Source organism: Paenibacillus glycanilyticus (genome assembly GCF_030161375.1).
GTDB lineage: Bacteria > Bacillota > Bacilli > Paenibacillales > Paenibacillaceae > Pristimantibacillus > Pristimantibacillus glycanilyticus_B.
Window position 1 is genome coordinate 230,687 of sequence record NZ_BSSQ01000018.1, and the last position, 57,671, is coordinate 288,357.

Here is a 57,671-nt window from a genome sequence, read left to right on the forward strand (position 1 = left end):
TGGCTGCGCTGCTTGCCGCCATCTTCAGCCTGGTTAGCTACCCCCCCCTGTTCCCGCAGGTGAAATCCGTCTTTCTTCTCCCCTTCTTATTCCTGCAACGGCTCAAACGCCTGCTCATGCCCCTCAAGCTGACGACTTCCTATTCGATCGTATAAGGACAATCCCGCCTTTTCTACCGACGCTTATTGCAGAGGTCTGATTTGTGTTGTTTGCCTAACGATAAAGAATAGAAATCGATCATACTTGTAGGAGGTACACCCTTATGAATATCCGTGAAATCGATCTGCCCGGCATCGGCAAAAAATTTCAAATGAATACCCGCAGCGGCGACCAGCTTGTTATTATCGTCCATAACGACGGCCGCAGGGAATGTTACCATTTCCATCATGATAATCCGGAGAATAGCATCTCCATGATTACCCTTGATGATGACGAAGCCCGGATGGCTGCCGCCATGATTGGCGGCATGACTTATAAACCTAAGATGCTCGAGTCCATCGAGGTCGCGCTCGACGATCTTATTATCGAATGGTACAAACTTGAACCCCACTATGCCTGCGTCGGCAAAACCATCGGGGATCTCCACATCCGCAAAAATACGGGAACAACGGTTATCGCGCTGCTCGCCGCGAACCATACGAAGCAAATTAATCCGGGACCGGAAGTGATTCTGGCCGCTGACAATACGATCGTGGTTGCCGGGGAACGCGCGCAGCACCGAGAACTGAAAAAAATCCTCATGAACGGATGTGATTAATGCCTATGGATCACATCATCCTTGAGGTTGGCCTTGCCATTGCGCTAATCGCCGTGGCCGGTTTGTTGTCGGCAAAAATCCGATTTTCCGTTATTCCCTTTTATATTCTGATCGGAATGGCCGTTGGTCCGCATTCGGTGGAGCTCTGGCATTTCGATTTCCGGTTCATCGAAAGCGCTCCGCTCATCGAGTTTATGGGCAGGATTGGCGTCTTGTTCCTGCTCTTCTACCTAGGGCTCGAGTTCTCCGTTGGACGCTTGATCAAATCCGGCCGCTCCATAGCGGTCGGAGGCAGCATCTATATCGGCATTAATTTTACGTTAGGTCTCCTCTTCGGATGGCTGAGCGGTTTTCCATTCCAGGAAACGCTCGTCATTGCAGGAATTACAACGATATCTTCAAGCGCGATTGTCGCCAAGGTGCTGGTTGATCTGAAGCGCACCGCCAATCCGGAGACGGAGATGATTCTTGGCATCATTATGTTCGAGGACGTCTTCCTCGCCGTCTATATTTCCATTCTGTCCGGCCTAGTCTTAAGCGGTTCGACTTCCATTGGCGGCATCATCTTATCGACGGTTATCGCCCTTGTCTTTATGCTTGCGTTGCTTACCCTAGGCCGCAAAGCGGCGCCTCTACTGAACAAGCTGCTCAATATTCGCTCCAACGAGTTGTTTGCGCTTGTCGTCTTCGCCGGACTGTTCCTGGTGGCTGGTCTGTCCGAGACGATTCATGTCGCCGAAGCTATTGGCGCCTTGCTGTTTGGCCTCGTGCTTGCCGAGACCGAACATATGAAGCGGATCGAGAAGCTGATCCTTCCGTTCCGGGATTTCTTCGGCGCCGTCTTTTTCTTCAGCTTTGGGCTGACAATCGACCCTACCGCCCTGGGAGGTGCCGTCTGGTTATCTCTGGCCGCAGTTGCCGTCACATTAATCGGCAATCTGACGGCGGGCATGCTAGCCGGGCGCAGCGCGGGCTTATCCCGGAGAGCTTCGGTCAATATCGGACTGACCATCGTTTCTCGCGGCGAGTTCTCGATCATTATGGCGAACCTGGCCAAAGCAGGCGCGTTAATGGCGGTTATTCAGCCTTTTGCCGCGTTGTATGTTCTCATTCTGGCTATCCTTGGGCCGCTACTCACGAAGGAAAATAAAGCGATCTATTATGTGCTTAACCGCTTGTTCCGCTGGGACCGCAGGCAGACGAGTACGTCGCAGTCGAAATGAAGCAAAAAGCCGGGTTCCCGCTAGCAGCAGGAACCCGGCTTTTGTTCTTATATTCTCTTGTACATCCCAAGCGACGCGGGAGCAGAGTATTCAAATCCGAATTTCTTGTACAAACCGTCGGCGGGAACGTCGGCAAGCAAGCTGACAAGCGCTCCTTTTTGCCCATGCGTATCAAGATAACCCATAAGCTCCGACATAATAACCTTCCCGTAACCTAGGCCTTGATAATCCGGATGAACGGCAATATCCACGATCTGATAGAAGCAGCCACCGTCTCCAATTATTCTTCCCATTCCGATTAAGCGGTCCGTTGTATCCCGTAAAGTAACGGCAAAGATGGAGTTACCCATCGCAGTCTTGGCCCCGGCCAATTGTCTGGGACTTAACCCGGCTGCGGCTCTTAGCGCGAGATATTCCTCCGGACCAGGCGCCTTGCTAACGATGTTAATCTTTTGATCCATTGCTTCATCCCCCTAATAAACGTCTAGCGTAAAATAGTCGTCCCCAACACTTCAAATGCTTCGGACATCCGGGACATTTGCTCTTCCGGCATTTCGTCAACCTGCTTCATGAACAATTTCTTCATATGCCCGAATGCCATGCCCATCCGCTCCTCGCCAACCGTTGAAAGCCGGATATATTGTTTCCGCCGGTCCTCCGGGTCCTCTACCTTTTCGCATAAGCCTTTTTCCGTCAGCTTCCGGATCTCCCGGCTCGTATTGGGCATTGATATGCCTTTGCATTCGCTGATTTCACTGAGCGTAATGGGCTGCTTCACCGTCACAAATTCCAAAATCTCATATTGGAGAGGCGTAATATCTTCCATGGGCAAACCCTTCGTCATGTCGTAATGCAATTGATGGATAGCGGCAATATGGGCGACCATCTGCTGGAATAGTTTATCTTTGGAATCCATGTCGGTTCATCTCCTACTAGCTAGGCTTTTACCTGAATTTATTATCAAATAATAATTATCTATTGACAACTATTTGAGTCGCGTGATAACTTCTTATCAAATGATAACAAAGAAGGTGGCTTATGAAAACCCTTATCGTCTACACGCATCCGAATCATCATAGTCTCAGCTATTCTTTTTTGCAGAAAACGATCCAAGGCCTGCAAGAAAACGCAACTATCGAGGAGATTCAGGTGCTGGACCTGTACGCCGAAGCATTCGACCCGCTTCTTGTGTTTAATGAACACAAACGAAGACGCGACATGCATGCCGACCCGGAACTCGAGAAATACCGAGAACAACTGCTATGGGCGGAACAAATCGTGTTTGTCTACCCGATTTGGTGGGGCCGGCCGCCTGCCATGCTGCTTGGTTACATTGACCGGATGTTCGCTTCCAACTTCGCTTACCGCGACCATGGCGGCCTCTTGCCGGAAGGACTCTTGAAGGGCAAGTCCGTTGTTTGCGTCTCCACGATGAAAGGACCTTCTCTGTATCCGTTATTCTGGCTGAACAACGCCCACAAAGTGCTCATGCGCAAAGCTCTTTTCCGATATGTCGGCATTAAGAAAGTGAAGTTTTTCGAGTTTGGCGGCATGGAGAAAAAACAAGGCAAACAAGAACAAAAGCTTAATCGCATTTATCGCTATTTCAAGACGGTTTAGCGGCCGCCGTTCTACAAAACAGTTGTTGCGTAACTGCCAAGGACATGTACGTCATGGCCGAAGGTCTCGATAATTTTGATCGCTTTATCCATCCGTTGCTCATTGCCCCCTGCCTCCGTCTCGATCAGGAATCTGTACTCGCCAAGCTTGCGGCCTGTTGGCCTCGACTCAATCCATGAAAGGTTGATGCCCAGTGCGGAGAACACATTCAGAATAGAGGACAATACGCCGGGATATTCCTCGCTTGGCGTAATGAGCATCATCGTTTTCTTGTGCCCAACTTCTTCGGAAGGCTTCTTGCTTACGACGACAAACCGAGTATGGTTCGCGGAGTGGTCCTGCACGTTGCTTTGCAAGATTTGCAGCCCGTACTTCTCTGCAACGGATGCCGAACCAATCGCGGCGGTTGCCGCATCGCCGGACTCTTTGACCGACAAGGCAGCATGGGCCGTGCTATCCGCATACTCCAGCTTCAGACCATGTTCTTTAATAAACTGGCGGCATTGGTTAATCGCGGGCATAATGGATCTAACCGCTTGAATATCGCTCATTGCGCTGCCTTGGTTGCCGATCAGATGAAGCGACACCTTAAAGACGACATCCGCTTCAATCCTCAGGTTATATAACAGTAAACCGTCGATGGTCATATGAATGTTGCCGGCGATGGAATTCTCAATTGGCACCATGCACTTATCTACAACATTGAGGCTAACCGCCTCCAGCACGTCCGGGATTGAGTCCAGCATGACCCATTCCGTATCCGCGTCTTCCGCAAAAAACTTCAAGGCAGCTTCTTCCGAGAAGGTGCCGTTAGGTCCGAGATATGCGATTTTGCTCATAATTTTAACTACTCCTTAATCTAATTTAACATGACGAATATTTAATCCTATTTTAAACGAAAAAAAGGCAGCATGCGAAGAATACTCGTCGCAGCCGCCTTTTTCCATTACACGTCGTATTCCAATTCCTTGCGGGCCCGGTCAATCCACTCCAGAGGCGTAGGCGTCTCTTCCGCCTTGTACTCGTAAGCGCCCATCTTAAGGTTGAGCTCGAAACGGTTGCGCTCCGACTTCTCGGACTCGTTGATCTCCGCTAGCCTGCTTCGGAGCCGGTTCATGACGATATCCGCCCCGTCCCGGTCGGCAAAGAGCAATAGCCCCCACATCGGGTTGTCCTGGGCTAGCATATAGAGCGAATCATTCGCCCGGATGCTTGTCTGGCTGATGGCCGAAATGTTGTATACCGCCGCATTCAGCTGCTCCTCGCCAATCATGCGCCTCAGTTCATGCCAGTACTTCACGTTCAGTACGAGCAGCGTCAGCGGGATGTGATACCGGTCGGACAACGCCATAAATACGGTTGCGTCCTTTTGGAAAGAGAGCATATTTTTCAAATTCGTATTCTCATCCATCGTAGCGAGCGAAGAATTCCTCTTCTTAAGCGCGTCGTTCTCCTCCTGCAGCAGCTTGCTCGCTTGCGTGAACATCCAGGTGATCGCCGTGAACACCGGAGTCATAATAAGCCAGAAGTAGCTTTGGATGGTCACGACATCGCCCTGAACAACCGTCTGATAGATCGTAAACGTCCCGTAGCCGAACACAAACAGGATGTTGAGGATCAGCCCTGCGGTAATGGCCGTGAAGTACGTGATGATCGCAATCAGAAAGGCCACGTTCAGGAGGACGATATTCTGCAAATAAAGATTCGGATCACGCGATGTAAACACGATGCTGATGAAGCACGCGATGAACAGCAGCAGGAAGCCGCCATCCGATAACAAGCTTGCGTTACGCCTCATGATACCTACCTCCTCCTCTTCTTCCGGTTCCGATGCTTGCGGACAAGGAACACAAGCGATACGAGCACAAGAACAAGCACTAGCATAATCGCGATTATAAACGTAACCACGTCGCTGCGGTCAATCACTTGAGTGAGCACGGGCGGAGCTTCCGGCTCCGCTTCTTTCTTGAAGCGGTAAGCGTGAATCTGTCCGTCCTTATCGATCATCGCGCCATCGCCGTATATTTTATACAGGTTGCCCGCTTGTCCGAGCAGCTTCGATGCTAGATAAGCATATTCGGAGCTGCTTCCCGTCACCGCCAGGAAGCCATGCCCCTTGCCGTACGGCGAGTCGATCAGCTGCAGCGTTCCGATTCTTTTGCCGTAACCTTCTTCAATGCTGATCTTCTCGTTGGACAAGAACCCTTCGCCTGTCTTGTCATATTGGAAATACAGCTTGTTATTGTTATCCCGGATATATCGGTTGTTGGCGTAGGAGCCAATCGCGATAATCTGCCGGTCTTTCAGCTCGCTCTCCGCCACCTTGTCCGTATAGAACCGGATTTCGCCCGTATTGGAGGCCGCGTATTGTCCCATCAAATTGAACAAATTCGATACCGCGGCATAGGTGTAGTTGTCTTGCGTTTGCGGCAGAACAACCGCAACCCGGTTGTAACTGCCATCCCTTAGGAAAGGATACGGGTAGTTGTTAAACAACATGTCCGTACGGTCCTTCGTGTTGAGCTGCAGCATGGAATCCGGGGAGACAAAGGCCCATGGCATCTGTTGCTCATTCCCGGTACATAACGTATTTTGAAGCTCCAGGTCAAAAGCAGTTGTAATCGTGAAGTTGCCGGAGATGCCCAGGTTCTTAGGAATGGTCAATTCCAAGTTATCGCCGCCGGCACGTTCGGCGCTTAGCTTCTTGCTGCCGATCGGAACGTTGTTAACAAGCACCGTAACCATCGAGCGGTTGAAATCCAGATTCGTCGCATAGCGGAAATCCAGGCTTAACTTGCTGGCTTCGGCAACGGAACGGTTGCTTGGCAACGAGATGAAATAGTTCTTCTCCCGATGGGATGGCCCCGTCACCGTATCGCCAGATCCCGTAAGCGGGAAGTAACGGCTAATACTAAGGGCTGGCGTATCCACGTCCGTCGTTTTATCGACTAACTTGGATGAGCTTGCAAGTTGTTCCATAAGAGCGGCATTCCCTACGAACCGCCCTGCCTTTTTCAATAACTCCTCATTATCCGAAGTCACGACAAGGAGCGACGCCGATCCGCTTTGAATCAATTGAATCAAAGCCTGATCCTGGAGCGATGCCTTATTCAGCTTCGCGCGGATGTCCGCCGGGAGATGTTGCGCCAGCCCAACGAGTACGCCAAGCGGCTTGTTATTCGCATTCTCGGCGCTATAAGGCAACAGCGGAATGACGGTCGTATTGCTTGCATTCGAACCGGTCAATCCGGATAAGGCATAGACGGCAGCCTCCATTTCATTCAAATCGCCTTCTTCCGCTACAAATACGGCTGCAAGTCCATCCTGCATCGTATCCATGCCGGTGAAATGGCGGTTGAAATCGCGAATGCTGGCACCTACGGGCTTGAGGTCGTAATTAACATTAATCCCCGAGCTGTCGAAGATTTGCAGCCAGCTTCCCCGCTCCTCGATCGGAGCGCAGATCTGGTTCTCTTTGACCTTGGTCTGAATCGTCCCTTCAATTGTCAGCTCGTTAACGCCGCTCTTCAAATATTCAAGCGGGATCCCGATGTTGCGGCTCACTTTGCCGCTTCCCGTACCGGGTCTGATTGTATAAAAAGGGTTGCCGTTCAGCTTAAGCGTTACGACGGACATGTCATTTAACGTAAGCTGAGACACCTGGTAATCCAGCCTGAACGAAGCACCGGACACCTTCCAATATTCCGGCACCTGGAAAAACTGCTGGGCATACGCGTTTGTTCCGAGCAACGAGGTTTCCGGCATTGGCGTCTCATACGTTTTCTGCGCTCCCGAAGCCGACGCGGAATACACCCCGGCAAGAGGAGACAGCAACACGGCGAGCAGCAGGATGACCGCTCCTAGACTACGACGGGTTATCTTGTTCATAACATCACTTCCTTCTTAGAACCTTTCGGTTTTATACCATTTGGCCTCACGTTTAAAAATCACGTCCTTCAAATATTGGTACATGCCATTAGCCGCAACAAGCATCCAGAGCTGGCAATAAGTAACGTACATAAGCAATATGATTGCCAGATTTGAAAGGCGCATTTCGCCTTTCTCTGTAATTAGCGTGACAAACGTTCCGACTACAAAGAGCGTAATGGCAAGCAGCCATAAGTAAAAGCCAAGCCCCGCAATCGTTGTATGTACATAACCAAGCGCATGCAGCACAAGGAGCGCATCCGAAGTTAAGAGCGAGGTGACAAGCAGGAAATAAATCGATAATAAATATAAAATATCAAATCGGATTTTGCGGGCTTCCGGTTTGAATAACAGCGGAATGTTCTTGACGATGACGTAAATATTCCCCTTCGCCCAGCGGGTCCGCTGCTTGAACCAGACTTTAACCGTCTGAGGCTCCTGCTCCCAAGTCACCGACTTCGGCTGGAATTTGATCCGGTAGCCCATCATGTAGATTCGGAAGCTGATCTCCGTATCTTCGGCAATCGCCTTCGTATCCCAGCCGCCAATCTCCTCCACTATCGATCTTCGCATAATAAAGTTAGTACCCGGAATCGTGCAAAGCTTGAACAGCTTCCAACGGCCGGCTTGCGCCATCCATTGAAACGACAACGTCTCGATATTGATAAACCGGGTTAACAGATTCTGATCCCGGTTCCTGGTCCGGAATTTCCCAATGACCGCGCCAAGCTTAGCGTCATTAACGATCTCGGCGACCAAATAACGCAGAGCCGTCCGCTCGGGCGTATTATCCGCATCATAGATCGCGATAAGCTCCCCCCGACTGCGTTCGAAGCCAATGTTCAGCGCGTTGGATTTGCCTTTGCCGCCTATAACATTATCGGTGTTGATGATAATGAGATTGCGGCTTTGGTGCTTTTGTTGCAGCTGGCCGAGCAGCGCGCTGCTGTTGTCGGAAGAGTTATCGTTAATGACGATAATCTCGTAGCGGTCATGCGGGTAGTCTAGCGCAAGCAGCGACTCCACGGTTTTGACAATGACCTTCCCCTCGTTATGCGCCGGCACCATGATCGATACGAATGGTTCTTCTCCGAGGGGCAGCTCAGGAGGTTTCTCCCCCTCCAGCTTCATGTAATAGAAATAACCGGCAATAATGAGTACCACATTAACAAGCAGCAGTGACCAGATGCAGAGCACGCATATGACCATCAGAATATCCGGAATCGTCATAGGCTACCTCCCGAATTGTAGTATTTTCTTTTGTACATCCGGTATCCAATGACCAAGAAAACCGCAAATAACATTAAGGTCGTCACGATGATTACAATTAAGACCCGGCTCTGCACGGAGAACAACCGGTCAATCCCCTCCGCCTGTGCAGGGGGAACCGGCACCGCATCCTCCGCCGAAACCGCCTGTTCCTGCAAATCAGCGGGCTGGCCATCCAGCAGCAAGGCACCATGCAAAGATTCCGCCTTGTGCAAACTGCTGGCAAGGTTATGCGAACCCGACTTGAAGTCCGCGAAGGGAAGCCAGCTGCTCACTAACTTTTGGACGGTCTCTTCCTGCTTGTCTTCGCTCTCGAACCAGTTGAAGGTAACTACTACATCGAGCGGGAATACCGGCCATATTTTGTTCTCGTGGCTAACCTGGAGTAAATCCTCGCCCAACATGCTGTATGGCGAAGAAGGAAATGGCTGCACAGCGTCCTGTTCCGGCGATGAGGCTTTTTCGTTCGGCAGCAGAACGATTGTATCGGAGAAGGCAAAACCGGCTTCCCGCATTGTGTTCTCCTCCGCCTTGCGCACCTCGCCCGTCATCCCAAGCGGAGCAATGCCCGCTTCGAACAATTGATTAAGAAAATGGTCCATCTGCGCCTTCATATCTTCTAAGTCTTGCCTATCAGATACGGGAGTAGGAACCTCCACAAGTATGCCACCATTGTAGGATTGCACGGTATGCAAAGCGTCCGTATACCGCTTCATTGCCGGAGAGTCCATGTTGTTGAACAGCGTACTAACGCTGACGAGGAACGGTATGCCCGCTTCATATAGCTGCTTGGACAGATCCTCTAACCTATCCAAATCAACAAACGGCGTTATGCCGCGGATAAGCAGATGCGCTTGACCTGAACCTTCCGCCCCCAGCCACTCCTTAAGCACATAGGCAATCGCCATCTCGCTTACGTTGCCCGGTTCAAAATAAGGCACGTACGCATTGCCGTCCGCCACAAGTCCAAGAGGCGCTTCTATATGGTCATTGGCGGTTACCATTCGTCCAAATGCTTGGCCTTTGCCTTCACTAATACGGGTAACCCGCTCCATAAAGACATCCTGCGAGATTCCTTCTACCATAAGCTTCAGCGATTGCCTTGCTATCGTCTTTGTCTGCAAGCCAAGCCTCTCTTGGATCCGCTCCGGAGGAACGGGTCCGATATGAAGCCAATCTCCCGCATATTGAATATGCGTAATCCCGCCGCACAAATCATCCGTGTTGCACACGGTGATCAGTTTATGATTCGGGTCCGCCTGTGCCATGCCCGAATCATATTCATCAGCTGCAATTGCCGTTACCTTCACGCCAAACGAGAGGAGCAGCCGCTGCAAAGCTTCCACGTTGCCAGCCGCCGATGTTCCAAGACCTAAGCTGTCATAAACGAGCAGCACGTTTGCCTGCTTACTCTCTTCTTGCGCGGACACGGGGGCAGGGACCATTGCAAATACCAGTACGCAAAGACAGATGACGGAGAACAACCAGGCTTTTATTCCAGTCCCTCTATTCATGGCTGTCCCCCTGTTCCACATTGGCTCCCCATAACCGCCGGCATAAGCAGTCGGCAATCACCCAGAAAGTAACCAAATCAAATACGACTACAAATAAAAACTCGTGCTTAGACAAGTCGGCGTCTCCCGCGCCAATGACAGCGACAGCCATCGCGCATAATCCCGATGCTGCCATCATGAGAATGACCGGAAGCCGGAGTGCTCTGCGAAGCGAGCGCGCTTTAACCGCCCTATAGAACGACGGTGAATACAGACCCGCAATAGTAACCATCCAAATCACTACAAATCCGGACGTCTTCGGAACCAGCTTTTCTTTCAAATAGCTGTATCCGGCAAAAGCATGCGTAAGCGTTCCAAACGGCTTACCCGCTGACTTTTCATAGTTGCCAAGCTTGGTCCGGTTATAAAAGGCGTTGCGCGCAGCCGTCTCGAAGATCTTGCCCGCCGAATCGGGATGGGACAAGTAGTATCTTGCGATGGAAACAAAGTCATATTTATCGAGAAACTGCTTCTCCATCTCTTCCGAATCTACGGGTATCGGCGAAAGAAAATCATAATAGGTCGCCCCCCGCAGCACGGAAAACTGCTCGTCAATTCCAAAGAAGGCCAAAGCTTCTTCCGAATTGTCGGCCGTCATCAGAACCCCCCGCGTCATTGCATGGTATTTATTAATGTTAACGAATTCCTCGGGAATAAGGACGTACGTTCCAATTGCTGTAAGAATGAGGATAACGGCTTGCAAGGAAGCAAATAGCCGGAAGATCCTCTCTCTCCGCAAGAAAACAAACAGTATCGCAACAAGCCCTATAATCAGACCAATCGGAGCATTCTGCTGCTTGCATGTCGTCAGAATTAAGGCGCTTGCTCCAAACAAGAACAGCAGGACATAATCGTTGTATTGGCGCTGATACAGCAACATCGCCGCGCTGAATAAATACATCAGCGTGATGAGCATGATGCTTTCGCTGTAGAAGGAGTTGAAATACATGACGTAGGCGATGTCTCCAAACACGAACACAGCCGCGGCCGCTATTCCATAACCCATGCGGCGGGAAGCCCGCCAAGTTGCCGCCTTCACAAGCAAATACACAGCGCCTATGTATAACAAGCTATACAAGGAAGCTTGAATCCGAATATCAAAACGTTCGTTATAACCGAGTACTTGGCTGATCCACAGAGACAGTCGGACAAACACGGTCTGCGACGACCACAGCATGGCGTTGTTTTCGTTATAATATTGAAAAATTCCATAAGTCCTCACAAAATAGCCTAGCCTTTGACTATCGTAATCCGGCAGGTCGAAGTACAAGCCGTTGCTATATAGGATCCGGTAAAAGTCCCCATTGTCAGCCATGCCGATATACGGGGGCACAAATAGCTCGATCAATAATATAAACGCGATTCCGATGGCTGCCAAAGCCGCCGGCGATATGTATTTCTCCAGGACAACATACGCCCGGACAAATGCATGTTTCATGTCTTGAGGTTTGATCATCTTATGCCCCCTCCCGCGCATCCGCCATAAGCCGACTCAATAGGCATAAGCCAATAATGCGGTCAAATTATCGAAGGAATAGACTTCCTTCACAGCCTCGTTGCCGAAGCTCCCCCCAAGCGGACTGCTCTCGTCCCCGATGCGATACTGCTCCATACGCCGCACACTCGCTTGATAAAGCGCTTGATCGCCTATCGTAGAACCAATCATCGCCGCGATGGCGTAGGCAGCCGTTGATTGAATATCCGTCACTGGCTGGCCTTCCCTGTCATAACGGCCAAATAAGGTACCCGCCTCGACCAACCGCTTCAGGTAGCTGACGCTCGCTGGGCGTTCTTCGCCAATCTCCGCCAGATGCAGAATCGTAAGCAGCGACTCGACCGTGTTTATTTCGCCGTCATGATCTCCGTATTTCTCCGTAGCGTAGCCATACCGGGTTTCATAAAACGGAAACGCATCAGATAAATACCCGCCTTGGACAATTTCAAGCAACGTCTCTTCCAGCTTCCGTTTCTCCTTGGAAGGAGCGTCCAGTAATCGGAGCGATTGAAAGTCGGCATAACACAACGTTATGAAGTCATTCGTCGTCTTGTAGGTCCAATCGTAAAAATCAAAAAGCTTGCCGTTCTGAACATTGTGCAAGTATAGACGAGCACTATATTGATCCGCTTCCCGCCCGTAATCCCCGCCAAAAACCGTCTCCGCCTCATGCAAGGAACGGATGATCCGAAGATCGTCTACGGCAGCGTTAAGCGGATACTGTTTGTTATGCAGCGGGCTATACCTGTAGCTGAACCCGGCTTCCGTGACAAAAGTCCGTTTCGTCTGCATCCATACCCGGTCGAATGCTTCTTTCTGCCCGGTAAGCGCGTAATAGCGCAGCAATAAACCTGCCGATTCGCTAAGCGTCTCATGGCCAGTCGCCACCTCCGCCGCCTCGTCCGTTTCCTTATAGTTCGTATAGACGCCGTCCTTGCCAAGCATCTGCCGATCAAGGAATTGCTGCAGTTTCAGCCGATGCGGCTGAAGCTGGGAAGTGTCCCCGTACCCGCGAGACATCGCAATGGGCTTCTCTTCCCCGCTGGCTTTGTTGTTGCCGTTGCCGGCAAGATTGCCGCCGAAATACCACCAGATGGCGACCGCTATAGCTGCCAGGGCAACCACGTAACCAACTCGCTTTTTCAACGTCTCCAACCTCATTTGCATAGGAAATGAAAAAAATGAGACTCTATCATTTCCTAGTAATTTTACCTGTAAATTTATAGATTCGACGAGCTGTAAATAAAGGAAACGACATTAGTCGACAAATTTCTCTCTACCTTAGCATACCTCAAAAGTGTTAGTAATTTATGAGAATTTACTACTATTTTGTTAATTTTCGTTGAACATAAGCTTAATTTTGTGCAAGAAAAAGAGGAGTTCTTAAGTCATAGCGCTATGACTTAAGAACTCCTCTACTAAATTCGTCACGGCAGGACGCCGGCAATTTGCAGCACGGTCAGAATGACTTCGATCACGATCAGAATCACGATAATCCATTCTACAAACAGTCCGCGTATGGAATGGCTGATGGTCGAGAACCCCTCCATAATGTGATGCAGGAACTCCGTTTTGCTCTTTAAGATCTTATACCGGTCATTCAGCTCAAAATATTCAAACATATTATCGTAAAATCCGCTCGCATCGCTGCTGCTCCATGTAATATCCGGCTTGTCCAGAATCATGATATAAGCAAGCGTGTTGAATTCGTAGCGCAAAATCTGGGACGTCGTCCGGGCAAGCTCCTTGTTGCCGATCCTAAGCTTCCCTTTCTCGAGCCTTTCGATCATAAGCTCCAACTTGTCGTGGATTTTTCCAAGCTGCTCTTCGATCTTCTCGAGCGCTACCGACTTGGCCAGCACGGTCGATACGAGCTCCGGGTGATAAGCTTCGTACGTGGCCACCTCCACATATTCGTCCGTCAGCTCGAACGTATCCTTTTCCAAGTAATGAAGGCTGTAATCATCGGAGTAACGGTCGGCGTGGGCAATATCGATGCCGGGCTCGAACGTTTGCACATAACGGAAGAACGCGATAATATCCTGCGGGCGAGAGTTATTAATAAACACAATGCTGCCAAAAGAAAACACAAGCACCTGCTGCGCATCGTCTACCCGTTGCTGCAGGATCGACTCCAATATGTCGCCCCTCAGTATTAAGGGCTGCTCCCACGTATATTTCTTTGGAATGCCGCAATGAATGGCGATTTGGTTCAAATCGATTTCGTTCGTAATGGCAAAAGCTTTAAAGGTAACTTCCTTCATTTCTATCACTCTTTTCAGTTATACCAAACCTCTATTGTTCTATTATTGCCTGATAGTGTTGATTTAAAACCGGGTCGCACGGCAAAAAGAGGCCATCCCGTGCCCGTCATAGACAGTAATGGAATGGCCTCTCGCATGGCTAACTAAGCTGTTTCATTTACCTTTTTATTCAACATGATATGATCTATGAATTGCAGGGCGTCGCAAAACTCTTCGCCCGCGATCAAATAAGCTAGTTCCTTACGCTGAGCGGCCATGGCTGAAATATCGTTGCTTTTGCTTAGCTGAATGAACGGCAGTACCGTCTGCAGCACCAGCATTCTGCTCATGGAATCGGAATGGGAGGACCGTTCGATCTGATGCAGCAGCCAATTCAAATCGCGCGTATAGGTGTTATGAAAATAATCGACCTTGTTATATTTCTTGTACGTGTCCATCAATATAGTTCTGATATACATAAAGTCCTGGAAATATTTCAAATTCCGGCTTTGCGTAACCGACAAGTTGCTGGTATTGTCCCTGATCCGGTATTTGAATATTTTCTCGGGAATAAACGTTATTTTCTCCGCCTGGAAAAAAGATTCGGCCGTAAATACGGCATCCTGCGCGGCAACGCCTACCGGAAAGGACAGTTCGCTGTCCCTTACGAAATCCGTCCGGTAAAGCTTCAGCGCCATATTATTGGGAGCCCTCAGCAGAAGAGGATACTCCTCAATTCGAATATTCATCTTGGCATGCGTCAATTGATACTGGAACAACTCGTGTTCCCATGTCTTCTGCGAATTAAACAATTCGAACGTCCCCATCACCACGTCGCTCCCGGTTCGCTCCATTGCAGTCAACAGCTTCTCTATCCCATCCGCCAAATAAAGATCATCGGGATCCATGAAGGTGATATACGTTCCGGTTGCCCTTGCAATCCCTACATTCCTCGGATAACCCGCCGCACCGCTTGCTTTCTCTAGATGGACCACCTTAATGCATTCGTCATCCGGCATATAGCGGTCCAGCTTTGCGCGGCTATTATCCGTTGAACCGTCATTAACAATGATAACCTCCAGATCCTTCAATTGAACCGTCATACTCTCCAAAGACCGAACAAAATCATCGATATACTCCTCGACATTATAGGTGGGCACAACGATACTTACTTTTTTCATGAGATCCTCTCCGCCTCTGTTGATCTTTGTTATGCGAACCCGATAATGCAGGAATAGTAACTACTTTAATTTTACAATTTCAAGCTGGTTTTTATGATGTGACACGGCCCCATGTAAGATGTTAATTCATAGAGTCGTCCCAAAAAAAATACACCGTCAACCGCGACGATGTAGTTGTTTCCTTATAAAGTTGCGGAACCTACCGTTTCCCCTCGAATGAGAGAAACGTAGATTCTCTCCTGCTCCACCTCTTGCCCGCAGATCAGCTTCATAAGCTGCTCCGCGGCAATGGCTCCCCACTTGCGCTTCGAATAATCGATTGTAGCAAGGCGCGGTTGCATGAAGGAAGCCAGCTCCAGATTATCAAAGCCAATCAGGTGCAGATGCTTGCCAAGCACAATGTCCGGATGATTCCTTTGCAAGTAATGGCACATGCCGATCGCCATCTCGTCGTTGAAGCAGAAGATGGCCGCCGGCTCGCCATGCGGGCCAATAACGCCTTCCATTACTAATTTCGCGGCCGCATGCTCGCCCGACGACTTGTTGAAATCGCCTTCAATAACCGTAAGCGAAGCATCGCCCACGCGCTCTACGACTTGCGTGGCCGCCGCCAACCGCTGTTTGGAATCGAAGGACCCTCTTGGTCCCGTCATCGCATACAGCTTCCGGTGCCCTCGCTCCAGCAGGTATTCGACTGCCAGCGCCGCTCCGGCTTTATTGTCCAGCAGCACTTGATTAACGTTGGCATGCTTCAGTTCCCTGTCCAGCACTACCAGCTTATGTCCGCGCTCCGCGTAACTGGCGAGCTCCTTGCTGTCAAAGGTCTCGTCGAGTATAATCGCGCCGTCAATCAATCTCTCCGGAAGCATGCGATGAGACTGCTTGCCGCTGCAGACAATCAGGTCATATCCTTTAACGGACAAGACTTCCTTCATCCCTTGAAGGAGGTCTCCGTAAAAAGCCCCGCTGAAATCGGTCAAAAATACGCCGATGATTTTCGTTTCTCTCCGTTTGAGCGATCGCGCGGCAGCATTCGGGACATAGTTCAACTCACTTGCAACAGCTAGGATCCTAGCCGTTGTTTCTTCCGTTACTTTCGGATTACCGTTTAACGCGTAAGATACGGTCGATATTGAAACTCCCGCTTGTCTGGCGATGTCTTTAATGCTGACCACAGTTCCCACTCCTCCTTGTCCTCATTCTACTATAACACAAGGACTGGCGGCATCTAGATACCACCAGCCCTTCCGATTACATAAATATTTCAATCTTATTGCCTTGGTCGCCTAGACTTGCGCTCAGCAATGCTTCATCAATGCGAACGCCGCCATCCCGGTAACGGTTATCGGTATACGTCAGCTTCGTTTCTTGGCCGTTAATAACAATGCGGCTCACCCGAGTTCCCTCGCCAAGACGATACACAAATGTAATCGGCTTGCCGTTCCAGCCAAAATCAAACGTCAGACCGTCCAGCTTCTGCGGCAAGACCGGATCAATGACGAGGTCGCAGCCTGATTGGCGAATACCCAAGGCATTCGAGATCAGCTGGTTCATGTAAATCCCCGGGCCGCTGGAATAGATGCGCCATCCGCCCTTCACCTGAACGCTTCCGTCGCGCAGCTCGCCAAAGCGCTCTTGTGCATCATAACGGTTCATGAACTTGCCATCGGAGCTGCTGAAGTAGGAGTTGCTTTGGCGCAGCTCCGCGTTTGGAACCACATCCCGAAGACCAACCGGATTAATCGTCAGCAGGCCTTTCCAAACTTCCTCCGTCTTGCCCAGCTTCGCCATTGCTTCTACGAAGCGGATATGCGCATGCACATACTGCAGCCCGATTTCCCGTCCAAAGTTAGCCGCTTGCTCGGCGCGCTTGAAGTTCACGCTGACGCCGCCCGCGTAATGCGCCGGTTTGTTCATCAGGCGTACGCCATCCGGGCAGTACAGCTTCTCTTTAATAATGCGGTAATGGGCTTCAGCTTGCTCCTCGGTCAAGAGCTCGCTGATCATGCTGCGCGTCATCGGGAGCAGACGGTATTGAATGCCCGTCGTTGTATCGGTCGGATGCAGCATCAGCTTCGCTTCCTCCGGCTTCTCCATGTACACGAAGCCCGGAATCACTTCTTCCGCGAGCATGTATTGATTGAAGTCGGCTTGGATTCCCGCCGCAAGCTGCGTTAGTTCCTCCGCCAGAGCGGAATCAAAGGTTTCCAGCACGCGGCCGAATTGGGCGATGACCTGATAAGTCAGCGCAACCGTCCAGCTGCTGATCATGTATTTTTTCAACTGCGCGTTCGCGGGCTGCAACGTATCATCCCAGTCGCCGTCGCCGTAAGAAGACAGATTGGTGCCATGCAGGAAATGATCTTTAATATAGTCAATTTCCTTGATTGCGTGATCAAGGAGCGTTGCGGATTGCTCCGTGAATTCGCCCGTATGGCGAATCGAATACGGCACGCGTTGCTCAAGGATGCTATAGTCATTGGTCGCCGCCAAATAATCGCCCAGTACCTTCAGCGGCCATACGATAATATCGCCATGGCTTTCTTCCTGCTGAATCTGATAGTACCGGTCAAACATAAACCATTGCGGCCAGTTGCCATCGTCCTCGTATTGATGCGAATAAACGGTCTTCAGAATCTCCGCCACTTGCTCATACTTATGGGTAGAAAGGAAATATTCGGCCGGTCCTTGGCAGACGTCGCGCGTTCCCCAAGCTGCCCCGCCGTATTGCTCCAGGCCATGCGGCACCGAATAGTGGACGAGCATATTATGCGTGTACCACCATGCCAGCGAGTTCATTTTGATAAGTTCGGCTTGCGGAGCACCATCATGCGACAGCTGGAAACCGTTCATGACCTGACGCAAGAACGCTCTGTAACGTTCGATTTCAACTTCCGCTTGCTTCTCTTCAAACGGAAGCTCTTCGCCCCGCAGCAATCCTTGAACCGTGATGGTCCAGGAAGAAGCTGCGGCAAGCTCAAGGACAACAAGCGATGCCGCGCTTGGCGCAAGACCGCTCACAAGCGCGCTTTCGTCCAGAACGGCAACCGCCGCTCCGTCGACGCGCAGACGGTATTGCAAATCAGGGAATACGTTAGTGCTTTGGGACTTAGCATCCGCCTTAAAGATCAGCACGCCGTCCTTCTCTTCCATCTGATAAGGCAGCTCGAATTCATTGTTGTTCATCGAGATTTGGTTCGTGACCATAAACCGGTAGCTGCGTCCTTGCAGGGAACGTAGCTCAAGACGAACTTCCGGCGAGTCTACCGTCGTATAGTTCGTAATGACAAGCGTATCGTCTTCGGTCTTGTAGAACCATTTGGCATAGTTGAAGCCCATTTCGAACATCGACGGCATCGTGAGCAATCGATAAACGCCGCCTAGCTCCACATAAATCCGCTGACCGGAAGTTTTGAGCACGTTAAGCGCGTTCCGGGCGTTTGTCATCATTTTATGGAAGTTCGTGTTGCCCGCCAGAAGCTGCGAGTTAAAAATACCGTACATATAGGAAGTTGTTGTCATCACGTTGTCGGTAAGGCGGTCATTGCCGCCTGACATTAGAATATGGCCATGCGGGCGCTCGACACGCAGTTCCTTTTCTTTGAGCACCACATGCTCATGCGTCTCCGTGAAGAAAGACAACAGCTGGCCGTCTTGCAGCTCCTCCTGTACCCGGTTCGGATACAAAGCGTTAATCTCATCCGACTCCATCGGCAATGTCTCTAGCGGCGTACCGATTGTTGCGGATACCGCAACTGTCGGATACACCTCATCCGCGTTAGCCTCAGCGGCTGCGGAGGCCGATTCGGCCTCCTTCCAGGCTTCCAACACTTCCCCGAAGTATTCCAGCTTCTCAACCGCAGAAGGATGATCCTTCTTGAACAGGCCGTAGAATACGAAGCGCGCTTCGCCTTGCAGCTCCGTCTTTGGCGTTTGAAGGGCCGCATACGTAAATTCATATTGATAAATTTCATTGGCAAGCGTTGGATTAAGCAGCGCTTCCGGCACGTCTGTCTCTTTATGGCTCAAGCCATAAAACTGAAACCCGTCCGTCGAATAACCTGCCGCTCCCGTCAGCGAGCCATGCTGCATATAAGGGAATGCGCCACCCATCGGCTGATTTTGCCGGAAACAAAGCGCATAACCAAGCTGCTCGTTTTGGAACGCTTTATGGTCCACATATTGAGAAATATAAGCCTCGTTAGTACGGACTGCACCAACATCTCCGAGACCAAGATCTTGACCGTATACGACGTCAATCGTTGCGTCGCCGCCCTGAACGGTTACATCCCAGAACCAAATGCCGTGTTTCGTTAGGGTAAAAGCAACCTTGTACGTCAATTCGCCGCCAAACGCCGTTCCGTCCCATATCAGTTTATCGCCGGCTTTGGTCAAGCGGCTAGTTGAATGAATGCCAAGCAGCGGTTCGAACCGAATCCCGCTCTCCCCGTGCTTCCGCAAATAAATATTGTTCATGGACCCGTCAACCGGATGCGCCATTACTTGATTAAGCATCGTTTCTCCAGAGCGGGCGGCAAACAAATCGCCGCTGCTCCAGAAATCGAACGTCAATTCCCCGTTTTCCATACGAATACTTGCTGTATCCATCACTTTAATTATGCCTCCCCATTTGTCCAACCTCATGTTATAGCCGAAATGGTTACGTGTAGGATTGCCTATTAGCCTTATATTCTTCACATCAAGAAGACAAATTCACCTATAGAAACGTTTCGATAACTCCTAGAACAGGATTATAATCAAATCGTAAATGGTCGTCAACCATGCAAAAACATAAAATAGAAACGTTTCTATTAATTACGATGAGCAAAAAAATAATACTTGAAAGCGCTTATGCTCTGCTCTATAATGGGCGTTGAAACGTTTCAACTACAAATTAGCCTAGCATTAAACGCACGGGATTGGCCTTAAGAACAACTGTGAAGGAGGGAATCGGGACTCAATCGAAACGTTTCTCAAACAGAGGATTGACTAAAAGCACCGAATAATCGAAGCATTGCCACTGCATACTATTTTTTAACAACCGACAACATGGGGAGGTCTTGTTTTAATTATGACATTCAAAAAATCTCTTACAGCAACGATCGCGGGTTCCGTTCTGCTTATGGGCATGCTTTCCGCATGCGGAGGCAATAAAGCGGAAGACAATAACACGGCAGCGGAAGGCGGCTCCGGCAAAAAAGTTACCCTTAACGTATGGGGCATGGGTGAAGAAGCGAAATCTCTCCCGAAAATCGCCGAGCAATTCGAAGCTGAAAATCCGGGTATCAAAATAAATGTTCAGCCGCTTCCATGGGATACCGCCCATGACAAGCTGCTCACGGCAGTTGCATCGAAAAAAGGTCCTGACGTCGTTCAAATGGGTACGACTTGGATTCCGGAGTTCGCTAACGCAGGCGCTCTAATGGATCTGTCCTCCGATATCGGCAATTATCCGGAGCTTGCAGACTCCAACTTCTATGACGGTTCCTTGAACACAACGAAATATGACGGCAAAACCGTAGGCGTACCTTGGTACATCGATACTCGCGTCCTCTACTACCGTACGGATCTTCTGAAGGAAGTCGGCTATGACCACGCGCCAAAAACTTGGGATGAGCTGAAGGACGCAGCGGACAAGCTGAAAGCACGCGGCACCGGCAAATACGGCATCAGCCTGGACGTGAAAGAACAAACCCTTATGTTCACGTTCGCGCGCCAGAACGGTTCGAAATTGCTCGACGGCAACAAGCCGCTGTTCAACGAGCCGCAATTCGTCGAAGCGGTTGACTACTTGAACAGCTTCTTCAAAGACGGAGACGCTCCGCTTGACCTTGGCATCGACATCGTTGCAGGCTTCAAAGGCGACGGCATCCTGCCGATGTTCATCAGCGGTCCTTGGATGGTTAAGCTGATTAACGACCAAGCGCCTGAACTGAAAGACAAATGGGCTACTGCGGTTCTTCCTACGAAAGAGAACAACGTCTCGGCGCTTGGCGGCTCCAACCTGTCCGTCTTCCAATACACCGAGCATAAAGAAGAAGCGATGAAATTCCTTGCTTACATGAGCAAGCCTGAAACGCAGCTCAAATGGCTGGAACTCGCAAACGCGTTGCCTTCCACGAAAAAAGCTTGGGAAGATCCAAAGCTTGCTAGCGATCCAAACCTGAAAGTAATCGGCGAGCAAATGAAGAGCTCCGAACCAATGCCTCTTCTGAAGCCTTGGGAGCAAGTTGCGCAAGAAGCTTTGAACTCGTTCGAGAAGGTCTACCGCGGCCAATCGAAGACGCAAGACGAAATGGACAGCTTCAATAAGAAAGCTACCGAAATTCTAAGCAAGTAAACTTCTTGGAATATAAGCAACAAAGCCGGCGGCAATTCTGAAACAGATATGCTGCCGGTTATATTCTTTTTTGCGGCAGAAGCGCAAAGGAAAGGAAGCACGGATGAAGGGATATTCTCAGAGTAAAGCGCCTTATTTTTTCATCGCCCCCGCTCTAATTTTACTTATTTTGTTTTCTTTGTTACCGATTGTTGTCGCTCTGGTTATCAGCTTTACGAACATGGATCTGGCCGGCCTCGCCGACTGGTCGAACATCTCTTTTGTTGGAATCGATAATTATGTGGACGTATTGGCCGATCCGGTCTTCGGCAAGTCCATCTTAAATACATTATTTTATGTCGTGATTGGCGTGCCGCTTATTCTGATCGGCTCCCTCTTGATCGCCATCATCGTTAATTTCGGAGGCAACCGCGTCTTTAATGCCTTCCGTGTCGTGTATTACATGCCTTCCGTAACAAACGTGGTTGCGGTCGCGGTTGTGTGGACTTTGTTGTACAACCCTATCTTCGGTCTGCTCAACTATCTGCTGGATGCGGTTCACCTGCCGGCCGTACCTTGGCTTCAGGACCCGATCATGGCCAAAATCTCCCTCATTATTATGGGCGCATGGCGCGGGATGGGCCTGAACATGATCATCTTTATCGCGGCGTTGCAAGGCATTCCGAAGTCGTATTACGAAGCGGCTCAGCTCGACGGAGCCGGCAACTTCAGACAGCTTCTCTATATTACGATTCCGATGCTCCGGTTCGCGATCTTCTTCGTATCCATTACGACGATGATCGGCTGGCTTCAATTCTTCGAAGAACCGTTTATTATGACGGACGGCGGACCGCTCGACAGCACGACTTCCGTCGCCTTGTTTATTTATCACAACGGCTTCCAGCTGAGCAACTTCGGCTATTCGGCTGCGGGTTCATTCATATTGTTCTTCGCAATTATTCTCATCACGTTCTTGCAGTTCAAGCTGCAGGGCAAAGATACGGATCTATAAGGAGGAGGTGAGCAAATGAGCGCACATGCAAAATCTGGATCTGGTGCGGCCAAAAACGACCTAGCGTTAAAATGGGCCCTTGGCGTACTGCTTACCATAGGCGGAATCCTGGTCATCCTGCCTTTCATATGGATGATTCTCTCTGCCTTCAAGTCGGAATCGGAGATGCAGAACATCCCTCCTACCTTCCTGCCCGTCGATGCTACGTTTGATAACTTCAAACATCTGTTCACCGAGATGAACTTCGGCGTTTACTTGAAGAACACGCTCATCATCGTCGTGTTCTCCTTTGTTGGCCTATTCCTGAACGCCATGGCCGGCTTCGGATTCGCCAAATATAAATTCAAAGGCGGCAGCGCCTTGTTCTATCTCGTACTCGCAACGATGATGATTCCGGGTCAAGTTACGATGATCCCGATCTATCTGATTCTGAACGAGATGCATCTGACCAACACGATGACGGGCATCATCCTGCCTGGTCTGGTTGGCGCCTTCGGCATCTTCCTGTTCCGCCAGTTCATGCAGACGATTCCGGACGAGCTGCTTGAAGCAACGCGCCTCGACGGCGCAAGCGAATTCCGCACCTTCATGCAGATCGTGCTTCCGATCTCGAAGCCGATCCTTGCGGTACAGGGCATTCTTGCTTTTATCGCCGGCTGGAACAGCTTTATCTGGCCGCTTATTATCGCCAACGACGAGAAGCTGTACACGTTGTCCGTCGGCCTGACTTTGCTCAAAGGCCAATACGGCGGCAACTTCGCGCTCCAGATGGCCGGCTCGACCTTCATGGTCATCCCGATCATCGTGATCTTTATCATTTTCCAAAGACATATTATCGAGAACTTCTCGATCTCGGGAATGAAATAAGCGGTTTGCAAACGAAAAGCGGTTGTGCCATTGGCACAGCCGCTTTTTTGTTCGTCCAGCGTTACTTGCTCCCCAGCCACAGCCTATACCGTCAAATACTTCTTGATCACTTCGTCGCTAAGCTCCTCTAGCCCGCCTTCCCAAGCCACCGCACCTTTGTCCAGCACGTAGAAGTAGTCGCCTACGCTTTTGACAAAATCGAGGCTTTGCTCGATGAGCAAAATCGACGTCTTGCCGTCCGCCTTGATGGATCGGATGACGTCGCGAATATCGTCAACGATGGACGGTTGTATGCCTTCGCAAGGTTCATCTAGGAGCAGCAGGTCCGGCTTAGAAGCAAGCGCCCGCGCGAATGCCAGCTGTTGCTGCTGCCCGCCGCTCAAGTCGCCGCCTCGACGGCCGTACATGGAAGGGAGCACCGGGAACTTGGCAATCGCCTCTTCCGGTACCGCACGAACCGCCTTTGGTTCCCGCGAAGCCTCAAGCCCGACTAATATGTTCTCATATACGGTCAGCTGTCCGAAAATTTCGCGTCCCTGCGGTACATAACCGATCCCTCGTCTGGCCCGGCGTCCCGGCGCAGCCTTCGTCAGTTCCTGCCCGTTGTAAGACACGGTTCCTCTCCTCGCCTTAAGCAAGCCCATAATACTCTTCATGAGCGTCGTTTTCCCGACTCCGTTGCGGCCAAGGAGGCAGACCACCTGCCCGGGTTCTACCCGCAGCGTCACATTCCGCAAAATAACGCTTTCCCCGTAACCTGCCTCAAGCTGTTGAACGGCTAACATCCGCATCCCTCCTTTTCCCCAAATACACCTCGGCAACGCGGTCATCCCCCTGTACTTCTTCCATCGTGCCTTCCTTCAGCAGCTTGCCTTCATGCATGACCGTCACCTTGCTTGCAAAGCTCCTGACAAACTCCATATCATGCTCAACGACCACAATGGAATGCTGGCGGGCAATTTCAACCAGCAACTCGCCTGTTTTGTCCGTTTCCTTATCCGTCATGCCCGCAACCGGTTCATCGAGGAGCAAGACCTCCGGCTCCTGCAGCAGCATCATGCCAATCTCAAGCCATTGCTTCTCGCCATGCGACAAGCCGCCCGCCCGCCAGTCTGCCTTATTGTGCAGTCCAATCATAACAAGCTGCCGCTCGATGCGTTCCCGCTCCTCCGCCTTCATCCGGGCGAACAATACTGTAAATACGCCGCGGCGCTGGCGCAAGGCAATCTCCAAGTTCTCGAACACCGTCATCGACGGAAAAATCGACGGCGCCTGGAATTTGCGGCCGATGCCGAGCTGAGCAATCTGATGCTCTTTTTTCTTCGCCAGATCAATCGTTTGCTTGAAGGCAACCGTCCCGGAGGTCGGCTTCACCTTGCCGCAGATGACGTCCAGCATCGTCGTTTTGCCCGCGCCGTTTGGGCCGATCAGGAAGCGAAGCTCCCCTTTCCGCAGATGCAGGCTCATTCCCTGTATCGCTTTGAAGCCGTCGAAGGCTACCGTCACGTCATCACATTGCAGGATGCTCGATTCGCTCATGTTCCACCTCGCTCCTTTCCTCTCTTTTTCGCTTGAATTTGATCTTGGCGAGCAGCCCCGTTAACCCGTTAGGCAAAAAGACGACAACCAGGATAAACACGCCGCCGAGGAAATATGTCCACCCTTCCGGATACGTCGTGCTGAATTCGCTCTTGGCCCAGTTCATAAGCACAGCGCCAAGCGCCGCTCCGATCAAAGTGCCGCGGCCGCCGATCGCCACCCATAACACCATCTCAATGGAAGGCACGATTCCCATCATGGACGGGGAAATAATGCCGACATGCAAGACGAACAACATGCCGGCAATTCCCGCGATAGCCGCCGACAACGTAAATATGACCATCTGATACACCGCCGGGTTGTAGCCGATGAACCTTACCCGGTTCTCTCCGTCGCGGATCGCGCGGAGCACCTTGCCGAACCTGCTCTTGACCACGTAACGGCACAAAATAAATACGACGATAAGAACCGCTGCCGTCACCCAATACAACAGCCGCTTCGTATCGGGAGAAGCAATTGATTCCCCTAAAATTTTGCTATAACCCGTAACGCCGTTTGTCCCGCCGGTATAGGCCTGCTGGCCAACGAGCAGCGTTGTCGTAATAATGACGAGCGCTTGCGTCAGTATCGTGAAGTACACGCCGCGAATCCGGTTGCGGAATGTGAAAAAGCCGAGAAACAACGCGAGTGTGGCAGGCAGTAGAATGCCCATTAGCACGGCAAAGCCAAAATACTCGAACGGCTTCCAGAACATCGGCAACTCGCTTAATCCGCTCCAACCCATGAAGTCGGGCATCTTCCCGCCGCTTGCTTCAAGCTTCAGGTACATCGCCATCGCATAGGCGCCTAAGCCAAAAAAGATGCCATGCCCCAAGCTCAAAATGCCGGTATAACCCCAGATCAGATCGAGTCCAAGCGCCACAATGGCAAAGGCAAGAAACTTGGCGAGCAGATTCAGACGGAAGTCGCTTAAGAACATCGGCGCGGCGAATAGCGCCGCCGCGGCCGCCGCATACCCGGCGAGCAGCCATAAACGCTGGGGAGATAATCGTTTTAGCGTAAACATCCTGTTCTCCACCTCTCTCTATGAATCAAGCGAACGCGAGCGCATCGCCACGAATCCCATTGGTCTCCATTGCAGGAAGGCAACGATACAGAGGAATACGAGCACTTTGCCTAGCGATGCATTCGTCCAATATTCAAACATCGTATTAAACACTCCGATTCCAAGCGCGCCGAGAATAGTGCCGACCAGCTTGCCGACGCCGCCAAGCACGACGACCATAAACGCATCCACGATATAATAAGTGCCAAGCGAAGGTCCGATTGGACCTAGCAGCGTTAGCGCGCATCCGGCAATGCCGGCAATCCCGGATCCAATCGCAAACGTCATTGCATCCACACGGCGCGTCGATACGCCAAGACAAGCGGCCATGTCGCGGTTTTGCATCACGGCCCTCATCCGTCGCCCTTCGAGGCTGCGGTAAATATAGAAGTACATCGCAAGCAGCGTAAGCACAACAAGCCCGAGGATAAACAACCGTTTGTAAGGAAGCACCGCGCCAAGGAAGTTCACGCCGCCGTCCAACCAGGAGGGGCTCGTCACCGCAACGTTAGGCGCTCCGAAGATCGATCTGGCCAGTTGCTGGAGCACAAGCCCAACGCCCCAGGTAGCAAGCAGGCTATCAAGCGGCCGGCCGTAGAGAAACCGGATGAGGCTCGTTTCTAGAATGAGACCAAACAGAAAGGCAATAAGGAAGCTGACCGGAATGGCGAGCACGAAATACCAATCGAACATCGACTTCGGCAAATAGTCGTTGAATATATTTTGCGTCAGATACGTGGAGTAAGCGCCGATCATAATAAGCTCCCCATGGGCCATATTGATGACCTTCATCAAGCCAAACGTAATAGAAAGACCCAATGCGATAAGCAGCAATATCGAGCTGACGCTCAGCCCGTTGAACAACTGCAGGACAAAGACCTCCATATGCCTTCAACTCCTTCATGATTTCCCGCAAAAAAAGAAAGGGAGTATCCGAAGCGATCACTCTGCCGAATACTCCCTTCTCTTGCCTTAGTCCGTCGGTTTGATGCTAGCCGCCCAATCGTAACCTTTCAGGAACGGATCCGGCATTACCGCGCTTCCGGAATTCCACAACTCCTTGAACTGCCCGTCGGATTGTACTTCGCCGATCCTTACCGTTTTGTAAATATGCTGGTTCTCTCCGTCGATCTTCACTTTGCCCTCCGGCGCATCCCACTCAAGATCCTTCGCCGCCGCCTTCACTTTATCCACGTCCGTGGAGCCCGCTTTCTCGACTGCCGCTTTCCAGAGATACACCGCGGTGTAACCCGCTTCGATCGGGTCGGCCGTTACGCGGTCTTCGCCGTATTTCTTCTTGTAGTTCTCCACGAACGTTTTGTTCGCGGGCGTATCCGTCGTCTGGTAGTAGTTCCAGGCCGCCAGATGGCCTTGAAGCACGTCGACGCCGATACCGCGGATTTCTTCTTCCGCCACCGATACGGAGAGGGTCGTCATGTCTTTTGACGAAATACCCGCATCTTTCAACTGCTTGAAGAATGCGACGTTGCTGTCGCCGTTCAGCGTGTTGAACACGACGTCCGGCTTCGCTTCTTTTATTTTGCTAATGATTGTGCTGTAGTCGGTATGGCCAAGCGGCGTATATTCTTCGCCTACCATTTCGCCGCCTTTTGCTTTCAATTGCTCTTTAATGATCAAGTTTGCCGTACGGGGGAATACGTAGTCCGAACCAAGCAGGTAGAACTTCTTGCCCCGGTTCTCGAGCAGCCAATCCACGGCAGGAACGATCTGCTGGTTTGTTGTTGCGCCGGTATAAAAAATGTTAGGGGAAGCTTCGAGGCCTTCGTACTGAACCGGGTACCAGAGCAATCCGTTTAATTCTTCGAACACCGGCTTCATCGCCTTGCGGCTGGAAGAGGTCCATCCTCCGAATACGGTAGCCACTTTATCTTCGGATAATAACTTACGCGCTTTCTCCGCAAAGGTCGGCCAATCGGACGCGCCGTCTTCCTGGACGGCCTCAATCTTCTTGCCAAGCACGCCGCCTGCCGCATTGATTTCCTCGATCGCCATCATTTCCGCGTCGCGGACGGACACCTCGCTGATCGCCATCGTACCGCTTAAGGAATGCAATACCCCAACCTTGATGACATCGCCGGAAGCGGCTCCCGAACCGCTTTCTGTCGCCTGCGATGCAGGTTCCTCATTGTTGCCGCAAGCTGCCAGCATTAAGCTGAGCGCAACCGTTATTAGCCCCGTCTGATACAACCGTTTCTTCATCATCTCTCCACTCCCCAGTTCTTCTATGTTTTTCTATACACGAACAATTTACTGGTATGTATTACCAACGTTCGCATCATCATTATAGGGGGTGGTCAATTTTGATGTCAACATATATAACACATGTTTTCAAAAAAGAAGGAAATTAGGCTCATTAAATGATCGTTTCAGGATAAATTTCGATAAAATACGTCATTTTATTTAACACTTCAACATGGTTAACTAGTATTTAATGACATTTAATTAACACTATATGTAATTATTATAGTTGTCTCGTTATTGAAACTTAACATCCGCAGCAGACGCTGGCCCATGCGCCTTTAACGATGCGGCACATCCTTAAGCGGCAAAATGTGCATGGCGCGAGCGCGGTTAACGATGTGCGATATCGCTAAGGTTGGTGGATATGCGGAATGTCGGGGCAAAACTAGCTAGGTGGTTAGGCTTAACGATGCCACGTATCGTTAAGGAAAAACAAATGCATGGCGCGAGCGCGCTTAACGATGTGCGGTATCGCTAAGGTTGGCGGAAGTGGGGAAATTCGAGGGTAAACGAGGCAATTAAAAGGGCTGTCCCCTTAGCGCTGGGACAGCCCTCTCGATTATTGCTGCAGTTCCGCCTGTGCCGCCGGCGCAGGCTTCCCGGCTTCGATCAGCCGTTTGTTGCTGGCGAAGAACAACGTCAGAATTAACACCAGCAAGCCGGTTCCGACGAGCAGCCATTCAATCTCGATTACGTCCGCAAGCGGACCAAAGATAAGCATGCCAATCGGCATCATGGAGGTCGAGATCATGCCAAAGATGCCAAAGATACGCCCCATGTAGTTCGGATCGACCTTTTCCTGCAGCATGACGGTTGTTGGCGTATTTGCTAGCGGCATCGCAATGCCGAACACGGCCATTACAAACAAATAAAGCCAGAAGATCGGGATGACTCCCAGCAGCAACGTGCATATCCCCACGATCAGATTCGCAAAAGTCATGGTGTATATTTTGTTGCGGAAGCCGCCCCATGACGCGATAATCGCCCCGCCGGCCATCATCCCAACCGAGAAAGCAATCTCGATAGCCGTCAGCCGCCAATAATCATCGCCGAAGCTGCGCGTTACTTGAAGCGGCGTCAAGAACGCGGCCGGAGCCATCAGCACAAAAAACATAGCGAAAAACATAAAAAACGTTTTCAAAAAACTATGATTCTTAATATAGGCAAGCCCCTGCTTAAAGTCCTCTAGGTAACTTGTCGATTGAGCATCCGAAGCCTTCTGATGCAATGGAATCCGCAGAAATATAAACAACGTCAAGATTGCAACGGCCGCCGTTACCACATCAATAAAGAAGATGATCTCCATGCTCGCCACTGTAAGCAACGTCGCGCTGACAACTGGAGCAACAAACATCATCAACGCCTGCAGCGTTCCGTTAATTCCGTTAATCTTCGTAAGCTTATCCTCCGGCACTATCTGCGGCAGAATCGCCCCAACGGCAGGCGTTTGAACTCCCGCTCCCAGCGCGCGGACAGCCGCAACGACAAACATAAGCCATGGCTCGTCATAGCCTAGCAGGAAAATAATCGCGAGAATTAACGTAACGATCGCAATCATAGAATCGGCGATCATAATGAGCGTTTTCCGGTTGAAGCGGTCCGCCCACACGCCGGCAAACGGCGACAACAGAAACGTGGGAATAAAGCCGCACACAATAAACAAAGTCATCATTAAGCCGGATTTTGTACTCAGGGTTACGTACCACATAATGGCGTATTGAACTAAGGCGGAACCAAATAACGAGATCGTCTGACTGCTCAGAAAGAGAATAATGTCTCTCTTCCAATTCCTTCTCTCATCGGTTGTTGTCATCTCTACTTCCTTCCCTGAAATAATGATAGACTATCCCTTCCAAGTCATATCCATATTACGGGCAAGGCATTCTCTCTGCAATTAACTTCTTAGCTCTAAAAAAGCTAGAGATTCCGTTCTTTTATGAAAACTTAACGATCCCCATGAATGCTTCTATCTCCCCTACGCATAGATTTAATATAAAAAGCTAGGAGGAATTATCATCAAAGCGATCGTATGTCCCAAATACGGAACACCTGAGGTTCTTCAGCTCCAGGATGTCGAAATGCCCATCCCTAAAGACAATGAGGTGCGGATTAAAATCCACGCTGCCGTCGTCACCCCTTCCGACTGCGCTTTCCGCCGGGCAGACCCGTCTTTCATTCGGTTTATGTATGGCCTTAGACGTCCCAAATATTCCATATTAGGCGTAGAGTTTGCCGGCGAGATCGAATCGGTAGGCAAAACGGTTACGGCTTTCCAGCCCGGCGACCAAGTGTACGGCATTAGCCCAAGCAGCTTTGGCGCGCATGCCGAATACGTCTGTTTGCCGGAGGACACACCGATATTCCGCAAACCGGACAATGCCACCTATGAAGAAGCCGCAGGTCTTTGCGACGGAGCGCTAACGGCATTGATTTTCTTAAGAGACAAGGCTAACCTGCAACCCGGTCAGAAGGTATTAATTAACGGCGCTTCAGGAGCTGTTGGCGCATATGCCGTGCAATTGGCCAAATACTACGGAGCCGAAGTTACCGGCGTATGCGGCAGCGGCAATACGGAAAAGGTAAAATCCTTCGGAGCCGATCATCTTATCGACTATACCCGAGTGGATTTTACCCGTAACGGCCAACTATATGACGTGATTTTCGACGCTGTCGGCAAACGTTCTTTCCCGCAATGCAAGGATGCGCTTACGCCAACGGGCATGTACCTAACCACGGTTCCCAGCCCCGGCGTTATGCTGGATATGCTGCGGACTTCAAGATCAAGCGGCAAGAAAGCGGTGTTCACCGCTGCGGGCCTTCAGCAAAACAAAGCCAATCTTGCTTTTCTCAAAAAGCTGTATGAAGCAGGCCGCTTCATGCCGGTCATCGACCGGCGCTACTCGCTGGATCAGGTGGCCGAAGCCCATAAGTACGTGGAAACGGGACATAAAGCAGGAAATGTCATCATTTATTCAACGGAAGAAAGCGCAGGCTGTTGATACAAATAGAAGATATAATCCGTCATCGTGGAGGCGTATCCCAACTGACGCAGCATAGTCGTCACGTTGCCCCGGTGGTAAGAACCGTGATTCGCCACTTGCAGCACAATTTCGGATAAACGGGTTTCGCGTACTCCGGCGTATGGATTGTTCAGCGTGATGGACTTCTCCAAATCGCCTACCTGCTGAAACCACTCTCTGTATTGTTCAGCCAATAGTTCGTATAGCGCAGCATATTCATCTACGGATTGAAGCTGGAGCGCGTTTAACGGCATGCATTCCTGTAGCGCTTCCCCCATCTCCGTGCCGGTTAGCACCAAATACCACATTTTATCTACCGTATAGATGTGATTAAGAGCATGGGCAAGAGTCGGATACGACGAACCGCTCACTTCTTCGTTCAATACCGAGGCTGGCAGCTCTTTGATTCTCCCTATAATCTTTTCATTGGCCCATCTGTGATACTGGTACATCTCTACCGGATAATTCGTCATTGCAATCGACTCCCTTGGCGTTGTTATGCCCCTAGTATAAACAAAGAAGTATGACAACAGACTGTCATACTTCTTCAATAAAAAATGGAGAGATATAGATACGCACCGCCGCCATTCGACAGCAATCCTAGCTCGCCTGCCTTACAATAAGCCATATCCGTATTATTATTGACTAACCGCCTAAGAGCGGCGAGAGGTGATAGGCCGTATGGCTAAGGAACAATGGACATTAAGTCGATCCGGTGAAGAAGATTCGCTCTCAAGCATACCGTTGTACGGCCGGGAACGGGAAGTTTCGCTATTTGCCAATACGCTGGAAGCAACGTCAAGCAGCCGGACAATCGTCAATATCCACGGTACAGGCGGGATCGGAAAAACAATGTTGCTGCGGGAGTTCCAACGTTTGGCACAACAAAGAAAACTTCCTTTCGTTATGGCAGATTGCCGCCTCTTCGCCAACACGCCTTCTGAATTCTGTCTGTTTCTGTTGCGCTCCCTTCATATGCCCATGCCGGATGGGAATCAAGCAAGCAACGAAGCTTTATTGCTCCAGCTTTGCCGGGAGGCCATTCTCAGAGCAGGCAAGCCCAACCTGATTCTAGCCATCGATACGTTCGAGGAAATCGGCGAGATGGAGCATTGGCTGCGGGATCAGTTCATGGAGCATATGCCACAAGAAGTGATTTTTGTCCTTAGCGGCCGATTCCCCCTGCATCCAGCCTGGCACGCTTCTCCCACCTGGGAACGCAAAATTTACCGCATGCCTCTCGGTGATCTCAATTACGATGATTCAAAGGCTTACTTAAAGCGATGCGGCATAGCCGAAGAGGAAGCCATCCACACGATTTGGAAAAGAACGCGCGGGCATCCGCTGTCGCTGGCTCTTCTCGCTTCCACTTCGCTCGCATCACCGGAACCTGAAGAGCTACCGGGCGATGAAGATGCCTTATTCGGACATATTGTACATACTTGGCTGCGGGAAGTGCCTGACCCGGATATGCGGGAATTGGTCGAATCCGCCGCCGTCGCCCGTTACTTCAATCAGGAGATGCTCAGCCGGATGTTGGGCAGAGCCGTAAGCACGGAGCAATTCCGGAAGTTGATCTCCTACTCGTTCATCCAGCGAATTGACCGCGGCTGGCTCCTTCATGAGCTGCTGAGGGAGGCCATCGCCAAAGATCTCCGCATGCGGATGCCCGACCGCTACAACCGGATCTGGCGGCGCTGCGTTCAATATTACTCCAACAAGCTCAAGCAATCCGCGCGCAAAAAGTCGGTCTCTTGGGAAAATGCCGAGTTTCTCTATTATATCGGGAACCAGTTTGTTCATTTCCTCATGTACAGGCAATGGGTATCCTACAGCGTGGAGCCTCTGGCGCTAGGAAACTGGGAGGAAGCGGAGCAATATATCGAGCGGCGCAGACGAACCGCGAAGGATTCATACATCCCCTTCACCGCTCCGGACGGCACGCAAATCGAGTTCTGCTTGTCCGGACATGAGAGCATTCTCGTGCTGAGCCAGATCCGGCTGCAAGAGCTGTATGATTTGCAGCAAGGCTGCGTCAAGCTGATTCGCAGCGGAGAAGGCGAGATCTGCGGATTAATGGAGATTATTCCGATTCACGCCGGAACTATTGATTATTTAAGCGAAGCCCCCCTGTCCCGCGCGTATTTCAACGCGATAACCGGCGAGATGCGGCAAGAGCTTGCCGTGCAGCCACCGAATCATTCGGGTTATTTCGTAAAAATTCTCGACGTGTACGACTTCAGCGACTTCGTGATGATGCACGCTTCGTTATCGACGCTGATCAGCCATATTCTCTCGACCGGCTATATCGTTGCCGCGCCAATCGGCAATCCGATCTCGCATGCGATCTGCACCAGCCTTGGGATGGAGCAAGCAACAGAAGCCGTCAATCTCGATTATGACGGCGTGACGCCCTCTCCTTATTACATCATGGATACCCGGGGCAACAAAGTGAAGCAATACGTGGACAAAATGATTGCGGCGCTTGGCGTACAAGACGATGACGAGCACGAGGAGTCCGATGACGAAGCCGGAGAAGCCGTACTTGCCCTGCTGTCCCGCCGCGAACGGGAAGTCGTAGAGCGCGTGGCGCTCGGCCGTTCGAATCTTGAGCTCGCAAGCGATCTTTGCCTTAGCGAAGTGACCGTCAAGAAACACCTAGCCAACATTTTCCGCAAGCTTGACGTCAAGAGCCGCTCCCAGCTCATACACAAAGTGTCCGGTCGCGGCTAGCAGCTCTATGAGGCAACTTTATTTAACCCAGCTGATATCTTTGATGAGGTAGAACTTTGCGTCACCCGTAGCCGGTCCCGCATAAGGATACACGATGATGCCGTCACTGCCCATTAGATCAATATCGTACTCGGACACTTTGCCCTTGGATACGGTTAAACCCGAAGCAATCACTTTCCCTTCGAGATTGGCCACCTGGAATTTGAGATCAGTTGTGCCGGATACGGCCAAATGCAATGTCTTGTACTTGGCATTAAATTGGAAGCTCATATAATCGTTCGGACTGCTTCCTGACCATGCCGGCATGCTATAAGCTCCAGCGTATACTTTATCTCCAAAAGTCAGCTGCGACTTCTCGGCAACGTCCTGGAATTGCCATGGCTGGTATTTGGGCTTAATGGCGCTGGAGTTGAATTTCACCGAATCTCCGGCACCGATACTTATCGTTTTGGAAGCGCCGTCGTATTTGATTGGCGTTTGGAACGCATCCGATACCGCCCGCACCGGCAAATAAGTTGTGCCTTTGTAAGTAATCGGCTGAATCTCTTTGCCTTTGTCATCTACCGGCTTCCAGGGCGCGCCATTGATTTTGAACTTGATGCTTCCGTCCAGGTATGCTTGAATTTTGGTTGATGTCGTTGCGGCAACGGCGCCAGTCGTCATCGAAACCAGAGATACCGCGCCAATCAACGTAATCCACACGAGCTTCTTCATTTTCGTCTCTTCACTCCCCTATTGGACTGTAACTGGCTTTATGCTAACATCCATAGCCGCGAAGGACTATTATCCGAAAGGAGTATTTTCCATAGAGTGCCTAGGCACAAAAAAAGAGGCTGACCTTATACGGGTCAGCCTCTCATCTCTTATATAAACACTTCAAGCAGCAAGTCGATCGCTTGGTCCGCGTCCACGTCCACGCATACTTGCACGGGACTGCCGACGGATGGCTTTCTCCGTTGATCGGCTACGGTCATGCCAACGCAATGCTTGCCTTCGCATTCCACCGACAAATGCATCGATTGCGTACGGACAACGCCCGGCTCGACCGCAATAAGCACGGTCAGCGGATCATGCATAGGCGCGCATTCGCGGAAAGCGTTCACTTCCCGATAGAAATCGAAATAATACTGCATGGAACGGTTCATGAAATCGGCGATTGGCAGGTTCTCCGGTTTGCTTAACCGCTGCAGCGAATCCAGATGGCTCTGACGAAGCATCGTCTTCATCGTTACGTCCAAACCAACAAGCGTAATAGCCATGCCCGACTGAATAACCAGATCGGCCGCTTCCGGATCCCCCCAAATATTCGCTTCCGATACTGGCGTTACATTGCCCGGCACATTAACCGCGCCGCCCATAATGTACAAATGCTTCACCTTGGAAGGAAGCGTTGGATCCTTCTGAAGAGCATGCGCGATATTGGTCAGCCTGCCCATAGCGACAATAACAAGCTCGCCTCTAAGCTCTTCCGCCTTGCGGATAATGAAATCTGCCGCGGGTCCGTCGATTTTCTTCTGCGACGTTGCCGGAAGCTCAACATCCCCGATGCCGTTCTCGCCATGCACATGAGTCGAGAATCCGAGCAGCTCGCGGGTAAGCGGACGGGATGCCCCTTCGCTGACGGGAACTTCATTCTCCCGGCCAGCCAGCTTCACAATGCGAAGCGTATTTTCGGTTGCTTGTTCAACGGCAATGTTGCCAAATACCGTCGTAATGCCTTCCATCTGAATCTTAGGCGATTTGAGGCCATATAGGATAGCGATAGCATCATCGATGCCCGTGTCCGCATCAATGATCATTTTTGTTTGAGTCATGACAACTTCCCTCGTTTTCGTGTACGGATTTAAACAGCTCCACCTCTTGAAGCGTCGGCATGCCGTCCTGGGCGCCGAACTTGGTGACGGCTAGCGCTGATACAGCTATGCCATGCTTCACATTATCCCCAATTTCCCGGTTTATGGCAAGCGAGCAAGCTAGACCGCCATTAAACGCGTCGCCAGCGCCAGTCGTATCCACTACATCTACGTGATGTGTCGCGGCACGGCGCAAACTTCCGCCGCGCTCTTTCCAGGCTGCTCCCCTACTGCCAAGCGTCGCAACAACAAACTCCGGCCCGCGGGCAAGCAAGGCATCCATGGCACTCTCCAGCCCGTCAGCACTCGGATCAATGCCCGTAATCGCGTGCAACTCAGATTGATTGGGCGTTATATAAGTGACTTTCTTAACAAGATCCTCCGGAATCTCGCAAGCAGGCGCAGGATTTAGAATAACCTTTACACCCGCTTTATGAGCTGCATGGACGGCTGCGGAGACAACCTCCATCGGGATTTCAAACTGGATAAGCATAATGGCCGCTTCAGAAATAACAGGCTGCCAAGCCATCACGTCATCAGGCGTAAGCGCTCCATTAGCTCCCGGTACAACAACAATCGAATTATCTTGCTCAGCAAGCGTAATAGAGGCAATGCCAGTCGCCACCCCCGGTTTTGTCAACAGATATCTGGTGTCGACACCACTCGACTCCAATGATTCCGCCAGACTGCTGCCAAACGCATCTTCGCCGATTGCTCCAAGCATAACCGTCTCATGCCCTTGCCTTGCGCAAGCAACAGCCTGGTTGGCGCCTTTGCCTCCAGGGTGAAAATGGACCTCTTGCCCGGATAAGGTCTCTCCTCTCTCCGGGAATCTGGAGGTCTTAACGACGATGTCCATATTCAAACTTCCCACTACGACGATTTTGCCTGCGCGGGCGCTCATCAAGCCCCCTCCTTAAGCAAGCGGCTCATGAGCAGCCGAACCATCCGGCTCGCGTCAACGTCCAGGCAAACTTCCACATTGGCATGATCAGCAAACGTCGCCACGGTCTGACCGGTTCTTGGACGATGGTCGTATTCGACCTGAATGTTCATTTTTTTCGTTTGGACGAGACTGCGGTCAATGAGCAAGGAAACGGTAAGCGGATCGTGCATATACGTATGCTGTTCCTTCACAAAGTCAAACCAGCGCTCCATCATGCCGGCAAGCTTCAAGTTCAAAGGATCGTTGGTGGCGACCAGGCTTTGCCGTTCCGCCTCCGTAATTTGCACCTTCATCGTCACGTCGAGACCAACCATCACGATAGGCGCACCGCTGCCGAATACGACCGAAGCCGCTTCCGGGTCGCATGCAATATTATGCTCTACGACGCGGATATCCGCTCCGTTATCGGCTAAGCGGGTTGCACCGCCCATGAGCACAATTTCTTTGACGTTGTTTGCAATTCTCGGCTCCCGGATGAGACTGGCCGCAATATTCGTTAGCGGACCAATGGGAATAAGCGTAATCTCGCCCGGATTGTTCATGACCGTCTCAACGATGAAGTCCACCGCATGGCGGTTATCATATTCCAACTCTTCGCCTTTCGCGAGAAGCCCTTCCCCTTCGTGCCCCGCCATCCAGATTGGACGGTTACCAAGAAGCGAACGGTCTAATCCCGCCATTACCGGTATGTCCGATTGACCGGCCAGCCGAATCATCTTGCTGACCATCTTGGCACGCAGATGCGCATCTCCATACACCGTTGTTACGCCTTCCAGCTTCAGCTCCGGGGAACGCAAGGCCAAAGCTAGCGCCATGGCATCGTCTATGTCACTTCCGATATCGGTATCAATAATTATACGATTCATAATTCCATCCTCTCCCGGATCAGCCACTTCATCTCCATCTTGTCAGGAAGGATCCGGTTCTTATTTATTCTTTTCTAAGTTTTTGGCCAGCTTACGGCTCTTTACTTTCGCTTCCGTAACGGCATAGACGACAAGCCCGATAACGGTAACCACATACGGCGTCGTACCGATTAGCTCCGCCGGAATTTTCAATACTTGCAGTGCGTTAGCCAATGCATCCGCCGCCCCAAAGAGCAAGGAGGACAAGAACGTGCCAAGCGTTGTGCTTCGTCCTACGGCTTCCGCCGCAATGCCAATCCAGCCCCGTCCGGCGGTCATATCCCGCGTGAAGAGCGACAGATAACCCATCGACATGTACGCGCCGCCAAGCGCCGCGAAAAATCCGGAGATCAGAAGCGAGATGAATTGCACCCGGTTCACGCGGACGCCAACCGATTGGGCAGCTTGCGGATTTTCCCCGACGGCGCGTATCCGCAGTCCAAGCGGCGTTTTGGCCAGCATGTAATACAAGCCAATAACGCACAGCAAGGATACGTAAGTCAATATGTTATGACCGGATAAGATTGGACCAAGCACGGGAATATCCTGAAGCAAGGGAATATGAACGGAAGGAAGAACACCGCTCTTCAGCGACGTCGAAGCCCCCTTGTCACCGCTCACCAGATACAAGATAAATACAGTGCCGCCTGAGGCAAACATGTTAATCGCAATACCGCCAAGAATAATATGCGTTTTGAACTTTAGCGTGAAAAATCCGAGAAGCGCGGCGATTGCAATTCCCGAAGCAATGCCGGCGAGCAGTCCGACCCATGCGCTTCCCGAATATGCGCTAACAATTACTCCTGTTAATGCCGACGTCAGCATCGTTCCTTCCATGCCAATGTTGACGATACCCGCTTTATTCGAGATCAAAGCTCCAAGCGCCGCAAATAAAATCGGGGTCATAACCCGAAGCACGGAGAAAGCGAAGTCGGTCGAAAACAGAATCGAAAAGAAATTATTCACGGATCCCCGCCTCCTTGAGCAGCATGCGAGTTTTCCAGAACTTCAGGAACTGTTCCGCTGAAATAAGCAAAATAATGACCGCCTGTACGATGGAGATCAGCTCTGCCGGCACGTCGGACATCCGGGCCATCTGGTCAGCGCCAATGCGGATGTAAGCCAGGAACAACGCGGCTCCGATAACCGAGAGCGGGTTGTTTTTGGCCAGAAGCGCCACAAGCGCACCATCCAAGCCGTAACCCGGCAGTCCCGTCCATTGGAAACGGTTATACATACCGAGCACTTCAACCGAACCGCCCATACCCGCCAGGAAACCCGCAATCAGATGGACGACGATAATCACCTTTGTCGTATTGATCCCGGAGTACTCGGCAAAGGACCGGTTCGAGCCTGTCATGCGTAGCTCGTAACCCCACTTGGTGTTGTACAAATAATAATGCACGGCCAATATAGACAAGATCGCCAGAATTAAGCCGATATGAATGCGCGTTCCCGGCACAAGATTATTCAGCATCGCTGAGGGATGAAACTTGTAAGAAGCGTTAACGAATGCCTGCGGATCCCGAAGCTTGTAATTCAAGAAATAGAGGCCTACGCCAAACAAAATGCTATTGAACATTAAGGAAGTAACCAGCTCGTTAACGTTCCATTTGGCTTTCAGAATACCCGGTATTGCAGACAGAAGAGCACCTGTTAAACCGCCTGCGAGAATGGCAACAATCGGATGGACATAGGCGCTAAGCGTGAAATGGACCGCTATGGAAGAGGCTACGATCCCCGCAAAATAAAACAGCCCCTCCGCGCCTAGATTGAACAGATTCGCCCGGAACAACAACGCAACGGACAGACCCGTAAACATGAGCGGAATCGCCATTTCGACTATGTTGCCGATATGGGCAAGCGATGAGAGCGGCTCGGTCAGGAACACGCCCATTGTACGAAGCGGATCATCGCTCACTACCGCAATGATAAGCAACGTCAGCAAAAGCGATATCGCAATGACGGCAATCGTCCGTATTTTTTCAAAGTGAATGGCTTTAATCATGGAGAGCTCTCCTTACTTCGGCCGCGTCCTGGCGTTTGATGCCAAGCATCGCAAAGCCTAATTCTTCTTCCGTTACCTCTTTGACGTCCGGATAATACGCAACGAATTGCCCGTTGTACATAACAAGCAGGCTATCGCTTACTTCCAGAATTTCATTCAAGTCCGCGGACAACAGCAGAATCGCGCAGCCGTCATCCCGCATCTCCAAGAGCCGCTCGTGTATGAGCCGCGCCGCGCCAATATCTACGCCCCGCGTAGGCTGCTCGGCAATAAGCAGCTTCGGCGCCGCTTCGCATTCCCGCGCAACAACAATCTTCTGCATATTGCCGCCGGACAACATGCCAATTGGCTGCTCAGGCCCTTTGCAACGCACGTTATAACGGGCAATCTGCTCTTCCGTAAACCGGGTAATCTTCTTCTTGTTCAGGAATAAGCCGCGGTTCCATTCCTTCATGCGGTAGAACATCGCTATCAAATTATCCGAAATGCTGGCATCCTTAGCGGCTCCTTGACGCATCCGGTCTTCCGGAATGTATGACACGCCCGTATCGCGGACTTCCTTGATCGACCGCCCGATCATGTTTTCTCCGGCGACTTCAACTGTCCCCTTAACCCCAGGCAGACTGCCCGTCAACGCCTGTACAAGCTCTGCTTGTCCATTGCCTTCTACGCCCGCAATGCCGACAATTTCGCCTTCGCGGACCGAGAAGCTGACATGGCTTAGCAGCGGCTTGCCTTCCGGCCCCATGTAGGACAAATCTCTCGCACGGAGGACGGCAGGACCGGCTCTCCGCTCGGTTTTATCATATTTAAGCACTACGTCCCTGCCTACCATGAGGCGGGAAATATCCCGCTCCGACATGTCCGAAGTCGTAAATACGCCCTCTGTCTTGCCGCTGCGCATAATCGTGATGCGGTCGCATATCTCTTTGACTTCCTTCAGCTTGTGGGAGATGAATACGATCGTGTGGCCTTCGCGCTTCAGCCCTTTCAGCTCCCGGAACAACTCCTCGGTCTCCTGCGGCGTCAACACGGCGGTAGGCTCATCCAATATCAATACTTTGGCCCCGCGAATAAGCACTTTCAGAATTTCAACCTTCTGCTTCATGCCGACGGACAAATTCTCGACTTTGGCATGCGGATCAATCGCGAGATTGTATTTGGCGGATAGCTCCTCCGTCATCCGAACGGCTTCTTTATAGTTGATCGATCCGCCTTTGGTAGGCTCCATCCCCAGCACGATATTTTGAACAACCGTAAAGGAAGGAACCAGCATAAAATGCTGATGCACCATGCCAATGCCGTTATCTATCGCGTCCTGCGGCGAGCGGAACCGCATTTTGCTACCTGCCAGCAGCATTTCGCCTTCGCTTGGCTCCTCCATTCCGAAGATCATTTTCATAAGCGTGGACTTGCCCGCTCCATTCTCTCCGACGATGGCATGAATCTCGCCTTCAACAAGCGAGAAGTTGACATTGGAATTGGCGACGACGCCATTTGGATATACTTTGGTTATATTGCGCATTTCAAGCAATGGAGAAGATCCCATTCGTTAACGTCTCCTTTCTTTTCTACCTAAGAGAAAGAGGATTCCGCTTGGCAGAATCCCCTTCGGAAAGCTGAAATTTAAGGCTTCACGGATTGGCGGATCTGTTCGATCTGCGCCGTATCCATGCCCATCGCATTGCTCACTTTAATTTCCCCGGATGCAAGCTTGGATGTTAAATCTTTAATTTGGTTACGGGCATCTTCCGGGAGAACCGTTGTATATACATCGTTCTCAGCCAAACCAACTCCGCCCTCCAGAAGGCCCGACACGACCAACTTGCCGGTTGGCAGCGTGCCTTCTTTGGCCTGCTTCACCGCATTCAGAATAACGTCATCAATCTTCTTGATGGCAGAGGTCACAATCAGATTGGCTTTCTCGTCATCCGTTCCTTGCATCATTGCAGACTGGTCGGAATCGACGCCAATCGCATATCTCTTCTGATCTTTGGCCGCGTCGAATACGCCAAGCCCCGTACCGCCGGCTACGTTAAAGATGACATCAACGCCGGATTTGTATTGCAGCAAGGAAAGCTCTTTCCCTTTACCCGGATTCGCGAAGTCTCCGGCATAGGAAATCGCAACTTTAATGTCTGGCACAACATATTTTGCACCTTCGATATACCCTACCAGGAAAGCATTAATGCCCGGAATATCCATTCCGCCGACAAACCCGATCTTCTTGTCCGGGTTCGCATCCGGCAGTCCCGACGTGGAAGCGAGTGCCGCCGTTGCTCCGGCGAGGAAGGAAACCTCATTCGTCGCATACGATACGCCATAAACATTGGAGGCTAACTCCGCAATGTCCGTATCGTAGTTAATAAATTTCTTGTCCGGATGATTCTGGGCCGTTGCGTTCATAAGTTCCGTAATTTGAGAACCACCTGATATAATCAAATCCCAATCCTGAGCCGCCACGTCTTCCAAGGTGGGCTCGTATTTCGTTTGATCGGTGCCCATCTCAATGACTTTCGTCTCTACGCCAAGCGTTTGCTTTGCTTTCTCAACGCCGGCATTGGCCGCATCAAAAAACGACTTGTCCCCGAGTGTGCCCGGGATTAGCAGAACAACCTTAAAAGCGTCTTTTCCGCCGGCTGCCGCATTTTCGTTTGCCCCTTTGTTAGAAGTTGCACTACCGGATGTATCCGGTGTCGAGACATTCTTTTCGCAAGCGGTTACAAAAAATATAGCCATTAGGACTAACAGCATGAATGCTTTTCTCATTGAACGGTTCCTCGCTTCGTATTTGGTGCTTCATCGAAGGTCATCCGACCTATGCCGATTATGGTTTCGGCTATCAATGTGACCTCATTGTAGCAAAATGAAGCTGTAATTCTTATTGCCATTCGGTCGAAGTTATTATATGATTCGGCTAAACTAACGGAGGTGCGCAGGGTGAATCTGCTCGACTTTCTATTCTATTCCAAGCGGGAGAAAAGCCGGTATATTCCGCCGCACAGCCACGAGTGTTACGAACTGGTCTATTATTTCGGAGGTTCGGGCGAGACCCGCATCGGCTCCAAATTTTACACATTTGGCGGTGATATGCTTGCCGTCATTGCTCCTCGAACCGAACATGACGAACGTCATGATTCGGAAGGCGATGTTTTGTTCATCGGCTTCCACAGCGATCAAGACATTCTCGGCCATATCAATACGATTATTAAAGATCAAGAAAATAGCGGGATCAAACCTCTTATATTGCGGATGAACGAAGAGTTCTCCGGCAAGAAACAGGGTTATTCCGAAATGCTCAATCTCATGATCGGCGAGCTTGTTATCTTGATCAGCCGGTTAACGGAATCGCGCAAATCCGAACAGTTACAGGATAATCCTTTGCAGTATGTAAGAAATTATATGGAAGAACACTTCAGACAGAAAATAACGGTCGAAGAATTAGCCGTTATGTCCGGTTACAGCTATGACCGTTTCCGCCACTTGTTCAAGGAAGAATACGGCGTACCGCCGCTTCAGTATTTATTCAACAAACGCATGAACTACGCCAAGCTCATGTTATACGAGACGAACGACCAAATCTCCCAAATTGCCCATTCCTGCGGATTTTCCAGCGAGGTGCAGTTCTGCAGCATGTTTAAGCGGGAGACCGGCATGACCGCCAAGGCCTTCCGCCAGCGCAATAGAAAATAAGCATGCTCCGCTGTATCTATCCTTGCCTCTATAATAGATAAATCATACTGTCTATCCAGACAAAAAAAGATGACTTCCGCCTTCTGCAGAAGTCATCTTTCTTATTTTAAATTACCGGCTCCAGCCGCTCGTTTCGACCCGGCTTGCAAACAGCTCCTCGTCAAACGCGAGACCAAAGCCCGCTTTCGCCGGAACGTGGAACATGCCGTCCTCCACCCGATAAGCGGAAGTATCCATGCCTTCAATCGTGATGTCGTCGTGTTCAACAAATTCGAAATGGTTGATTGCGGCAGCGATGTGCGCAAGAGCGTAGATGCCGTAAGCATTGCCGTAGCAATGCGGCGCGGAACGAAGTCCCGCCTGGTCCAGCTCCGCTCCAAGCTCCAGCCAATGCGTAAAGCCCGGATAAATAATGTCGTATTGGAGAACGTCAACAAGACCGTTTTTCGCCCAGCTGACCAGATGCGGAGACGCCAGTCCCTCGCCGTCGGCAATGAGGACATTTTGGCCGCGCTCGCGAAGCCATGCTTTCAGATCGGCGTACAAAGCATCATCCTCGTGGAAAGCCTCTTCCACCCAATACAGATTCACGTCGCTGCAAGCCGCCAGCACTTCTTTGGTTAGATTCAAATTATAAGCGTTGTTCGCATCGATCATAATTCGCCCGCTTGGTCCGGCAACCTCGGCAACGCCATGAATAATGGCGATATCCCGCTGCGTCCCTTCCGCGATTGGCATATGCCGTCCGCCGCGGCCAACCTTGATCTTGAAGTTGCGGTGTCCTTTGGCGTACCCTTGCTCCGCTTCCTCTTTGAGCAGCGCTACCGCATCTTGTTCACTCGCCAAATGCAAGTCGTCGAAATAAAGGGATGTATCGTAACAAGGCACAACAAGCGGAGAACCAGGCTCGCGGTTTAGTCTGGATACCAATTCGTACACGGGCTTGTCTAACCGGCGTCCGATCCAATCCAGTATCGGATACTCGAGCGGAATGCGGTATGGCTTCAGTATTCTGCCGTTGGGATCAAACAAATCGATCAGCCTCATGCCAACAACGGCTTCCGCCATCTCTTCGGTTAACGAACCGGTATGGCCAAACCCCGTGTCTCCATCGATTGTAATCCGGGCAATACGCACGGAGCAGCTTTTGCCATGATCGCCAAGCCTGCCGTTCGAACCCGCGCTCCTAGCGCGTTCACCTGTAAGCGTGGCAACCTCAATCTTCTCGATTTTCCATTCCGGTTGAATAAAAGATAGATCCATCATGAATCACTCCTCTATGATTGTTGTTTGCGCTACTAAGCCGTTTGGTACCGTCCTGCCTGAAGCTGGAACAGATGCGCGTAACTTCCGTTCAGGCGCATAAGCTCGTCATGACTGCCGGATTCAATGATTTTGCCGTGCTCCATCATATAGATCCGGTCCGCAAGCCGCGTCGTGGATAACCGGTGGGAGATGAAAATAACCGTCTTGTCCCCCGCGGCCTCAAGCATCGCCCGGTTCAGATTATATTCGCTGATCGGGTCAAGCGCGCTTGAAGGCTCATCCAGAATGAGAACGGAGCACGGCCTTACAAAGGCTCTCGCAATCGCAATCTTCTGGGCTTCCCCGCCCGAGAAGATTTGTCCTTCGTCTGAGAATTCCCGGGTCAGCTCGGTCTGGAGACCTCTGTTCAGGCGGCTGAGCCGTTCGCCGAAATCCGCCTTGTGCAGCGCTTGAACAACTCTGGCATTCAGCTCCCGATCCCCTTCCGCTACCTGATCCATCCACACGTTCTCCGCGAGACTTGCGGCAAATAACTGAAAGTCCTGGAACGCAACGCCGAACTGAGCACGGTAGTCTTCCGCCCGGTAAGCCTTGATGTTCTTCGAGTCGTAGACGATTTCGCCTTCCGTTACATCATACAACCTAAGCAAGAGCTTGATGAGCGTCGATTTGCCCGCTCCATTATAACCAACAATGGCAATCTTCTCTTTAGGTCGAATGGTCATGTTAATATCAACGAGCGTAGGCTTGCCGCTGTTCTCGTAGGTGAAGCTAACGTTAGACAGCTTGATTTCCTTAGGCGATTCCGGCATGACGGCCGGGTGGGAGGAATCGGCCATCTGCGGCTCTTCCTCCAGAAATCCCCGCAGTTTGCGGATGTACAGATTGTTTTTCTGAAACGCCGTTACCGAATCGATCAGGTTATTAAGACTCCACCCCATGGTCCACACGCCGTTCGTGACCGCAGCGAAAGTCCCGTACGAAATCGTATGCAGAACTATAACCTGGTAAGCGGTATAAGCAAAGTACACACCATCCATTAGAAGCACGCGGAACACATAGTTATTGAGCACTTGAAGAACAATGATCCGCGGCGAATACTTGCGCACCACTTGCTGCATCGCGCCGTTGGCATCCCCGTAATCATCCATGAGAGGCGCCGCAATACGGCTGGTCCGCAGCTCTTTGGCATAGTCAGGCAAGTAGAACACCCGGCTGATATAGCTTTTCTTGCGCTCAAGCGGTTTCGACTCCAGCTCGCTTCGGAATCGAACCTTGTTGCTGTATACGGTAATGATAAACCTCGCAGCCATGCCTACCAGCACGACAACAACGCCAAGCGGGTTCAAGACAAGCAGAGCCGTCAGGATCCCGGATACGGTAATGATATTTTTAAGAAGCGCCGCGGCATGGTCGAGCACAGCAGCCGCCTTGCCTTCCGTTTGCGAAGCCGCCCAGACGAACTGATTGAAAAATTCCGGATTATGATAACGGGAATAGTCCATCTTGATGGCCTTAACGAACAACTCCTCCTGCATCGCTTTGTCCAGCTTCTGCAGTTGAATAGGGGCAAAGATCTCGTATACGTAACCCGCGGCAATTTGAATGAGAGAGCCGTATAATAGATAACCTCCCGCCGCAAGCAGGACGGGCGTGAAAGACTGGCTGATCGTTACCGCATCCACCACAAGCTTGATCAGCAGAATGCCCCACATGACGTCAAACAGGCCAAACAACGCCTGCATGAACAAATGCACAACGGCATAACGAGGAACAACCCGGAAGACATAGCCAAGCATAAACCAGTTATTGCGAATGATTTCGGCCCGCTTACCCAATGTTGAGCGCCTCCTCTTTGTAATACGCCGCTTGCTTATGGAACATATCCGCGTATTTTCCGCCTCGGGCCATCAATTCATCATGGCTCCCGGTTTCCGCAATCCGGCCATGCTCCAGCAAAACAATGCGATCCGCCAGCGCAGCCGACGACAACCGGTGCGAGATAAAGATGACGGTTCGCCCTTCCGAGGCTTGCAAGAGCAGTTCGAACATCTGGTATTCCGCGACAGGATCCAGCGCGCTGGACGGCTCATCCAGAATGGCAATGCGGCTGTCGCTCGCGAATAACCGGCCGATTGAAATTTTTTGAACCTCTCCGCCGGAGAGAACCAGTCCTTGGTCATCGAATTCGCGCGTCATGACGGACGCCGCCGATCCGCCAAGGCTTGAAATTTTCGAATAGACGCCAACGGTCTCCAGCACTTCTTCCGCTTGTTTGTATTCGCCCTCGGAGGCCCTCCGCATAAACACGTTGTCGGCAACAGGCATCGCCATCACTTTGCAGTCCTGGAACACCGTGCCGAATACCTCCCGGTAACCTTGCACTTCGTATTGCCCCGCAGCTACGCCATTCAGACGCACGACGCCTTCGGTCGGATCATACAAACGCATCATGAGCTTGATTAGGGTCGATTTGCCTGCTCCGTTATGACCGACCAGGGCGATCTTCTCGCCTGGTTCCACCTTGAGACTAATCCCGCTTAAGATCGGATTGGAAGCGCCGCTATACGTGAACCCCACTTGATCGAGTTCCAGCCGCGGCTCTTCGCCATCCGGTTTAATCCCCGCTTGTTTCTCCGAGATGACCGGCTCATAACGCAGGAACTCCCGCACGTTCTCAATATAGATGCCGTTCTCCTGCAATTTCGTAAAGAACCCCGACACTTCCGCAACTGAACGGGATAAATTATTAATCGCATTAAGCATGACAATGAATTGAAACGCTTTGATTCTGTGAAGCACCAGCACGCTGAGAGCCGCGTACATAATCGCCAGCGGGAAAGGGAGTATCCGGCCAAATACGTCGTCGAGCGCCCGGTATTTCGCCACCCTTCTGCCCAGAACAAGGAAGTTGCCGCGCATCTGGCCAACCGCCTGATCGTAACGGCCAAGCATAACCCGGAAAATATTCGACAGCCGCAGTTCCTTTGCGAAGCTCTCGAGGTAAGCGATCCGATTGACGTATTTGCTTACCCGCACGGGAGAGGTGTTGGCTTTGTTAAGGTCATAAAGCGCTTGGTTGCGGCGAACCGTTATCGTCAATTTGGTTACGGCCGGGAGAATCATAAAGATAAGCGCAATCGGGTCCAAGTAAATAACCGTGAAGATGAGCAGAACAAAGGACGTTAACGCTCCAAAAAAGTTCGTCATGTTGTCTAGAACGCCCGCCATCCGGGTATCCGCTTCGTTGCCGGCCCGCGTATATTTGTCATAAAACTCCGCATCTTCGTAGCAGGCCAGCTCCACCTCCGACGCTTTCTCGAACAACATCCGGTTCAGTTCCTGCGAAATCTTCAAATCGCAGACAGGCTTGTATCTCTTATCAAACCATTCATAGACAAGCGTTAGCAGGAAGGACAGTGACATCATAGCAGCTATAAAAATCAACACATGCGAATAGGGCGTTCCATGCTCGACAGCGCCAAAGACATAGCTAACAAATAAAATGGCGTACAAATAATCAATTCCGTAATTCAACATGCTAAGAATAAATTGCAGAACAACTCTGCGCGGAGCCGTCCGGTAAGCGATACCGAGAAAAAACATGTTGTTGCTCCAATAAGAACGCAATTGCCGGTAAGTATCCTTTTTACTCGCCATTCAGCCATTCATCCCCACCTTTCCGATGCTTCTTTAACTCCAAATTCCATCTTCATCCAATATATTATGACTAGGTTTAATATGTCAAAATAAAATATATTTGTTATATTATTAAAATACGCGAAAAAGGGCTGAGCCGGGTAACTTCTCGTTACCTGACTCAGCCCTGCTTATACTAACAATTAGTTCGAATCTCCGACCATCCGCAACAACCTCTCCTTCACCATAGGCCACTCGTTATCTAGAATGCTGTAGAAAACATTATCATGAACGGCGCCCCCATCGGTCGCGTCCAAACGCTGGCGGCGAAGCACGCCTTCCTTAACGGCCCCGATTTTGTCCAACGCTTTAAGCGACCTTGTGTTGCTGCCGCTCGCCGTGAATTGAACCCGGATCACGCCAAGTTCTTCAAAGGCATACTGCAAGAGAAGGAGTTTGCAAGCCGTATTTATTCCGCTTCCCCAGAAATCCGGAGCAATCCATGACCAGCCAATTTCGACGTTCTTATTGGCCACGTCCAAATCGCCCAGCCGTGTCGTTCCCGCGAGCCGTCCACTGCTTCTGTCGATGATAGCAAATGGAAGCTGCGTTCCCGCTTCACGGTTAGCCAGCGCTAAATCAAGCGCGGATGCAATAGCTTGTTCCGTATTGTTTTTTCGCCAAGTCAGTTCCCATACCTTCGGGTTGCTTAACAGGGAAGCCAGCTCCTTCACATGCTCGGCTTGCAGGGGGAGCATAATGGCTTTGCTGTTGTCCAGCACGAGATCCGTCCGGAATTTCATAGTCATGCCTCCTATTCCTGTTCGGAACGGTCTTCTGCTCCGTACAGCATGTTCATATGATCGATATGAGCCGTTCCCCAGTCGTTCATAACCTGAAGCACCGCTCCTAAGCTTTGGCCGTATTCCGATATGGAATACTCTACCTTCGGGGGAATTTGATGATAAACCTCGCGGTGCACGATATCGTTATATTCTAGCTCCCTTAATTGCTGGGTGAGCATCTTTTTGTTAATGCCCGGAATCGCTTTCTGCAGCTCGCTGAACCGCATGGCTCCGTTAGCGATGAGCTGAAGCAGAATAACGGGCTTCCACTTTCCGATCAGAATATCCAATGCGGATTCGAATTTACAATATTGCTTCATTGCGGCCTCCTGTGCCCTATGCGCGTTAAGGTTACTATTTATTAACCAGGTTTAGAAAAAGTGCCTACTTCCTTCGTCCGAATACCTGGGTCTATTATACCTTTAGAACATATTGAAAGAGTAGTCAGGAGGTTGCTACCGTTTATGAATATCGTCATTTGGATCGTTCAAGGGCTTGCAGCGTTAGGATTTGTTTACTCAGGCTGGATGAAAGCCTTTCAGCATGAAAAAGCCAAACATGCATGGGGCTGGGTCAAGGAAGTTCCGACAGCATTGGTTGTCTTCATCGGCCTGGCCGAATTACTGGGAGCACTCGGCATCATCCTGCCCGAAGCGCTGGGCATCGTGCCGGTCTTAACCCCGTTAGCCGCAGCCCTGCTTGGCGCCGTCGTCCTTCTTGGCGCATTGTTCCACCTATCCCGCAAAGAGTACCGGGAAATTGGAGTAAACATCGTCTTTATCGCCTTAGCTGCTTTTGTTGCGATTGGCCGTTTCTAATTAACGAGTTAACAATTATTAGATTTGCACCAGCATCAGAATAATGGAGGATAAGCCGAGGCAGGTACCCATTAAGCACAATACCATTAGCGCTTGTTTATGATTAAGTCCCGCCCGCAGCAACCGGTAATGGGCTTGGCTGGCGTCTGCCTGGTAGATGGCTTTTCCTTGCAGGAATCGCTTGAGCATCACGTACAAGTTGTCGAAGATCGGAACGCCAAGCGCGAGAATCGGAATGAACATGGATAGAACCGTCGCTTGCTTAAACGCCCCGTCTAACGAAATAACGGCAAGCATGAACCCGAGAAATGTGGCTCCCGCATCGCCCATGAATATTCGGGCCGGAGGTTTATTGAATCTTAAGTATGCTAACGTTATGCCTACTAGAATAATCGCCATGCTAGCCGAGTTCGATTGTCCCATTGCCAATGCCACGATAAACAACGTCATCGCCGAGATCGCGGACAACCCGCCAGCAAGTCCGTCCAGCCCGTCCGAGAAATTGATGACCGTGGTCACCCCGAAGATCCAGAGCGTTGTTAGAATAAACTGCAATAGAACAGGAAGCTCCACATATTGGCCGGACAGCGGATTCACAAACCCCGTGAACACAATGCCGGAGGCATACACCAGCATTGCCGCGGAGAGCTGAACGATCAGCTTCGGCAAAGCGGGGAAGTCCTTCCCTTTTGTTTTGTACCAATCATCAACCGTCCCGATCGCGAGCAGCAATAGTCCGCCTAGAAAGATCGCCCCGGTCTGCATGGAGAAATCCCGAACGACAACCAAATAGGCGACAAAAAAACCGATAAAAATCGCGTATCCGGCCGTAAGCGGAATCGGCTTCCGGTGGAGCTTGCGTTCGACGTCTTTTCTAGGCTTGTCCACAAAATCGATCTTGAACGCCAGACTGCTAAACGGAGGAATCAATAAGAGCACCGTTACAAAAGAAAGCACAAAAGCCAATACATATAAAATAGGGATCACCGCCATATGTAAAATTCCTTATGTCTAAATCATATAGATGAAGCGCGAAGGTTGTCGACTGATGATTCACTGATTGTCGACTGACGGCATCCTCGCTCAGTCACGCCTCCACTTAACCGTGGTACAATCTAGAGAGCATCCTAATAAAGGAGAATGACGACGGAATGACAGAAACGACGAATTGGAAAAATGGCGCTTATGGCTCCAAATTCATAGCTTCCTATAGCGGAGGAAAAGACAGCACGTTGGCCCTGTATCAATCCATGAAGGTTGGAGAAGCCGTTGGGCTCATTATTATGATGGAGGAAGAAGGACAACGTTCAAGATCGCATGGCATGCCGCCGGAAATTATCCGTGCCCAAGCGGAGGCGATTGGCTTGCCTATCTATTCCGCAGCGGCAAGTTGGGCCGATTATGAAGCCGAGTTTATAACTTTGCTGAAGCAAGCCAATGAGCAAGGCGCAGACGTGTTAGTTACCGGCGACCTGGATATGCCGATTGATAACTGCTGGCATGACAAGGTCACCCAAATCGCCGGTTTGAAGCTTGCGATGCCGCTTTGGGAAATGGATCATTACGAAGCGGTGACCGAATTTATTGATCTTGGATTCCAATCCATCGTCGTGACCGTCAACTTATCGCTTGGCATGCGCGAAGAAGATCTGGGACAACTATTAACGCATGACTACATCCAGCAATTAATAGCGCGCGGTATCGATCCTTGTGGAGAAGGCGGCGAATTCCATACGACCGTCGTTGACGGCCCCCTCTTCAAGCAACCGATTCCCGTTCTCAAAGGCGCTATTCTCAGAAACGGGAATTATGCGTTTTTGCCACTGGAGCTGCTGAGTCAGAGTCATTAACGGCGCAAAAAAGGCCAAAACCCTCGCCATGAGGTGTTTTGGCCTTCTGCATTAACAATTCTCTTAACCGCCTGCTACGCTCGACTTCGATTTGCCGGACTCTTTGCGTTGCGAGGGCAATAAACCAACGACTAGCACCACGGCGATTGAAACTACAAATATGGCAATAAACACGGCATGCATCCCATGAGCGACTTGCTCCGTCTCCAGACCCGCCGCCGCGTTATTGAATAACGTGCCGAATATCGCCACGCCAACGGTCTGCCCCAGCGCGTTCATGAGCGAGTTCGTCGAGGTAGCTACCCCGCGCATGCTCCAATCTACGGCGTTTTGAATTAATACGAGAATCGGGGTCGCCAACAAGCCCATGCCCAAACCAATAAGAACAAGAATGCCGACCAGGAACGAATAAGGAGAATTCGAATCTATAAGCATGAGCCACAAGCTGCCTGCGGCCACAACAAACGCGCCGGAGACGATAAAGAGACGCGGACCGTATTTGAACATGAGCCTGCCCGTCATTGTAGCCGCAAACGGCCACGCCAGGCACATTGGCATGAGCGTGAACCCGGAGTTTGTTGCGCTGTGGCCAAGCACAATCTGAATCCATTGCGGTGCGTAGACCATAACGCCGGCGGTTACCGCGAAGCCAAGGAAGCTAAGCAAATAGATGACGCGAATTTCTCTCGTCTTGAACAACGCCAGCGGCATCATAGGCTCCTTCACCCTTGTCTCGGCGAATAGAAACAGCGAGAGTGCAACCGCGGAGATGCAGAAGAGGCTAATAATCAGAGCAGAGTTCCAGGCATACTTCTCTCCGCCGTTAAGCAGCGCGTACAGGAGCGCCGATAGACCGATCGTAAATAGAATCGCGCCGGAGTAGTCGATGCTTTTTGATTTTTTCTCGAACTTCTCATGAAGAAATCCAACGACAAATATAAACGCGATGACAAACACAGGCACATTCATGTAGAAGATCCAGCGCCATGAGATGTAATCGACAAATGTCCCGCCAACAAGCGGACCAAGCAAACCCGCTATCGACCACACGGATGAAAAGATCCCTTGCACCTTCGCCCGCTGCTCCCCCGGATACAAATCGCCCACGATGGTGAACGTCACCGGGGTAAGCGCTCCAGCTCCAAGCCCTTGAATGGCGCGGAACCAGATCATTGCGGTCATGCTTGTTGCTGCTCCGCACAATATAGAACCAACGGCGAAGATGATCAACCCTGCCGTAAATACGGATTTACGGCCGTACAAGTCCGCCAGCTTGCCAAAGACAGGCGTTGCGACGCACATCATCAGCGTATAAATCGAGAATACCCAACTGATTAAGCTAAACCCGCTTAACTCTTTTGTAATATGCGGCATGGCCGTACTGACAACCGTTGCGTCTAACGCGCCGATAAACAATGCAGCCAGCAGGCCAATCGTGACAACCTTTCGATTCTTCGTTTGCTGTACCAACGCTAATGCGCCCCCTAGTTTAACTTTTACCGCTAAGATATCCTCAAATTGTATTCGATTTCCCGTAAATAATTCCTGCTGTAGAATGTCAGATCTTTGTAGGTGAGAGGCTTGGCACGGAGTTGCCGCCGTTTGTACGGAAAACGATTGAATATGTAGATGCCAACTTAGAGTAATTTCCGCAACAAAAACATCGCCTTGGCTTTCAAAGCCGCTGGCGATGTTTTTGTTCATGTACCCTATTGTGCTATTGCCCTGTCGTTCTTATGACAGCTTCTGCAAAGTCCAACCGTTCCTTCAGATCCCCATCGCTATTTAACGAAATGACCAACTCTCCGCCGTTAACGGGTTGAATCCAGAATAGGTATGAAGCATCCACGCCTTTGCTAAGGTAAATCGGTATGCCTCCAACGTCGTAAATTTGTTCAGCTGAGGGGTACCGATCATACACGGTCACCGATGTGAAATCACCATAGTTGCCGCTAAGCGTAAACGTCGAAGCCCCCTTCCGATAAGTCAAACTCAAGGTGGCATCTTCCATGAACGCCTTTTCGTCCGGTTTGAACTTATAATAAACATAAGGCGCGCCCGATTCCGCATCGGCTGTTTCTACCCATTTGTCGGGTTGAACGGCGTTAGGGTGACCGAGGTAAGGATGCAATACTGCTTCCGTCAGCTCGGCATCCAACACATGATCGCCAAGCTTTGTCAGTTCGCTCAATTGGCCGATTAGCCGGGAAGGAATCTCTTTCGCAGAAGAATAGGTGAAGCCTGCAAATACCGACATATCGTTTAACGGGTCTGGCTCCTTGTATTTCTTTACGGCATCGATATTATCTTGTCCAATGACAATAAGCGCAGCTTCGTCTTGCTGCAACTGCTCGTTGATGGCGTGCTCCACCCGTTCCCGAAGTTTCATTTGCGCTGCAGGAATCGCATCCGGCGATTTAACCTGCATCACCTCGCGTCCGGCATCGTCTTTCACCGTAAGAATATCCGTCGTCCAAGCGTAAGTAAATCCGCATAGCAGGGTCACGGTTAGCGCAATGAGAACAACTCCGATTGCCCTCCGCTTTTGTCCAAGAGCTTTGTAGCTTGGTTCTCTGGCAGCTTCAAGTTCAATGAGAGGCATGATCCGTTCGGAAAAATCCACGGGTGCGGGTACGTTGCGCTCGGCGTCTCGTTTGAATTGCTCCAGAGGTTCAAAGTCCGGGGAATAGTCCTTCATCGAGTATCTCCTTCCTTGTTTGATTTCGTAATTTCTTTCTAATCCGCTCGAATTTTTTCCGCAAAGCGACGGCATTTACACTGGTAAGCTCCGCAATCTCCGCAAAGCTGCGTTCTTCTAGCGTCCTCAGAATAATCAGTTGCCGGTCTTCCGGAGACAGCCCCGTCAATAAATGGTCTGCTGTTTCAGCCGTGCGAGGCGAGGGAGCCGATGGCCATTGCAGCTTGATTAATGACAACAATCGATGCTGCCCCTTGTGCCGCTTGAGCGAGTTCAGGCAATGCCGGTAAGCGATTTTGTAGAGCCAAGCGGAAAAGGAAACGGTGGGCCGGTATTTTCCGATCTCCCGGAACGCTTTCAGGAACACCTCCTGCACAATGTCCTCGGATTCCGCCCTGTCGCCTGTCATGTGATAGCAATAGAGATGAAGCTTTCTTTGAAAATGCAGGACAATCCCGCGATAATGCTCGACTTGTCCGGCTTGTACCGCCTTGACGAGATATTCGATTTGTTCCGCGCCGTGCGGCTCAATAGGTTCGTTTGCGTTAGCGTTCATATGAACTCCTTTCCCGTATTCGGGGCCCCGATGCCTATATAACAATCAAAAATTCAGAAATGTGACAGTTCAAAAAGTTATTTTACTACCGAATGCTTCCATATACATCATAATTTTGTATCCTTTAAAAAATAAGGACCGGATAAGCTCCAAAGCTTACCGGTCCTTTATTATTAATCTATTACCTCTGGGGCTGCATCGACCAAGCTTCAACATCCCATGTCTTGGTTACCCAATCCTCATAAAATTCAGGCTCGTGAGAGACCAGAACGACTGTACCCTTGTAGGCTTGCAGGGCACGCTTCAATTCGGCTTTGGCCACAATGTCCAAATGGTTTGTTGGCTCATCGAACAAAATCCAATTGCTCTCCCGCAGCATCAGCTTGCACAGGCGAACCTTCGCCTGCTCGCCGCCGCTAAGCTGATTAAGCGCGCGCGTAATATGCTCGTTCTTGAGACCGCAGCGGGCAAGCGCTGCACGAACCTCGTGCTGATTCATATACGAGAACTCATCCCAGACATCTTCGAGCGGCGTCATCGACGGAGCTTTCGCTTCCTGCTCGAAGTAGGCTGGAGATAAATAATCGCCAAGGTAGGTCTTACCCTCAAGCGGTGGAATAACGCCAAGAATCGTCTTCAGAAGCGTTGATTTGCCCACGCCGTTGCAGCCAACGATGGCAATCTTGTCGCCACGCTCAATGACCATATCCATTTTGGGCAGAAGCGGCTTATTGTAACCGATAGCCATTCCTACTGCCTCAAATACGGTCTTGCCGCTGGTTCTCGACTCCTTGAAGTTGAAGGTCGGCTTTGCCGCTTCCTCCGGCTTATCGATCCGGTCGATGCGGCCCAGCTGCTTCTCGCGGCTTTTCGCGCGTCCGGAGGTTGAGGCGCGTGCTTTGTTTTTCTGAATAAATTCCTCTTGCTTCTTAATATAATCCTGCTGCTTCTCGTAGGCGTCGATATGCTGCGCCTTGTTCAGCTCGGACATCTCCAGGAACTTCTCATAATTGGCCGAGTAACGAGTCATCCGCGTAAATTCCAGGTGATAGATCACATTAACGACCTGATTCATGAAGCTTGTTTCATGGGAAATTAGAATAAACGAATAAGGATAATTTTTCAAATAATTCGTCAGCCAGTTGATATGCTCTTCGTCCAAATAGTTCGTTGGCTCATCAAGCAATAGGACACCCGGCTTCTCAAGCAGCAGCTTGGCGAGCAGAACCTTCGTCCGCTGTCCGCCGCTAAGAGCCGTGACATCCCGGTCAAGCCCAATCGCATTCAGACCTAGACCATTCGCCATTTCGTCGACCTTCACGTCGATCAAATAGAAATCGCCGATTTCAAGCTCCTCTTGAATTTCGCCCATACGCTCCAGAAGTTTCTCCAAGGTATCGGGATCGGCATCGCCCATTTGGGCAGCAATATCGTTCAGCTCCTCTTCCAATACGAGCAAGGGCAAGAACGCATCCTTCAGCACGTCGCGAATCGTCTTCCCCGCTTCAAGCTTCGTATGCTGGTCCAAATAGCCATAACGGATACGCGGCGTCCATTCCACTCTGCCTTCGTCCTTCAACAGCTTGCCTGTCAAAATATTCATCAGCGTCGATTTGCCCGTGCCATTTGCTCCAACCAGTCCGACATGCTCCCCTTCAAGCAAGCGGAAGGATACATCCTTGAACAATACCCGATCGCCGAACGTATGCGATAACTGCTCAACAGTTAACAAACTCATTATTCTTTATCTCCATTCCTATACAAACCTAATTAGTACTCGCAAAACATCATTGTACCACAGATCTGTTTCATCCATGTTTATCATACGTAAAGCTTGCCGCTATGCAACAGACAAACTAAAAAAGGCCGGAACCCCGCGCGGAGTTCCGGCCTTCTTGACTATTTTAAAATACTAACGATAGCTTTGTCTTCTCATCCACTGGGTAGCCACCCATTTCTCCCCGGCTGCCACGGGATGACCCGCATGCAAAGTTAATTCGTTCAAGCGCGAATCGTTATAGAAATATTCAAAGTAAACCGCGCTGCCTTTTTTGGGCGTTACCGAGAACTGAAGGGAAGGGAAATAGGTTTCGCCGCCTTCTTCCACATCATTCAAATACATGACTAGCGTGCTTATCCGATTATTGGCCTGATTACCGTTCGTGAAATAGTCATAATGGGGATGATACTGTTCGCCTGGCTGGTAACGCAGCACCTGCAGCGGCTCCGCATGGGAGACCGGAATATTCATCAGTTCCGCAACCCGGCTTTCTACTTGCCCGACGCATTCATTTTCCTGTTCCTCGAAAAACATGCTGCTGCTCGTTCTGACCTCGCTAACATCGTGCGTACTGCCAATCTTTGCCCGTTGCATTCTCGCTGCGGCAAGGTCAATCAACAAGTCGCATTCCGCGGAGCTTAATACATTGTCCAAGATGAGAATAAGCGGCTCATCCAGTTTCCCGACGA

General features: G+C 50.8%; 51 protein-coding genes (2 of these 51 running past the window's edge). 12 read left to right on the forward strand and 39 right to left on the reverse strand.

What is annotated here, in order from left to right:
• The 3 genes from QQK89_RS23575 to QQK89_RS23585 form a co-directional block, all read left to right on the forward strand.
• Window positions 1-155, forward strand: the final stretch of a protein-coding gene (locus QQK89_RS23575) for a hypothetical protein (RefSeq protein ID WP_284241136.1). Its footprint begins 208 nt before the window's first position; only the last 155 of its 363 coding nucleotides appear in the window; the start codon falls outside the window, past its left edge; it ends in the stop codon at window positions 153-155.
• Between the two features lie 107 nt (window positions 156-262).
• A complete protein-coding gene (locus QQK89_RS23580; protein WP_284241137.1) occupies window positions 263-757 on the forward strand; it encodes a cation:proton antiporter regulatory subunit in 495 nt (164 codons plus the stop codon).
• Window positions 758-762: 5 nt separating this feature from the next.
• Window positions 763-1,980: a cation:proton antiporter gene (locus QQK89_RS23585; RefSeq protein WP_284241138.1), complete on the forward strand. Its 1,218-nt coding sequence runs from the start codon at window positions 763-765 to the stop codon at window positions 1,978-1,980.
• A 47-nt stretch (window positions 1,981-2,027) separates the two neighbouring features.
• Here the strand turns inward: QQK89_RS23585 and QQK89_RS23590 are convergent, their stop codons facing one another.
• A complete protein-coding gene (locus tag QQK89_RS23590) occupies window positions 2,028-2,441 on the reverse strand; it encodes a GNAT family N-acetyltransferase (protein WP_284241139.1) in 414 nt (137 codons plus the stop codon).
• A gap of 23 nt (window positions 2,442-2,464) precedes the next feature.
• Window positions 2,465-2,896, reverse strand: a complete 432-nt coding sequence (locus QQK89_RS23595; RefSeq protein ID WP_284241140.1) for a MarR family winged helix-turn-helix transcriptional regulator — start codon at window positions 2,894-2,896, stop codon at window positions 2,465-2,467.
• A 122-nt stretch (window positions 2,897-3,018) separates the two neighbouring features.
• Here QQK89_RS23595 and QQK89_RS23600 point away from each other — a divergent pair, with 122 nt between their 5' ends.
• Entirely contained in the window at window positions 3,019-3,600 is a 582-nt protein-coding gene (locus QQK89_RS23600) for an NAD(P)H-dependent oxidoreductase (protein WP_284241141.1), read from the forward strand.
• 11 nt (window positions 3,601-3,611) lie between these two features.
• On the opposite strand, the gene pheA is transcribed toward QQK89_RS23600, so the two are convergent.
• From pheA to QQK89_RS23655, 11 genes are all read right to left on the reverse strand, one after another.
• Window positions 3,612-4,439 carry a prephenate dehydratase gene (gene pheA, locus QQK89_RS23605; protein WP_284241142.1) on the reverse strand — a complete coding sequence of 276 codons (828 nt, stop codon included), beginning with the start codon at window positions 4,437-4,439 and terminating at the stop codon, window positions 3,612-3,614.
• A gap of 107 nt (window positions 4,440-4,546) precedes the next feature.
• Entirely contained in the window at window positions 4,547-5,398 is an 852-nt protein-coding gene (locus QQK89_RS23610; RefSeq protein ID WP_284241143.1) for a diguanylate cyclase domain-containing protein, read from the reverse strand.
• A 5-nt stretch (window positions 5,399-5,403) separates the two neighbouring features.
• Complete coding sequence (locus QQK89_RS23615; RefSeq protein WP_284241144.1) at window positions 5,404-7,488, reverse strand: cellulose biosynthesis cyclic di-GMP-binding regulatory protein BcsB; 2,085 nt, start codon at window positions 7,486-7,488, stop codon at window positions 5,404-5,406.
• Window positions 7,489-7,503: 15 nt separating this feature from the next.
• On the reverse strand, window positions 7,504-8,757 hold the full coding sequence (locus tag QQK89_RS23620) for a glycosyltransferase family 2 protein (RefSeq protein ID WP_284241145.1): 1,254 nt from the start codon (window positions 8,755-8,757) through the stop codon (window positions 7,504-7,506).
• Window positions 8,754-10,310: a hypothetical protein gene (locus QQK89_RS23625; RefSeq protein ID WP_284241146.1), complete on the reverse strand. Its 1,557-nt coding sequence runs from the start codon at window positions 10,308-10,310 to the stop codon at window positions 8,754-8,756. Before QQK89_RS23625 ends, QQK89_RS23620 begins: the two co-directional genes overlap by 4 nt.
• Complete coding sequence (locus tag QQK89_RS23630; RefSeq protein WP_284241147.1) at window positions 10,303-11,805, reverse strand: hypothetical protein; 1,503 nt, start codon at window positions 11,803-11,805, stop codon at window positions 10,303-10,305. The genes QQK89_RS23625 and QQK89_RS23630 overlap by 8 nt, the downstream gene beginning before the upstream one ends.
• Window positions 11,806-11,841: 36 nt before the next feature.
• A complete protein-coding gene (locus QQK89_RS23635; protein WP_284241148.1) occupies window positions 11,842-12,990 on the reverse strand; it encodes a hypothetical protein in 1,149 nt (382 codons plus the stop codon).
• Between the two features lie 281 nt (window positions 12,991-13,271).
• Window positions 13,272-14,108, reverse strand: coding sequence for an RMD1 family protein (locus QQK89_RS23640; RefSeq protein ID WP_284241149.1), 837 nt, complete (start codon window positions 14,106-14,108; stop codon window positions 13,272-13,274).
• A gap of 143 nt (window positions 14,109-14,251) precedes the next feature.
• Entirely contained in the window at window positions 14,252-15,268 is a 1,017-nt protein-coding gene (locus QQK89_RS23645) for a glycosyltransferase family 2 protein (protein ID WP_284241150.1), read from the reverse strand.
• Between the two features lie 182 nt (window positions 15,269-15,450).
• Window positions 15,451-16,443 carry a LacI family DNA-binding transcriptional regulator gene (locus QQK89_RS23650; protein ID WP_284241151.1) on the reverse strand — a complete coding sequence of 331 codons (993 nt, stop codon included), beginning with the start codon at window positions 16,441-16,443 and terminating at the stop codon, window positions 15,451-15,453.
• 76 nt (window positions 16,444-16,519) lie between these two features.
• A complete protein-coding gene (locus tag QQK89_RS23655; RefSeq protein ID WP_284241209.1) occupies window positions 16,520-19,876 on the reverse strand; it encodes a GH36-type glycosyl hydrolase domain-containing protein in 3,357 nt (1,118 codons plus the stop codon).
• A 463-nt stretch (window positions 19,877-20,339) separates the two neighbouring features.
• On the opposite strand from QQK89_RS23655, the gene QQK89_RS23660 reads away from it, so the two are divergent.
• The 3 genes from QQK89_RS23660 to QQK89_RS23670 all read left to right on the forward strand — a co-directional run bounded on the left by QQK89_RS23660 (window position 20,340) and on the right by QQK89_RS23670 (window position 23,466).
• The gene (locus QQK89_RS23660; protein ID WP_284241152.1) at window positions 20,340-21,608 is read left to right on the forward strand and encodes a sugar ABC transporter substrate-binding protein; all 1,269 of its coding nucleotides are present in this window, start codon (window positions 20,340-20,342) and stop codon (window positions 21,606-21,608) included.
• A gap of 103 nt (window positions 21,609-21,711) precedes the next feature.
• On the forward strand, window positions 21,712-22,599 hold the full coding sequence (locus QQK89_RS23665; RefSeq protein WP_284241153.1) for a carbohydrate ABC transporter permease: 888 nt from the start codon (window positions 21,712-21,714) through the stop codon (window positions 22,597-22,599).
• A gap of 15 nt (window positions 22,600-22,614) precedes the next feature.
• On the forward strand, window positions 22,615-23,466 hold the full coding sequence (locus tag QQK89_RS23670) for a carbohydrate ABC transporter permease (protein WP_284241154.1): 852 nt from the start codon (window positions 22,615-22,617) through the stop codon (window positions 23,464-23,466).
• 83 nt (window positions 23,467-23,549) lie between these two features.
• Here QQK89_RS23670 and urtE read toward each other — a convergent pair whose 3' ends face one another.
• The 6 genes from urtE to QQK89_RS23700 all read right to left on the reverse strand — a co-directional run bounded on the left by urtE (window position 23,550) and on the right by QQK89_RS23700 (window position 30,185).
• Window positions 23,550-24,251, reverse strand: coding sequence for an urea ABC transporter ATP-binding subunit UrtE (urtE, locus tag QQK89_RS23675; RefSeq protein WP_284241155.1), 702 nt, complete (start codon window positions 24,249-24,251; stop codon window positions 23,550-23,552).
• Window positions 24,229-25,005, reverse strand: coding sequence for an urea ABC transporter ATP-binding protein UrtD (gene urtD / locus QQK89_RS23680; RefSeq protein WP_284241156.1), 777 nt, complete (start codon window positions 25,003-25,005; stop codon window positions 24,229-24,231). Before urtD ends, urtE begins: the two co-directional genes overlap by 23 nt.
• Window positions 24,977-26,071: an urea ABC transporter permease subunit UrtC gene (gene urtC, locus QQK89_RS23685; RefSeq protein ID WP_284241157.1), complete on the reverse strand. Its 1,095-nt coding sequence runs from the start codon at window positions 26,069-26,071 to the stop codon at window positions 24,977-24,979. Before urtC ends, urtD begins: the two co-directional genes overlap by 29 nt.
• A gap of 18 nt (window positions 26,072-26,089) precedes the next feature.
• The gene (gene urtB, locus QQK89_RS23690) at window positions 26,090-26,995 is read right to left on the reverse strand and encodes an urea ABC transporter permease subunit UrtB (protein ID WP_284241158.1); all 906 of its coding nucleotides are present in this window, start codon (window positions 26,993-26,995) and stop codon (window positions 26,090-26,092) included.
• An 87-nt stretch (window positions 26,996-27,082) separates the two neighbouring features.
• Window positions 27,083-28,333 (reverse strand): urea ABC transporter substrate-binding protein, encoded by a 1,251-nt coding sequence (gene urtA / locus QQK89_RS23695; protein WP_284241159.1) that lies wholly within the window; start codon window positions 28,331-28,333, stop codon window positions 27,083-27,085.
• Window positions 28,334-28,931: 598 nt separating this feature from the next.
• Complete coding sequence (locus QQK89_RS23700) at window positions 28,932-30,185, reverse strand: MFS transporter (RefSeq protein WP_284241160.1); 1,254 nt, start codon at window positions 30,183-30,185, stop codon at window positions 28,932-28,934.
• A 202-nt stretch (window positions 30,186-30,387) separates the two neighbouring features.
• On the opposite strand from QQK89_RS23700, the gene QQK89_RS23705 reads away from it, so the two are divergent.
• Window positions 30,388-31,371 carry an NAD(P)-dependent alcohol dehydrogenase gene (locus QQK89_RS23705; RefSeq protein ID WP_284241210.1) on the forward strand — a complete coding sequence of 328 codons (984 nt, stop codon included), beginning with the start codon at window positions 30,388-30,390 and terminating at the stop codon, window positions 31,369-31,371.
• Here QQK89_RS23705 and QQK89_RS23710 read toward each other — a convergent pair.
• Window positions 31,341-31,865, reverse strand: a complete 525-nt coding sequence (locus QQK89_RS23710; RefSeq protein ID WP_284241161.1) for a DinB family protein — start codon at window positions 31,863-31,865, stop codon at window positions 31,341-31,343. The two genes, QQK89_RS23705 and QQK89_RS23710, sit on opposite strands and share 31 nt — an antisense overlap.
• A 208-nt stretch (window positions 31,866-32,073) precedes the next feature.
• Between QQK89_RS23710 and QQK89_RS23715 the strand changes: the two genes are divergently transcribed.
• The gene (locus QQK89_RS23715) at window positions 32,074-34,125 is read left to right on the forward strand and encodes a helix-turn-helix transcriptional regulator (RefSeq protein WP_284241162.1); all 2,052 of its coding nucleotides are present in this window, start codon (window positions 32,074-32,076) and stop codon (window positions 34,123-34,125) included.
• A gap of 18 nt (window positions 34,126-34,143) precedes the next feature.
• Here QQK89_RS23715 and QQK89_RS23720 read toward each other — a convergent pair whose 3' ends face one another.
• From QQK89_RS23720 to QQK89_RS23755, 8 genes are all read right to left on the reverse strand, one after another.
• Window positions 34,144-34,839 (reverse strand): stalk domain-containing protein, encoded by a 696-nt coding sequence (locus QQK89_RS23720; protein ID WP_284241163.1) that lies wholly within the window; start codon window positions 34,837-34,839, stop codon window positions 34,144-34,146.
• Window positions 34,840-34,988: 149 nt separating this feature from the next.
• On the reverse strand, window positions 34,989-35,939 hold the full coding sequence (locus QQK89_RS23725) for a nucleoside hydrolase (RefSeq protein WP_284241164.1): 951 nt from the start codon (window positions 35,937-35,939) through the stop codon (window positions 34,989-34,991).
• Window positions 35,914-36,882 (reverse strand): ribokinase, encoded by a 969-nt coding sequence (gene rbsK, locus QQK89_RS23730; RefSeq protein WP_284241165.1) that lies wholly within the window; start codon window positions 36,880-36,882, stop codon window positions 35,914-35,916. The genes QQK89_RS23725 and rbsK overlap by 26 nt, the downstream gene beginning before the upstream one ends.
• On the reverse strand, window positions 36,882-37,790 hold the full coding sequence (locus QQK89_RS23735; RefSeq protein WP_284241166.1) for a nucleoside hydrolase: 909 nt from the start codon (window positions 37,788-37,790) through the stop codon (window positions 36,882-36,884). Before QQK89_RS23735 ends, rbsK begins: the two co-directional genes overlap by 1 nt.
• A gap of 60 nt (window positions 37,791-37,850) precedes the next feature.
• The gene (locus QQK89_RS23740; protein WP_284241167.1) at window positions 37,851-38,795 is read right to left on the reverse strand and encodes an ABC transporter permease; all 945 of its coding nucleotides are present in this window, start codon (window positions 38,793-38,795) and stop codon (window positions 37,851-37,853) included.
• A complete protein-coding gene (locus QQK89_RS23745) occupies window positions 38,788-39,837 on the reverse strand; it encodes an ABC transporter permease (protein ID WP_284241168.1) in 1,050 nt (349 codons plus the stop codon). Before QQK89_RS23745 ends, QQK89_RS23740 begins: the two co-directional genes overlap by 8 nt.
• Entirely contained in the window at window positions 39,830-41,386 is a 1,557-nt protein-coding gene (locus QQK89_RS23750; protein ID WP_284241169.1) for an ABC transporter ATP-binding protein, read from the reverse strand. Before QQK89_RS23750 ends, QQK89_RS23745 begins: the two co-directional genes overlap by 8 nt.
• A gap of 77 nt (window positions 41,387-41,463) precedes the next feature.
• Entirely contained in the window at window positions 41,464-42,606 is a 1,143-nt protein-coding gene (locus QQK89_RS23755; protein WP_284241170.1) for a BMP family ABC transporter substrate-binding protein, read from the reverse strand.
• A 171-nt stretch (window positions 42,607-42,777) separates the two neighbouring features.
• Here QQK89_RS23755 and QQK89_RS23760 point away from each other — a divergent pair, with 171 nt between their 5' ends.
• Entirely contained in the window at window positions 42,778-43,530 is a 753-nt protein-coding gene (locus QQK89_RS23760; protein WP_284241171.1) for a helix-turn-helix transcriptional regulator, read from the forward strand.
• 111 nt (window positions 43,531-43,641) lie between these two features.
• Here QQK89_RS23760 and QQK89_RS23765 read toward each other — a convergent pair whose 3' ends face one another.
• From QQK89_RS23765 to QQK89_RS23785, 5 genes are all read right to left on the reverse strand, one after another.
• Complete coding sequence (locus QQK89_RS23765; protein ID WP_284241172.1) at window positions 43,642-44,796, reverse strand: enolase C-terminal domain-like protein; 1,155 nt, start codon at window positions 44,794-44,796, stop codon at window positions 43,642-43,644.
• A gap of 32 nt (window positions 44,797-44,828) precedes the next feature.
• Entirely contained in the window at window positions 44,829-46,634 is a 1,806-nt protein-coding gene (locus tag QQK89_RS23770; protein ID WP_284241173.1) for an ABC transporter ATP-binding protein, read from the reverse strand.
• On the reverse strand, window positions 46,627-48,456 hold the full coding sequence (locus tag QQK89_RS23775) for an ABC transporter ATP-binding protein (protein ID WP_284241174.1): 1,830 nt from the start codon (window positions 48,454-48,456) through the stop codon (window positions 46,627-46,629). The genes QQK89_RS23770 and QQK89_RS23775 overlap by 8 nt, the downstream gene beginning before the upstream one ends.
• 182 nt (window positions 48,457-48,638) lie before the next feature.
• Window positions 48,639-49,238: a GNAT family N-acetyltransferase gene (locus tag QQK89_RS23780; protein WP_284241175.1), complete on the reverse strand. Its 600-nt coding sequence runs from the start codon at window positions 49,236-49,238 to the stop codon at window positions 48,639-48,641.
• Window positions 49,239-49,249: 11 nt separating this feature from the next.
• The gene (locus QQK89_RS23785; RefSeq protein ID WP_284241176.1) at window positions 49,250-49,600 is read right to left on the reverse strand and encodes a winged helix-turn-helix transcriptional regulator; all 351 of its coding nucleotides are present in this window, start codon (window positions 49,598-49,600) and stop codon (window positions 49,250-49,252) included.
• Window positions 49,601-49,744: 144 nt separating this feature from the next.
• On the opposite strand from QQK89_RS23785, the gene QQK89_RS23790 reads away from it, so the two are divergent.
• Window positions 49,745-50,098: a DoxX family protein gene (locus QQK89_RS23790; protein ID WP_284241177.1), complete on the forward strand. Its 354-nt coding sequence runs from the start codon at window positions 49,745-49,747 to the stop codon at window positions 50,096-50,098.
• 18 nt (window positions 50,099-50,116) lie between these two features.
• Here QQK89_RS23790 and QQK89_RS23795 read toward each other — a convergent pair whose 3' ends face one another.
• Window positions 50,117-51,091 carry an MraY family glycosyltransferase gene (locus QQK89_RS23795; protein WP_284241178.1) on the reverse strand — a complete coding sequence of 325 codons (975 nt, stop codon included), beginning with the start codon at window positions 51,089-51,091 and terminating at the stop codon, window positions 50,117-50,119.
• Between the two features lie 158 nt (window positions 51,092-51,249).
• On the opposite strand from QQK89_RS23795, the gene QQK89_RS23800 reads away from it, so the two are divergent.
• Window positions 51,250-51,948, forward strand: coding sequence for a diphthine--ammonia ligase (locus tag QQK89_RS23800; RefSeq protein WP_284241179.1), 699 nt, complete (start codon window positions 51,250-51,252; stop codon window positions 51,946-51,948).
• A gap of 63 nt (window positions 51,949-52,011) precedes the next feature.
• Here QQK89_RS23800 and QQK89_RS23805 read toward each other — a convergent pair whose 3' ends face one another.
• The 5 genes from QQK89_RS23805 to QQK89_RS23825 all read right to left on the reverse strand — a co-directional run.
• Entirely contained in the window at window positions 52,012-53,418 is a 1,407-nt protein-coding gene (locus QQK89_RS23805) for an MDR family MFS transporter (RefSeq protein ID WP_284241180.1), read from the reverse strand.
• Window positions 53,419-53,665: 247 nt separating this feature from the next.
• Window positions 53,666-54,646, reverse strand: a complete 981-nt coding sequence (locus QQK89_RS23810; protein ID WP_284241181.1) for a hypothetical protein — start codon at window positions 54,644-54,646, stop codon at window positions 53,666-53,668.
• Window positions 54,621-55,202 (reverse strand): RNA polymerase sigma factor, encoded by a 582-nt coding sequence (locus QQK89_RS23815; protein ID WP_284241182.1) that lies wholly within the window; start codon window positions 55,200-55,202, stop codon window positions 54,621-54,623. The genes QQK89_RS23810 and QQK89_RS23815 overlap by 26 nt, the downstream gene beginning before the upstream one ends.
• Window positions 55,203-55,383: 181 nt before the next feature.
• Window positions 55,384-56,940, reverse strand: coding sequence for an ABC-F family ATP-binding cassette domain-containing protein (locus QQK89_RS23820; protein WP_284241183.1), 1,557 nt, complete (start codon window positions 56,938-56,940; stop codon window positions 55,384-55,386).
• A gap of 174 nt (window positions 56,941-57,114) precedes the next feature.
• A protein-coding gene (locus tag QQK89_RS23825) for a 2OG-Fe(II) oxygenase (protein WP_284241184.1) crosses the window boundary here: on the reverse strand, window positions 57,115-57,671 show its 3' portion. Its footprint extends 73 nt past the window's final position; only the last 557 of its 630 coding nucleotides appear in the window; its start codon lies beyond the right edge, outside the window; it ends in the stop codon at window positions 57,115-57,117.

Excerpts from the sequence above, each read along its gene's own strand:
- QQK89_RS23735 (WP_284241166.1), bottom strand. The coding sequence starts at position 37,790 with ATGAATCGTATAATTATTGATACCGATATCGGAAGTGACATAGACGAT.
- QQK89_RS23720 (WP_284241163.1), bottom strand. The coding sequence starts at position 34,839 with ATGAAGAAGCTCGTGTGGATTACGTTGATTGGCGCGGTATCTCTGGTT.
- QQK89_RS23815 (WP_284241182.1), bottom strand. The coding sequence starts at position 55,202 with ATGAACGCTAACGCAAACGAACCTATTGAGCCGCACGGCGCGGAACAA.
- QQK89_RS23630 (WP_284241147.1), bottom strand. The coding sequence starts at position 11,805 with ATGATCAAACCTCAAGACATGAAACATGCATTTGTCCGGGCGTATGTT.
- QQK89_RS23710 (WP_284241161.1), bottom strand. The coding sequence starts at position 31,865 with ATGACGAATTATCCGGTAGAGATGTACCAGTATCACAGATGGGCCAAT.
- urtB (WP_284241158.1), bottom strand. The coding sequence starts at position 26,995 with ATGGAGGTCTTTGTCCTGCAGTTGTTCAACGGGCTGAGCGTCAGCTCG.
- QQK89_RS23765 (WP_284241172.1), bottom strand. The coding sequence starts at position 44,796 with ATGATGGATCTATCTTTTATTCAACCGGAATGGAAAATCGAGAAGATT.
- QQK89_RS23775 (WP_284241174.1), bottom strand. The coding sequence starts at position 48,456 with ATGGCGAGTAAAAAGGATACTTACCGGCAATTGCGTTCTTATTGGAGC.
- QQK89_RS23755 (WP_284241170.1), bottom strand. The coding sequence starts at position 42,606 with ATGAGAAAAGCATTCATGCTGTTAGTCCTAATGGCTATATTTTTTGTA.
- QQK89_RS23640 (WP_284241149.1), bottom strand. The coding sequence starts at position 14,108 with ATGAAGGAAGTTACCTTTAAAGCTTTTGCCATTACGAACGAAATCGAT.
- QQK89_RS23595 (WP_284241140.1), bottom strand. The coding sequence starts at position 2,896 with ATGGATTCCAAAGATAAACTATTCCAGCAGATGGTCGCCCATATTGCC.
- QQK89_RS23750 (WP_284241169.1), bottom strand. The coding sequence starts at position 41,386 with ATGGGATCTTCTCCATTGCTTGAAATGCGCAATATAACCAAAGTATAT.
- QQK89_RS23610 (WP_284241143.1), bottom strand. The coding sequence starts at position 5,398 with ATGAGGCGTAACGCAAGCTTGTTATCGGATGGCGGCTTCCTGCTGCTG.
- QQK89_RS23590 (WP_284241139.1), bottom strand. The coding sequence starts at position 2,441 with ATGGATCAAAAGATTAACATCGTTAGCAAGGCGCCTGGTCCGGAGGAA.
- QQK89_RS23620 (WP_284241145.1), bottom strand. The coding sequence starts at position 8,757 with ATGACGATTCCGGATATTCTGATGGTCATATGCGTGCTCTGCATCTGG.
- urtE (WP_284241155.1), bottom strand. The coding sequence starts at position 24,251 with ATGTTAGCCGTTCAACAGCTTGAGGCAGGTTACGGGGAAAGCGTTATT.
- urtC (WP_284241157.1), bottom strand. The coding sequence starts at position 26,071 with ATGTTTACGCTAAAACGATTATCTCCCCAGCGTTTATGGCTGCTCGCC.
- QQK89_RS23655 (WP_284241209.1), bottom strand. The coding sequence starts at position 19,876 with ATGGATACAGCAAGTATTCGTATGGAAAACGGGGAATTGACGTTCGAT.
- QQK89_RS23600 (WP_284241141.1), top strand. The coding sequence starts at position 3,019 with ATGAAAACCCTTATCGTCTACACGCATCCGAATCATCATAGTCTCAGC.
- QQK89_RS23585 (WP_284241138.1), top strand. The coding sequence starts at position 763 with ATGGATCACATCATCCTTGAGGTTGGCCTTGCCATTGCGCTAATCGCC.
- QQK89_RS23700 (WP_284241160.1), bottom strand. The coding sequence starts at position 30,185 with ATGACAACAACCGATGAGAGAAGGAATTGGAAGAGAGACATTATTCTC.
- QQK89_RS23820 (WP_284241183.1), bottom strand. The coding sequence starts at position 56,940 with ATGAGTTTGTTAACTGTTGAGCAGTTATCGCATACGTTCGGCGATCGG.
- QQK89_RS23660 (WP_284241152.1), top strand. The coding sequence starts at position 20,340 with ATGACATTCAAAAAATCTCTTACAGCAACGATCGCGGGTTCCGTTCTG.
- QQK89_RS23725 (WP_284241164.1), bottom strand. The coding sequence starts at position 35,939 with ATGACTCAAACAAAAATGATCATTGATGCGGACACGGGCATCGATGAT.
- QQK89_RS23795 (WP_284241178.1), bottom strand. The coding sequence starts at position 51,091 with ATGGCGGTGATCCCTATTTTATATGTATTGGCTTTTGTGCTTTCTTTT.
- QQK89_RS23625 (WP_284241146.1), bottom strand. The coding sequence starts at position 10,310 with ATGAATAGAGGGACTGGAATAAAAGCCTGGTTGTTCTCCGTCATCTGT.
- pheA (WP_284241142.1), bottom strand. The coding sequence starts at position 4,439 with ATGAGCAAAATCGCATATCTCGGACCTAACGGCACCTTCTCGGAAGAA.
- urtA (WP_284241159.1), bottom strand. The coding sequence starts at position 28,333 with ATGATGAAGAAACGGTTGTATCAGACGGGGCTAATAACGGTTGCGCTC.
- urtD (WP_284241156.1), bottom strand. The coding sequence starts at position 25,005 with ATGAGCGAATCGAGCATCCTGCAATGTGATGACGTGACGGTAGCCTTC.
- QQK89_RS23645 (WP_284241150.1), bottom strand. The coding sequence starts at position 15,268 with ATGAAAAAAGTAAGTATCGTTGTGCCCACCTATAATGTCGAGGAGTAT.
- QQK89_RS23800 (WP_284241179.1), top strand. The coding sequence starts at position 51,250 with ATGACAGAAACGACGAATTGGAAAAATGGCGCTTATGGCTCCAAATTC.
- QQK89_RS23615 (WP_284241144.1), bottom strand. The coding sequence starts at position 7,488 with ATGAACAAGATAACCCGTCGTAGTCTAGGAGCGGTCATCCTGCTGCTC.
- QQK89_RS23580 (WP_284241137.1), top strand. The coding sequence starts at position 263 with ATGAATATCCGTGAAATCGATCTGCCCGGCATCGGCAAAAAATTTCAA.
- QQK89_RS23670 (WP_284241154.1), top strand. The coding sequence starts at position 22,615 with ATGAGCGCACATGCAAAATCTGGATCTGGTGCGGCCAAAAACGACCTA.
- rbsK (WP_284241165.1), bottom strand. The coding sequence starts at position 36,882 with ATGAGCGCCCGCGCAGGCAAAATCGTCGTAGTGGGAAGTTTGAATATG.
- QQK89_RS23810 (WP_284241181.1), bottom strand. The coding sequence starts at position 54,646 with ATGAAGGACTATTCCCCGGACTTTGAACCTCTGGAGCAATTCAAACGA.
- QQK89_RS23790 (WP_284241177.1), top strand. The coding sequence starts at position 49,745 with ATGAATATCGTCATTTGGATCGTTCAAGGGCTTGCAGCGTTAGGATTT.
- QQK89_RS23665 (WP_284241153.1), top strand. The coding sequence starts at position 21,712 with ATGAAGGGATATTCTCAGAGTAAAGCGCCTTATTTTTTCATCGCCCCC.
- QQK89_RS23745 (WP_284241168.1), bottom strand. The coding sequence starts at position 39,837 with ATGATTAAAGCCATTCACTTTGAAAAAATACGGACGATTGCCGTCATT.
- QQK89_RS23715 (WP_284241162.1), top strand. The coding sequence starts at position 32,074 with ATGGCTAAGGAACAATGGACATTAAGTCGATCCGGTGAAGAAGATTCG.
- QQK89_RS23780 (WP_284241175.1), bottom strand. The coding sequence starts at position 49,238 with ATGAAATTCCGGACGGATCTCGTGCTGGACAACAGCAAAGCCATTATG.
- QQK89_RS23785 (WP_284241176.1), bottom strand. The coding sequence starts at position 49,600 with ATGAAGCAATATTGTAAATTCGAATCCGCATTGGATATTCTGATCGGA.